This window comes from Aestuariirhabdus haliotis, assembly GCF_023509475.1.
GTDB lineage: Bacteria > Pseudomonadota > Gammaproteobacteria > Pseudomonadales > Aestuariirhabdaceae > Aestuariirhabdus > Aestuariirhabdus haliotis.
Genome location: NZ_JAKSDZ010000016.1, coordinates 1 through 57,671 on the forward strand (window position 1 = coordinate 1; position 57,671 = coordinate 57,671).

Consider the following 57,671-nt stretch of genomic DNA (forward strand, 5'->3'; position numbering starts at 1 on the left):
GAGTGCCTTCTTATTCGATTATAAAAGATTTCAATGTACTCAAAGATACCGGATTTCGCTTCGGCTATCGACTGGTATTGTTCCGCATAAATCAATTCCACTTTGAACCGACTGAAAAAGGATTCCATAGGGGCATTATCCCAGCAATTACCCTTTCGGCTCATACTGATTCTACCTCCATAGGATCGGATTAAATCCTGGTAGCGCCGAGCCCGATACTGTACCCCGCGGTCGGAATAAATCACCAAGCTGGATGTTACCTCCCTAAGGTTGAAGGCCATCTTCAGCGCTCGGCTAATCAGAAACTCCGTCATGCTGGCATCAGGCTGTCGCAGCCAAAAAAGAAACACCACGATGAAATGGATAACCAATAGCGAACAGCCTCACCACCTGCCATCATTTCGTGGCAACCAGAATCACCCCTAACCCGCGCTATTTTTTTGCCGTATTTTTATGACTTAACTGCTGAGCAATCGTAGTCCGCGCTCCCGATATTTCTTCCAGTGGTTTGGGCCGGCTCATCCAGTAACCCTGGGCAAAGTCGCAGCGAAACTCTTTCAATCGCTGGTACTGTTTCTCTTCCTCAACGCCTTCGGCCACAACCTTGAGCTGAAGCTTATGCGCCATGGCGATGATCGCTTCGACAATCATTTGATCGTTTGAATCCTGTGACAGCGACTGTATAAACCCACGATCTATCTTCAGGGTATGAATAGGGAAACGGTGCACATAGGCCAGGGAGGAATAGCCGGTACCAAAATCGTCCACGGAGATCTTTACCCCCAGCGCTCGGATCTCCTGCAACACATCCACAACCGAATCGACATCGTGCATCAACACCGATTCCGTGATCTCAATTTCAAAGCGTCCGGGATCTATCTTATTGTCATTCAAAATTCGGGTTATGCGAGGAAGGAGTTCAACATCGGTAAACTGACTGGACGAAAGATTAATCGCAATGGAGCAATTTTCTCCGATAAGATCCGGATCCTCACGCAAAATTCGACAGGCTTCTTCCATCACCCAATAGCCAATTTCACGAATCATGCCGGACTGTTCCGCCACACCGATAAAGGCATCCGGATACAGCAAGCCTCGTGTCGGATGCTGCCAGCGGATTAGCGCTTCGTAGCCCATAACATTACTGTTGGCAATATCCACCTGGGGCTGTAAGTGCAAGATAAACTGGTGCTCTTCGATCGCGGACCTTAACTCTTCCTCAATCATCATTCTCTGCAAAACCTGCTCGCGCATATGAGCATTGAACAGACTAAAACGACTTTTGCCAGCGTGTTTGGCATCGTACATCGCCAGATCAGCATTGCGCAGTAAAGTGCTGACATCATCTCCATCACCCGGCAACAGAGTCACCCCTATTGAAGTGGAAACGACGAACTCCTTACCCTCGATCATAATGGGTTGACGCAGGCTGCTGATCAGTTTTTTACACACAGCAATGCTCGAATCCGGTAGCCGCATATCCTGTAACAGGATGGCGAATTCATCGCCGCCTAATCGCGCCACCAAGTCACTTTCACGAACCACCGCGCGTAACCTGCCCGCAACACGAGCCAACAACTGGTCCCCGACACTATGCCCCATAGAGTCATTGATTATTTTAAAATCATCGAGGTCCAGATAGAGCAACGCAGCCTTACCACCATCACGTCGCATACGCTTGAGAATCAGATCGATTTGCTCGTTCAGCAGGCGACGATTGGCCAAACCGGTTAAGGGATCATAAAACGCCAGCTCTTCCAGCTGGCGAGTTTTTTCTGCCACCACCCGCCTTAATATCACCGGCTGTTTCAGTAGCTGGTTGACCGCACTAGCTACCAAAGAAGCGGCTAACAGGCTGACGACAAAACCAAATGAGAAGAGTCCATCAACCAACCCATTGGGCCGACTCATGGCTAGCTGCCACTGGGCATTGGGAACTTCTATAGAATACTCAAAGGCCTCCTCATCAACCGTTTCAGTAGTACGAGCAAACACCACCGCAGCCTGGGTTATCGGGTCACGCCGAGACAATCGGTAGCGGTAACCTTTTTGCGCCAGAGTTTGCAGGTCGGTTGAGGCCAAAAGATCGTCCAGATAAAGCAGGGCTGAAGCAAACCCCCAAAACTGTTTACCCTCACCCTGATCGATAAACACCGGATTGTAGCCCACCAGCCCACTACCTCCCTGAACCAACTCAAAGGGCCCAGCCAGCGTCAACTCGCCGGTTTTCACCGCCTGATGAGCTTGCGGGTTATACCGGCTTTGGCTAAGGACATCGTGATTAATGGCTGCTTCATTACCCGCCAGTGGGTAAATTTGGCGAATAACCCCACTGGGGGATAACTGAAGATTGGCAACGCCAGCAAAAGATTCCAACACTGAACTGGCAAAGGCATCAAAATTATCGATTTTGCCATTCTGTCGACGTATTTCCAGATCGAGAAAATCGGTGGCGGACAACGACCGTGCCAGATTGCGCTCTATGGCTGAAGCCTGGGCGGCAACCAGCTGGCGCATAAGTAGATGTTGCTCGTTTTTCGCCAAATTCCCGGACAGGTCGGTCCAATAGAACCCCAGTCCTGCGACGATCACAAAGCTCAGGATAGTAATGAAATATTGACGAGAGATTCCGAATACCGGCATAGCAGAAGGTTAGTTGCCCTCGGGACTTTCAACCACTCTATATCAGTGCTCTCTTACAAACCAGCGGCACCTAGTTGTTCGTTAAAAACCGCAGTGCCAGGTTGCAAAACAGGTCGGGTTTTTCAGCATGCAACCAATGCCCTGTACCACTCATTATTTTCAGATCTGCCCGGGGGAAAAGAGCCGCTACCTGATCCCGGTATTTGGGCAAGATATAATCAGAATTGCCTCCCTTGATAAACAGGGTAGCCCCGTCAAAAGGTGTGCCCTGCTGACCTCGCATAATATTGTGATACTGCTCCAGCAACACGGGCAGATTTACCCGCCACCGGAAACCGCCACACCCCTCACTTCGACGTATCAGGTTCTTAAGCAAAAATGAGCGTACTGGCAGTTCTGGCACATAGTCACTGAGCAGGCGATCGGCTTCTCCCCGAGAATGGATGTCGGCCGGGTCGAAGCTCAATAATCCCTTAAAGATCTGGCTGTGATGATCCTCATAGGTGACGGGGGCAATATCGGCGACAACCAGCTGCTTGACGCGTTGCGGGTGCGAAAGGGCCAGCTGCATGGCCACCTTGCCGCCCATGGAATGCCCCAACAGACGAACCTGATCCAATTGCTGCTGGTCGAGAAACCGAACCACATCGGCCACCATAAGGTCATAGCTCATCAAGCCATGATGCGGCGAACGCCCATGGTTGCGCATATCCAGCGAGAACACCCTGAACCGATCACTCAAACGACGTGCGACATAGCCCAGATTTTCCAGCGAACCGAACAAGCCATGAATCAATAGCAGGGGCTCACCCCGGCCCTCTTGTCGAAAATGAAGCTGCATACTGCCGTTGCCTTATTAATAGCAGGAACAAAGCCTGTTGCCGACCAGTATAACTCGGGACTAGACGTTATGGCACGAGATGCCATGGCCCTGGACTGAAGCTTCAGGCTGCCGGTAACACCACCTGACTGGTCACCGGCCGATCCAGGTCAACGGTCAAGGCCGCATCGACCAGGTTGATCTTGGAGATATTGTATCGACTCAATTTTGAAATCCAGCCTTCGGGCCCGAGCACTTTATCGCTGATTTCGCGAGAGGTGAGACCTTCTCGCGCAAGGCCTTGCACTTCACCACACAGCGACAACAGGTTATCGAACTTGGCTTGCAAAGAGGCTTTACCCTCTTCGACAATGCCTCGGTGCGGACAGAATAACACCTCAAAATCCAGGGTCAGTATCTTGCCGATGCTGTCGATCAGCTGTACCAGATTTTCATCGGCGCGCAGCATTTTGAGCGATTTGGAGATATAGAGATCACCACTAAAAAACCATTTCTGCTGCGGCAGATAAAAACAGGTCAAGTCCTTGGCATGGCCCGGCGTATGGACCGGATACAGCAAACCACCATCGGCGAGGACAACCTGATCCGGCAGCGGGGCAGTTTCTACCGGATGGGGGCGACCCCAGACCATGCGCTGAACCGGTGGGATATAAAAACCTGAGCTGAGCTTGTCCTGTGCCAGCTGTGGCGCCAGGGGCGTCAAACCGAACTGACGAGCAAGGCGAGCGCCATTGCCGCTATGGTCTTCGTGGTGATGGGTAATCAGTAGCTGCTTGACCCGGCGCTCCGCAACAAACTCCCGCACCGACCTCCATTGATTGGAAGGCCCGCAGTCGATCAATGTAGAACCAATGCGGTAAACGATAAAGGTGGTATTAATGCCGGCATCAAGCCGGCCGACACGAGCACCTTCGACCTGCTCGTGCTGGTAACGTTTGCGTATGGGCATAGGTTTTTTTGTCAGGTTGTCCAGAGCTCTCTATGCTGCATTAGCTCTGCCGATGGAGCAATGGCCAAATACACCGAACCCTCTGACGAAATCGGCCAATCATTCAAACTCAACAACCCCCGGGCACCCCACAGATACCTGATTACCTTCGGTAGAAGAATTCCCCGGTTCATTATCAAGCCGGCTTTTTTTCGACTTCGACTCCTTACTTGACCGGGCCGGATGAACTGCTTAACGTTTCCATACCCATTCAGGCTTCCGAGCCCAATAACAAGAATCAAATCCTAGGAGCCATTATGAAAATTCTTGAAACCAGCACCGCCCCCAACGCTCGCCGCGTACGGATTTTTTTAGCCGAAAAAGGCATCAATATCGAATACGTGCAGGTCGACATCATGCAAAGAGAGAACCTGTCGAGCGAGTTTCGGTCCAAGAATCCCTGGGGCAAGGTGCCGGTTCTGGAGCTCGATGACGGCACCTGCCTGTCGGAATCAATCGCCATCTGTCGCTACTTTGAGGAACTCCAGCCTGAACCTCCGCTGATGGGCAGCACGGCGCTGGAAAAAGCCACTATCGAGATGTGGCAAAGGCGTATGGAATTTACCCTGATGTTGTCAGTTGGTATGGGTTTTCAGCACCTTTCCGGCGCATTCAATGACCGCATGACCCCCGTTCAGGAATGGGGAGAGATCAACCGGCAGGCCTCTATCGGAATGCTGGAGACCCTCGACAAGCATCTGGCCAACAACACCTACATTGCAGGGGAAGCCTTCAGCGTTGCGGATATCACGGCTCTGTGCGCGATCGACTTTGCCCGGGTGATCAAGGTCCGTCCCAGTCCCGAGCAGACCCATTTACTGCGCTGGCACCAACTGGTATCCAGTCGGCCCAGCGCCCAAGCCTGAACGAGCAGCAATCTATGATCGACTTTTACACGGCGGCAACCCCTAACGGCTACAAGGTTTCCATCGCCCTGGAAGAGATGGCCCTGCCCTACCGATTGATCCCGCTTGACCTGACAGCCGGCGAGCAGAAATCGGAAGAGTACCTTCGCATCTGTCCGAATGGCCGCATCCCGGCCATCGTTGACAGGAACAACGACGACTTTGCAGTATTCGAGTCGGGCGCCATCCTGATCTATCTCGCAGAAAAGTCGGGTCAGTTTTTACCTACCGAACCCAAGGCTCGCTCCCAAGTACTGCAATGGCTGATGTTCCAGATGGGCGGCATCGGCCCGATGATGGGCCAGGCCAATGTGTTCTATCGCTATTTTCCGGAAACCCTGCAACCGGCGATCGACCGCTACCAAAACGAATCCCGACGCCTGTTTGAGGTACTCGACGGACACCTGCAAGACCATGAATACCTGGTGAATGACTTCAGCATTGCCGACATGGCTAACTGGACCTGGGTCAGGAATTACGAATGGTCCGGCGTTGCCATCGACGGACTCGATCATCTCAAACGCTGGATCGACGCGATTGCCTCGCGTCCGGCCTGCGCCCGGGGCGTCACTTTACCGCCAAGAAAAGATGCCAACAGCCTTAGGAAGGCCGGAGCATCCATGGTGACCCGATGAGGCATACCGGGTTACAGGAGTGCCAACCATGACCGGCGTCGCCGAGCAGCTGAATCATTTCCTCGCCTCCAGAAACAGCTTGATGCTTGCCACCGTCGACACCGACGGCAAGCCACTGTCCAGTTATGCACCCTGTTGCCTTAATGAGGGTGCCTTTTATGTATTCCTCAGCGAGTTGGCCCCGCATACCGGCAACCTGTTGGCGAATGAACAGCTTTCACTCTTGTTGATCGAAGACCAGGCCGATTGCAGCAATGCCTTTCGCCGACAGCGCTTGAGCTGTACAGCACGAGCCACACGCATTGAACGAACAGATTCCCGGTGGCATCAGATCACCGACCAACTCGAACAGGAGCTCGGCGGCACCATGCCAGTGCTAAAACAGCTACCCGACTTCCATCTGTTCAGGATCACCCCCGACCAGGGCACCTTTATTTGCGGTTTCGGTCGGGCTTATCGCCTGCAGGGACTCGACGTAAACAGCCTTACCCTGATCGAAGGGCAATAAGGCACGGGGTAAATCAAGGCGACAAAAGCTCGATTGAAGCAAAGCAGGCGGTCGCTTTTTGCCCCGTATTATCGGCATCGCTCATCAGTGCGACCCCCGAAATGGGCGGCGGATCTTCACCAAACACCTTGCGGTAATCGTCGGCTATATGTCGTCGTTCGAACTGCCACTGATTCAGATATTGCTCCCCTCCCTGCACCGCCAGCATGATGGAGTTATCGGCGTAGGGGCTGATCGCAAAAGTCTCCGGCGCTTCGCTATTGGCCCACACATAATTGAGCACGCTGTGAGGAGGGTATTCGCCATAGAGCACTCGATAACTCTCATACTTCAGACGCGTACTCCAATCGGCTCGCTCCGGCTGGAAAGCGAAGGTGACATAGAGGCGGGCGGGATAATCATCCCCGGCACGATCGCCGAGGCGCGCCCCCGAATAGACGTTGGATACTCTCCACTCCCAGGCAATCTCAGGAAAATGATCGGTATTCCCATCGATACGTCTCACCAAGCCGGACGCAGAAGCATTGGCAACACCACACAGGATCACCCGTTCACCCTCCTCAACCAGGCGATAATCGGTGGGGGCCAGGCCAGAGAAGGTCAACGGTTGCCAGGCCTCGGGAATCGGGCCATCAGCGCTCGCCTGACGCAAATCCAGCAGGGGTTGCTGCGCCCAAAGCTCCGCAGCTAACACCAGCCCCGAGAACGCCACCACCCTCCAACTCCATAGATAGCCCACAACAGTCTCCTGAAACCTTCCATGATCATAGCACCCTCAACGAGGCCACCCTGTAACCATGGGGCCTAGAGCGCAGCCGCCTTGCTAAGCAGGGTCAATTTAATTAAATTAGCCACAATTTTCCCAGGGAGTCACCTTATGTCCGGCCTGTTACCCAATGTCGATCCAGATGGTTTACTAGAATATTCCGTCGTCTATACCGACCGTTCGTTAAACCATATGTCCCAGTCTTTCCAGGGGGTCATGCGAGACATTTCCAGCACCCTGAAGCAGGTCTATAACGCGACATCGGTCGCCGTGGTACCCGGCAGCGGCACCTTTGGTATGGAGGCCGTAGCGCGCCAATTCGCCACCGACCAGAAGTGCCTGGTGGTTCGTAACGGCTGGTTCAGCTATCGCTGGAGCCAGATTATGGAGATGGGCCAGATCCCATCGGCCGCCACCGTAATGAAGGCCCGTCCGATTAGCGACGCCAGGCAGGCCCCTTTTGCTCCTGCCCCGATTGACGAGGTAGTCGCCGCCATCGCCGAAGAAAAGCCCGCTGTGGTCTTCGCTCCGCACGTGGAAACCTCCTCCGGTATGATGCTGCCTGACAGCTATATCAAAGCCCTGGCGAACGCCGTGCATGCGGTTGGCGGCCTATTAGTGCTCGACTGCATCGCCTCCGGAACCATTTGGGTCGATATGCAAGCCTGTGGCGTAGACCTGCTGATCAGTGCACCACAGAAAGGTTGGAGCGGTTCACCCTGCTGCGCCCTGGTGATGATGAGCAAACTGGCTCGCGAACGCATTGAAACTACCACCAGCACCAGCTTTGCCTGCGACCTGAAAAAATGGCTGCAAATTATGGAAGCCTACGAGCAGGGCGGCCATGCCTATCATGCCACCATGCCCACCGATTCATTGACCCGTTTTTGCGCCGTCATGAAAGAAACCCAGGCGTATGGTTTCGACAAGGTATGTCAGGAACAACAGGACCTGGGCGATCGGGTTCGCGCCTTACTGAAACAAAAAGGCATTGCCAGCGTAGCGGCGGAAGGCTTTGAAGCCCCGGGAGTTGTAGTCAGCTATACCGCCGATGGCGGCATCCACAATGGCAGCAAATTTGTGGCCGAAGGCTTGCAAATTGCCGCCGGTGTTCCGCTGCAGTGCGACGAAGGCGAGGAGTTTCAAACCTTCCGTCTCGGCCTGTTTGGCCTCGACAAACTGCACAATATTGACCGTACCGTCGAAGTACTGGAAAAAGCCCTGGAACAGGTGCTTTAAGAAAACTGCCTAGCCCATCCCGGCTAGGCGCACGGCGAGCAGGAACCCCTGCTCGCTATCAAACAGCTGGCTTATCGACACGCCCAACTGCATCGTACTTTTCAAGTATCAGTTACTGGCTCGCGCTCAGCTCGACATACATTCCGGTGATGGTGTTCATCTGAGTCAGAATCGATGTCGTGGTTCGCTGAATGATGGAGGGAGCAAAACGCCCTTTATCGATATTTTTAAAGCCGGACTGGGAATACCTCCACTTCAACTCGACCTCTTCCAAGCGAGCCGTGATATCAGCGGTATTGCCGGGAAACGCCATCATGGTAGCCATGGCATCTGTGAACTGTTGCTGTGCGGTGGTGAAGGCTTCCATCACCTCGGGTTCTTTCATTCCCCAGGACATGGCCACGTAATGCAGGGCAATTCGCTGGGACAACATACGCTGACGACCGGCAATATTGACCAGCTTCGCGGCTTTATTATCAGAAAGTGCTTCTATATCCAGCACCACCTGATGGCAGGCTGTCAACAGCTCGGTATTGTTTGCCAGAAGCTTTTCCCCGCCATCCCTAGAGACAGGAGCCAGTGCAGTTTGACGATAATCGGCCCAAAGTGTCTCAACGTTATCCAGACTCTTGTTGACCTCATCATTGGGGGCAAACGCCCTGAGCTCGGCCAGCTGCTCATCGAACAGATCGATACTACTGTTCAGCTCTTGTTGGGACTTATCGGTAAAAATATCCTGCCCAATCAACATATAGCTTTTGGCGATTCGCTGGGTCAGCATACGCTGGCGCCCTGATTTGTTGATCGCCGAAGCCACTGACAATGTTTCTGCCGAGGCCAACTCAATCGCCACCGGTTGAACCATCGATAACAGTACAACCGCCGTTAACGAAACAACTCTGGCACAGTATTTCCTAATCATGCTCTACTCCTTTTGCAGTAAGTTCACCGCCAGACAAATTATCGCACCTTTACTACACGTCACCCTGGTAGCGATAGTGAAGAATTTTTAACCCTTTGTTTGTGTCCTGCTCCGGAAAGTCCGGCCCAGTCTCAATGCGCTCAACAAAATCCAGCGCCGCCGGAGATTGAGCCACCCGATCACTGATAAAGTCGACCCCGAGATCAGGATCATTGAGACACAAAAGTACGTCAGAAGATGAGGACAACAAACCGGGTAAACGATCAATGACCTTGCTGTAATGCCGCTCCGCCTCAAAGCTGCCTTTCTGAAAAGAGGGCGGATCAACCACCACGATATCATAGGGGCCCTTGCGCTTGAGCTTACCCCAGGACTTGAACAGATCATGAGCCAAAAATTCAACCTTGCCCAAATCCAAATCGCTCAAGCGATGATTTACCCAACCTTTTTGCAAGGAGCGCTGACTCATATCCAGATTCACCACCCGTTGGGCGCCCGCTTTCATCGCAGCCACTGAAAAAGCACAGGTATAGGCAAACAGATTCAATACTCGTTTACCTTCGGCGTGAGCTGCTATCCAACGACGACCATTAGCCATATCCAGAAACAAACCGCTGTTCTGCTGTTTACCCAGCTCCAACTGATAACAGGCACCTTGCTCGGTAACGACCGGCTTGGAGTCGAACTCACCCCACAAAACCTCGGTTGGCGCACCTGGCAAGTAACGACGTTGGACCAATAGAGACTGCAACGGTTCGCCACCAAACTGTTTGGCCATATGCAATAAATCGTCACTTAATTGTGATAATTCATCATGATTAACTTCACGGTAAAAAGTCAGCAGCCATTGCCGACCAAGCGCATCCAGGTTGACAGCTTCCAACCCCGAAAAACAGTGACCACGACCATGAAACAAACGGCGCACGCCATCGTCGACAGGAGCAGCACGGGAAGACACTTCCTGTAGGAGAAGGCTCCAATCCCAGATGATTGGTTCAGAGTTTGGCATAAAAATATCGTTAACCTAGGTAAAAGCTCAGGCCGCATCAATGCAGCGCGATATTATCAATCGAATGGAACATCTTTTGATTTGATTGTGGTCAGGGTTTTAGGCTGAAAAATTAAAAAAAACCTGAGGAAAAAGCCATTCTCGCGACCATCCCAACCATTTTACCTGAAAATCTGGAAAAAATTACCACAATGGCACGCCAAACAGGCTCTTATGCAACATAAGAATCAGAGTCCAGGCTCCACAACCGGCCAGGACCACAATCAGATCCCAGTACCAGGCCTTTTTGCTTTGGGAACGAACCGCGCCACGCTTATTCGCTGAAGCGATGGCTATCACCGAATATAAGCCAAAACCTCCGAACAAAATCGTGGATGCCTGATCACCATTGGCCAACAGATGGCCAAGCGCCCACAAAATCACCCCGCCCAACATCGGGTGAGGTGTCAAACGGCGCAAATTCGACGGCACATACGCGGCGGCCAGTAAAATAAATCCGATGAGCACCAGGGGTGCGGTAAACGCCCGCCCCCAACCGGGAGGATTCCATAACGCCACCATCGGTGCCTGGGCTTTGCCCATGACAATCATCACCAAAGCGCAGGCTGAAATCAGCGCAAACACCCCTTTGTAGGGCAGCTCTCCCATTCGCAAGACAACACTGGCTCGTAAGCTGGGAACGGTAGGAACCAAATGAATAGCAATAAACAGCAGCATACCCGACAACAGCAGGATCATCTTATTCTCCTTAACAAGAGGGTGATTCGTACCAATGCAACCCAAGCATAACAGCGCTACCCCGCAACCGACACCTGCCAGCAACCCAATAGCGACTGGAGACTCTTCACGGGAGCCCCAGGCCACCTATGATTAATGTGAACGGCCAGCCGATTATCTTCGTATTGAATCTCTACACCAGCTCCAGATTCTGTAAAGGGAGAGTAAGAGCACATGAAGATGTCTCAGCTGTGACGTAAACTCTAACGATATACCACCATAGACCCACAGAAGCAGAATTTAGGGTCCATAATTAACAATTACCGCGGTCCTCCGTACCGGCCTTTATGCATCGATTTGTTCAATCCAGCCTCATCATCTTCAGCGCTCTGTTGTTGAGTGCCTGCAGTACCATCGAGAGTCGAGTTCCTCGATCGGAACCTATCATTCCCGGGCAATGGTCTGCGGATGAACTGCAGCAGCAGATGGACCGAGAACCCTGGCTAAGCAGCTTTTCCAATGAGCAACTCACCCTGCTGGTAGAAGAGGCTATCGTCGCCAACTACTCTTTGCGTGCCGCTCAAGCCCGAAGCGAGGCGGCATTAGCCCAGGCGCGTATTGCCGGGGCCGATCGCTATCCGGAACTCAATGCCGTCTTCGATGCCGCTCGCCAGCGACAAAACCCGGGTGGTAACTCGGTGATTAGCAACAACTTCGATGCCTCGCTGGAAGCCAGCTGGGAGGTCGACCTCTGGGGCAAACTGGATGCCCGCACGCAAGCTGCGCTAAACGATTACCTGTCGAGCCAGGCCGACTTCGAACAAGCACGCTTTCAACTGGCCGCCGATGTCGCCAGCGCCTGGTTTGATGTCAGTGAGGCCCGAATGCAGCTGGAATTGGTAGAACAACGCTTGCAAAACCAATCCAACAATCTGGAGATTATTCGCCAGAATTACCTTAATGGCCTCAACGATTCTCTCGATCTCTATCTTGGTCGTGCCGACCTTGAGGCCGATCGCAGCCGGTTGCAATCGAGCCGCCAGGCCTTGCAACAAAGCATTCGCGAACTGGAAATACTGCTCGGCCGCTATCCCGCAACCGAACTTGAGGCGCCGGCCTCGGTGCCAACTCTGACCGAACCGCCACCAGCAGGCATCCCTTCTGAATTACTGCAACGCCGCCAGGATGTCATTTCAGCCCGGCTAAGCCTTAGAGCGGCAGATTTCCGCGCCGAAGAAGCTCACTACAACCGTTACCCCAGGTTGCGCCTGACAGCCCGCGGGGGCAGCAGCAGTGATGAACTGGATGATCTGATGCGCAGCGATTACCTGGCCTGGTCCCTACTGGGAGGACTGGCTGCCCCTCTATTTGATGCCGGCCGACTGGAAGCCAGCGAACTGCAGGCCCGAGCCCAGGCCCGGGAAGCGGAAGCGGGCTACTCATCAACCCTCCAGCAAGCCTTTGCCGAAGTCGAACAAGCGCTTAATAACGAAGGCTTGTTACTGGAGCAGCAGCGTGCCTTGAAAAACGCCGCCAGCGATTCCATCAACGCCGAAAAGCTGGCTTTTGAAAACTACCGTTCCGGACTGGTTGAATACATTACTGTGCTGGAGTCCCAGCGCCGCAGCTTCGATGCCCAAAGCTCCGAGATCGAAGTGAGAAACCGGCTACTGCAAAACCGTATCAATCTTTATCTGGCACTGGGTGGAGACTTTGCCCTGTCACCCAGCTCTTTCGAGGAACCCTGATGTCCCTTTTGCGCAAAGCAACCCCTCCTCTCGTGGTGCTGGCACTGAGCGCCCTTGCGGTCTTTTACATCGTCAATAACAAGCCCACCGCGACAACCCAGCCACAGCCTCGCGCCCAACTGGCCGTCGACGTTATGACCCTGCACCCTCAGGACTATCAGATACGGTTGGACAGCTACGGTACCGTTCAGCCCCACACGCAGGGCAGCTTAATTCCGGAAGTCTCCGGCGCCATCGTTCAGGTATCAGGAAATTTTCGCGAGGGCCGGTTCTTCGATAAAGGGGAAGTATTGCTGCAGATCGACGATCGCGACTACCAATCCGCCTTGACCATTGCCCGCGCCACCCTGATCCAGGCCCGCTTTGAGTTACAGGAGGAGCAGGCTCGGGCCGACCAGGCCAAACGAGACTGGCAGCGACTTGGTGAAGGGGGCACGCCGCCCCCCCTGGTCCTGCGCGAGCCTCAATTGGCCTCCGCGTCAGCCAAAATTGCCTCAGCTCAGGCGCAATACGAACAAGCCCAGCTGGATCTGGAACGCACGCGCATCCGGGCCCCCTACGCCGGTCGTATCCTGAGCAAACATGTTGATATTGGCCAATACATCACCACCGGCACCGAACTGGCCCAGATCTACGCGATCGATTTTGTCGAAGTTCGCCTGCCACTCAATAACCGTCAGTTGGAGTTCGTCGAGATTCCCGAACTCTATCGCGGCAACCGCCCCCAAAGTGAAGTCCAGTACCCTACGGTCATCATCAAGGCCCGTCTGGGGCGCAATGAGTTTCTCTGGAACGGTCGCATCGTACGCGCCGAAGGCGCGGTGGACAACGACTCCCGACAGCTCTTTGTGATCGCGCGGGTGGATGACCCCTACAGTAACGACGGCAGCAATCGCCCCCCCTTGAAAATTGGTCAGTTTGTCGAGGCCGAAATAGAGGGCAGCCTGCTGACCGATGTCTTTGTGATGCCCCGCAGCGCTCTGCGCCAGGATAACCAGATTTCTCTGGTCTCTGGCAATCAGCTAAAGCGCCAGGGGATCAACCTGGTGTGGAGCGATGCTCGTGCTGCGGTGATAGAGGGCTCGTTGGCACAAGGTGATCTGCTGGTCACCTCACCGACCGGATCGGCCATCAGCGGCACCCCGGTGACCATCAACACCATAGACGGCGAAGAACAACTGGCCGGGAAAGTAACACCCACATCGAAACCGTCTGACAACAACAAGCAGGGAGGTTAATCAATGCATTCGATGATCGCCTGGTTTACTCGCAATCACGTGGCCGCCAACTTACTGCTGGTGTCGATCATCGGAGCGGGCCTGTTTTCGATGACCAATCGAGTCCCCCTGGAAGTCTTTCCCAGTATTGACCTGGACGTGGTCAACATTACCGTCGTCTATCGGGGGGCAACTCCGGCAGAAGCCGAAGAGAGCGTCACGGTTCGTATCGAAGAAGCGATTCACGACCTGGAAGGGATCGAAAAACTGCGATCGCGCTCCGTAGAAGGGTTTTCAATGGTCACCGTGGAAGTGGCCAGTGGCTACGATTCGCGCGAATTGATGAATGATATCAAGAGCCGGGTCGACGCCATCAATACCTTACCTACCGATGCCGAACGGCCTGTGGTAGCAACGCGTCAACACACTCGGGAAGTGATCAGCGTGGTCGCATCCGGCGATCTGAGCGAGATGGAATTACGCCTTTTGGGCGAGCGCGTTCGGGACGACCTGGTCCGTTTACCGGGCATCTCCCAGGTTGAACTGGAGGGTGTCAGGCCCTACGAAATCTCGATCGAAGTCGATGAACGTACACTGCAAGAGTTTGGCGTCACCCTGGAGCAGGTCGCCGACCGGGTTCGTAATAGTTCGCTCGACCTTTCCGCCGGTAACATCCGAGCCCGCAGCGGCGAAGTTCTGGTACGAACCAAGGGCCAGGCCTACACCCAACGTGAATTCGAGGAGATTGTGATCCTTACCCGCAGCGATGGCACCTTGCTGCGCTTAAGCGATATCGCCCGGGTCCATGACAGCTTCGATGAAGACCTGATTGTTAACGAATTTAATGGCCGCCCCGCCGTCATCGTCGAGGTGTATCGTATTGGCGACCAGAGCGCGATCGAAGTCGCCAATGCTGTGAAGCAGTACATTACAGACACCGCATCCAGCCTGCCCGAAGGTGTTGAGTTGGGCTACTGGCGCGACCGTTCAAAGATCGTCAAGGCACGCCTCAAAACACTATCGGACAGTGCCATTCAGGGCGGCATTCTGGTGATCCTGCTGCTCAGTCTGTTCCTGCGACCCGCCCTCGCCCTGTGGGTGTTTATCGGCATCCCGGTGTCGTTTCTTGGCGCCTTTATCATCATGCCGTTGGCCGGGGTAACCCTGAACATCATCAGCCTGTTCGCCTTTATCCTGGTACTGGGTATTGTGGTGGATGATGCCATCGTAACGGGCGAGAACGTTTACACTCACCTGCAACGTTCTGAAAACCCTCTGCATGCCGCGATCGAAGGCACCCAGGAGGTCTCGGTCCCGGTTACCTTTGGCATCCTGACCACCGTGGCGGCCTTTGTCCCCCTGTTGATGATCGGCGGCCCACGAGGCGCTATCTTTGCCCAGATTCCATTGATTGTGGTCCCGGTGCTGCTGTTTTCCCTGATTGAATCCAAGTTTGTCCTGCCAGCGCATCTCAAGAACATCAAGCCGCCTTCCGCTCGTGAAGGTCGCTTTTCACAACTGCAAACCGGTATCGCCCGCGGACTCGAAGATGGCATACGTCGCTACTACGCTCCGGTACTGGAACGTACACTCAACCACCGTTACCTGTCCCTGGCCATTATTTGCGGCTTTACCGCGATTGTTCTGGCCATGGTGCTCAGCGGTTGGACACGCTTTATTTTCTTCCCCAAAGTGCAAAGCGAAACCGCCCGCGCTTCCCTGACGATGCCGGCGGGCACCCCCTTCGAGATCACCGACCAACACATCCAACGGATCGCTCGGGCCGCCCAGGCGTTGCAGGCGCAATACATCGACCCGGATACCGGGGAAAGTGTGATCACCGAAATCTTATCCACCACCGGTTCGACCGGGGGTAGCGACAGCGGGCAATCCAACATCGGCCGGGTGATGTTTGAGATCACTGCCCCCGAGCACCGCACGCTGGATGTCACCAGCTCCCAACTGGTCAATCAATGGCGCAAGGATATTGGCAATATCGCCGGTCTGGAAAGCCTCACCTTGCGCGCCGAAATCGGTCGCAGCAGCGACCCGGTGGATATCCAGCTGTACGGCAATGATTTCATCGAGCTGCGAGAAGTGGCCAGCCGCCTGCGTCAGCACCTATCCACCTTCCCCGACCTGTTTGATATTCAGGACAGTCTCTCTAACGGCAAGGAGGAGTTACAACTGGGCATTAAACCCGAAGCCGAGTTACTGGGCTTGACCCTGAACGACCTTGCCCGGCAGGTACGCGCCGCGTTCTTCGGGTTTGAAATTCAGCGTATCCAGCGCGGGCGCGACGATGTGCGAGTCATGGTGCGTTTCCCAGCCAGCCAGCGGGAGTCCCTCGACAGCCTGCATACCATGTTTATCCGCACGCCCCAGGGCGCTGAGGTTCCCTTCTCGGAAGTGGCCCAGATCTCACCGGGGCGAAGCCCCACAGCTATCAACCGATTAAATCGGCAACGGGTGGTCAACGTCACCGCCGACGCCAATAAGGAAACCGCCGACATTGAGGCCATCAAGCGAGACCTGCATCGTTTTATGGCGGATCTCAAACTTCTCCATCCAGCCATCGGTTACAGCCTGGAGGGAGAGGCCCGCGAGCAAGCCGATTCCTTTGACAGACTCGGCTGGGGCCTGATGGGAGTATTGTTTGTGGTTTATGCCCTGCTGGCGATCCCCTTCCGCTCTTACCTGCAACCATTGATTGTGATGTCGGTGATCCCCTTCGGACTGGTCGGCGCCATCATTGGTCACTGGATCATGGATATGAGCCTGACCATCATGAGCTTCATGGGCATGTTGGCACTGACGGGGGTGGTTATTAACGATTCCCTGGTACTGGTGGATTACACCAACCAGCAACGGGAAAAAGGCATCAGCTTACATCAAGCAATACGCAGCGCCGGGGTGGCGCGTTTCAGGCCCGTACTCCTGACATCACTGACCACCTTTTGCGGTCTTATGCCGCTGATTTTCGAGAAAAGCACCCAGGCCCAGTTCCTGATCCCCATGGCCATATCACTGGGCTTCGGTATCCTGTTTGCCACCCTGATCACCCTGCTGATCATTCCGGTTAACTACCTGATTCTGGAAGATTTGCGAGGCCATAAGGAACCGGCCCAAGGCAACGCCCTGCCCCATAGCGGCTAGAAGCAGGGAATAGCAAAGGATTAAGATGCCAGTCATTGACTGGCATCAGCGCGTGATCGCTAGCCTTTACGCTCGGCGTCGAGGCGATCGTTTAACGCTTTAAGCAGATCGATGGCGGATAACATACCCACCAGTGTTTCGGTTTTGTCCAGTACAGGTACCGCGCCCACCCGCTGTTCAAGCAATAACTTTACGGCTTTGCTGAGACTGTCGTAGGTGTGCAGGCAAAAGACATTACGCACCATGATGTCGCTGACATCGAGATCGTTATTAAGGTCATAGATATGGGTAATATCGCGGTCTTCATCGACCCAGTTTGGACGTCGCAACTCGCGATCGCTGACGATTCCTACCAGCTTGTTGCTGTTATCCACAACGGGGAGGTGACGAACCCCTTCGTCACGCATGGTAAAAAAGGCTTCTCGAATACCCAACTCGGGTGACACAGAAATCACCTTGGCGGTCATATACTCAGAAACTTTGGTCGGCATAGCTACTCCTTATTGAACGGTTAAAGGGGCACACAAATCGGCAGTCAGATAACAAAGGAAGCCTTCCATCACAACGCTACTCGATAGGGTTCATCCTAACGAAGCGGCTACGGATTAGTCATGCGCCCGATCAAATTTCCTACCGTTACTGGCTGGCCGTTAGATGCTCCTGTAGCAGAGGAGTCAGGGTTTGTGTATGAGTCAATGAAGCCTCGCTGCTCTTTTGCATCACCTGCACCATCACTTCCTGCATACGAGAAGCGAAGGGCGTTTCGCTGTATTGCAGCAAGATATTGAGTTCACCCAACGTCAAATGCTCATCGTAGATGGGATACAAAATTTTCGACAGTTGCTGCTTCTCGAGAAACTCTTTCTCAACAACCGCTAACGCGGCTCGGCGCATCGCGGCCAGATCACTCTCAGAAAGAGGAGCAGAGCCGCTCATCACGGCGGCTTCGAGCTGCTTGATATAGAGCTCTGAAGCGAGTTGTTCGATCAATATTTCGGTCAGGCCTGCCGACACTATATGACGATCAATTTTCTCCATCTTCTTGGGATGTACCTCCTTCGCCTGTAAAGGCAGGGACATCACCACCAACGAACACGCAATCATTATTATTGTTTTCATATTCATTCCTTTCTTGAGGGTCAAAAACCGGTTACCTGGGTTCAATAATCCGTATCGGGCTAACCTGCCTAATGACCATAGCATGACGCACCGCCAACGTCAGGAATGATGGCTCCCAATCCTGAGTAACAGGCACAAGCCGTCCAATACCTGAGGTCCTGTACTTAGGGTGAATAGTGAACGATACGAATACGCGTCTGCTCGATCCCGGCCATGGCCTCCATAAATTCACCAAAGGCTTTTTTGCTACTACTGACGGCCCATTTACGCTCCATATACGCCAGGGACTTGCCCGGCGCGATGCAACCCACCACATCATCAATGGTGTTACCAACATGGATCTTGATCAGTGTCCGATCGGGCACATCCAGTACCTCGTAGGCCGGATATCCACCTCGATTGTATGTGCCCAGTCGCAAATCATATTCCCCCTCGGGAATACAGGACTGCCTGGGCTTGTTGTCCAGCCAGGGCCGCTCAACGGTAAAGCATTCAAATTCGGGAATCAGGATACGGCCGAAAACCCCGAAGGGGGAATAGGCGAATCGCTCCAGTAGAACTTCATCCATGTTATACCTCCGGATTGCGCAGGATGAATTGTTTTCCCCACCGCAGCACGCTATCAAATCCGGGCTGAATGGGAACAGGGCTGTCACCGGAACAGCAGCCATCACCGAACCACCACAGGCTCTCCAGAGGCCAGCGCCGGGCCATACAGATCGTCCCTGGACGCAGGCAAGACAATTAAAGCTTAGGGTATTTTTCCCAGTCTTCTAGCGATTGGGGCTCTACAGCGACTCAGGCAAGCAAATCTGCAACTTTTCAAGTAATAGCGATTTGATCTATTTGCACGCTAAGCGGAATGAGCAGAGCATAAAGACCCTATAATGATAACGGGGTTAGCAAAGGGAGTTCTCAGGCAGTGGTATCGCGGCAAGCGAAAGAAGCGATTAAAGTCGCCCTCGCCTTTACGATGGCTTACGGCATTTCCCTGAGTCAGGGTTGGCTAAACCCCCAATGGGCAGGGTTTGCGGTCGCCATGACGGCGTTGACTAGTGCCGGACCCTCTTTACACAAGGGAGTGTTGCGTGTACTGGGAACCATTCCCGGTTGCCTGGCAGCGCTCGTTATCTTCGCCATTGCGGCTCAAGACCGCTGGCTCTTCCTGTTGCTCGCCTGCTTATGGGTATTCTTCACCACCTACAACATGCTCAGAAACCCACTAAACAGCTACTTCTGGCAAGTGGCGGGATTCGTCTGCCTGGTGATTCTGTTAACCGATCCCTCATCGCCGCAAACAGTTTTTTCCCAGGCAATGGCGCGCGTGATCGAAACAACCATGGGGGTGACGGTTTACACCCTGGTTAGTGTTTTTTTGTGGCCCCATAAAACTACCGGTGCCTTAAAAACGGCCAACGTTGATTTACTTTCGACACAGATCGACCGTTTTAACCGGATCACCAATAGCCTGACGCACTTCCCTCAGGATGGGGTAGTACGGGTCAAAAACAATGAAGCCTCACAATTCAGCCAGCTACCGGGACTTCTGAACAGTGAAAGCATCGAAGATTATGAAGTCAAGCGCCTGCAATCAAGCTGGCAAAGCTACCATGCGCTGGCCAAAGAGCTAATGATAACGCTTGATCGCTGGCAATCAGGCAGCTTGTTCGCTAACCAAATAAGCCCGGGCAGCTATGTGCTCAACCAGGCCGATTTTTTTGCTGAAATCACCGCCCGCCTCAACGCCACCCGGGAAACCCTAACCGGAAAAAAATCGACTTTTGAGCCCACCACCGTCACCCCCCGCTATAACACGGCCCACCTTAACAATTTGAGCCACAGCGATCGGGCTGCTTTATCCAGCATAAAGAATGAAATAAGACACATCGATCGTCTCACTCGAGACATGCTGCAAACAGCCAACATTTTGGCCGGCAATCAGGAACCCGCTTCCGCCCCTTGCTTTTCGCTCGCAAGAAAATCGAAAATGACAAAGTTTCAATTACCGATAGCTGACCTGGACCACTTGAAAGGTGCCGGACTGGTTTCCCTGACCCTGATTGCCAGCTATCTGGTATGGATTCTCTTCGACCCTCCAGGCCATATGGCCTGGATTCAACTTCCCGCGACCATCGCCATGCTTATTGCTCAAATTCAGCAATTGCGAGCCATCACCATGGTCAAATCTCTTACTATTTCGCTCTTTCTGGCCATTAGTGTTTACGTGTTTGTGATGCCTCATCTGTCCAGTTTTTTCGGCCTCGGCATCACGCTTTTCACCTGTATGTTCTTAACCCGATATTATCTCTCAGGAATGGACCAAATACTCGGGTCTATCGCTATTCTTACCATGCTGTCGATTGATAACCAGCAAGCCTATAATTTTTCAGCCATGGCCAATACAATCCTGTTCATCGTATTTAGTTTTTTATTTGCCTATCTGTGTTCCTATGCCATCGGCTCGGCCCGACCAGAAAAAGTGTACCTAAAACAGCTGCGACGTTTTTTTCGGAGTGCGGCTTTCTTATCCTCCAACATCAATCTATCGTCTCATCAAGCGAGCAAATTACTGCAACGCTGGCTCATCAAATTTCATCGTTATGAACTAACCAACTTACCCGTAAAAATTGCCGCCTGGGGACGCCCGATCGATCACCAGTTTTTCTCCAACAACAGCGCGGCCAGCGTTCAATCGATCGTAGACAGCCTGCAGACCATCCGTTATCGCATCGAACGCTTGTTGTCCCTGAACGAGACCTTAGCTACAACCAAGCTGCCCACGGAGGTATACCGCCAAACTGCACAATGGCGAGACTCCATCACACAAGCATTGGTTGATTGGCAAAACGCACCGAACTGTCTCAACCTTATAGTTTTGAAAGAGCAACTCGATAATCACCTCCAGTCAACTGAGGCCGAGTTTGACGCCCTGTTCGATACGGACAGGGAAACCTTGAACGAAACAATCCAGGATGAGCATTATTATCAATTGTTGATCAGCTTTAAGAATCTATCTGCCGCTATAATTGATCATGCCGAAGTAGCCGAGGCCATTGACTGGCAACAGTGGCAGGAGGAACGTTTTTCATGACGTCATATATTGTAAGGAATTATTATGATTCCCCATGAATTTGCTATCGCAGGTATTTACCTGCCACCACTGTTAATCGCCGCCATGGCTGGTGTCGCCTGTGCCATGGCGAGCGCACGGGTGCTGAATCATTACCGCTTGTCGAAATACTTTTTTTACCCCCCGCTGGTATTTGTCGCACTGGCCTGTATCTATACCGTGCTTATCGGCACCTTTGTAATCAGGATTTAACACCATGAAGGGAATTTCCCGGTACTTGTTGACTGGATTCATCGTTCTTATCGCCAGTGGGGCCCTGTCCTATAAATACTGGGAGTACATCACCAACCCCTGGACTCGCGATGGCCAGGTTCGAGCCCAGGTCATTCAGGTGACGTCAAGAGTCTCAGGCCCTATTACTTTGTTAGTGGCAGAGGATAACCAGCGGGTCAATCAGGGCGATTTGCTGTTTGAAATTGACCCTCGAACCTTTGCCGCCGACCTCGAGCGGGCACAAGCCCAGTACGATAAAACGATCGACAATCACCTCGCGATGAAAAAACAGGTCGAGGTTGCCGAGGCTCAGGTAGAAGCCTCACGGACCCAGATACAACAGGCCCAGAGTTCCATCAATCAACTGTCTGCCACCATCGAGAAAAATCAGGCCGAGTACGATCGCCAACAAGACCTGTTGCCACAAAAAGCCACGTCCCAGAAGTCAGTGGAACGCGCCAAAGCCAACCTGGAAGTGTCCATTCAGCAGCGCCAAGGGGCCGTTGCAGGCCTGGCACAGGCGCGCGCCAACCTGCTGCAATCGGAGGCCTCTCTCGCCGAAGCCCAGGCCCAGTTAGGGGCCGAAGGGGAGGCCAACGCCAGCATTCGTGAAGCGGCGGCGGCCGTCACCCAGGCCCAGTTAAACTACGAATTCACCCGGGTAAAGGCACCGGTCGATGGCTATGTGACCAACTTAAACCTGCGCCTTGGCAGCCAGGCGGTTGCTAACCAACCCGCCCTGGCACTGGTTGATATCAACAGCTACTGGATTGATGGCTTCTTCAAGGAAACCTACGTCGGCGAGTTTGACAAAGGTGACAAAGCCGTCGTCACATTAATGAGCTACCCGGACATCCCTTTGCAAGGCCGCGTAGACAGCATCGGCTGGGGAATATCACAACAGGATGGCAGCACGGGTTTCGATCTGTTGCCTACCATCAGTCCAACCTTCGAATGGATTCGTCTTGCCCAGCGCATTCCGGTTCGCATCCATCTTGACGAAGTGCCCGAGGGGGTTGAATTACGTGTCGGCTCCACGGCATCGGTCCTGGTAAAAAGCCGCACCAAAGCCACCAGGGTCAAACAATGAACAGGGGACCAGTTATAGGACAGCACGTCAGGCTCAACAAACCCGTTACCTCGAGCGGTCTGTGTCGTGCCTTGCCATTGCTCGGCGCCCTCATTATTCAGGGCTGCACCAGTGTCGGTCCTGACTATAAAGAACCCACAGCCGAGGTCGCCTCCCAATGGTCGGATAGCGATAATGATCTGGTCGCTGACCAGGCTGCCCTTGACCCACAGTGGTGGAATAACGCCTTTAAAGATCAGGATCTGGACCGTCTGGTTAATGCCGCCCTGGGGCAAAACCTGAGTTTGCGCTCGGCCGGTTTACGGGTGCTCCAGTCGCAACAACAGCTGGCCATCGCCATTGGCAATCAGTACCCGCAAGAGCAACAGATCACCGGCTCTGCTGCTCGACAAGAGCTGCAAAATACCATCAGTAACAACTATAACGTCGGCTTTAACCTGAGCTGGGAGATCGATTTCTGGGGCCGTTTCAGTCGACAGATTGAATCCGCCAGTGCCGAGTTGGACTCCAGCGTCGCCAATTATGATGCGGCCCTGTTGTCTCTCGTGTCTCAGGTGGCCCAGACCTATTTCCAGATTCGAACCTTCCAGCAGCGCATCGATGTAGCGCGGCAGAATATTAGCCTGCAAGAACAGAGCCTGGAGATCTCTCGCCGCAAGTTTGAGGCGGGACAGGTCAGTGAACTGGATCCCGATCAGGCGGAAAGCATTGTCTATAACACTCGCGCCTCTATATTTGAGCTTGAAGTGTCACTGCAGCAATTAAAAAACTCTCTGGCGATACTGCTGGGAACACCTCCCCAAAGCCAAAATAGGCTGCTTACGCAGACCAAGGCGCTGCCCGATATTTCATCGACTGTCGCTCTTGGCATACCACAAGATATTATTCGCCGTCGTCCCGACATCAGGATTGCCGAACGGCAACTGGCCGCCCAGAGCGCGCAGATCGGTTTTGCGGTGAGTGATCTCTACCCGCAACTGTCCATTGGTGGTTCCATCGGTTCGACGGCACCACAACGCAACCAGCTATTTGAAAGCGGCAGTAAAAGCTGGGATATCTTTGGTATGTTCGAATGGAACGTGCTGAATTATGGCCGGCTCAAGAGTAACATCAGACTGCAAGATGCCCTCTTTCAACAGTTGCTGGTCGATTACCAGAACACCGTACTGCAAGCTCAGGGGGACGTCGAGAATTCGATCGTTGCGTACCTTAAATCTCACGAGCTGCTAGACGCCTATCAACAGGCAGCGGATGCCTCCCAACGCGCTGTGGATATCTCTCTGCTGCAATACCGCGAAGGTGAGATTACCTTTAACAGGGTTATTAACACCCTGCTATCCAATGTCCAGCAGCAGGATCTGCTATCTCAGGCTAAGGGCAATGTCGCTACCAGCCTGGTGCAAGTGTACAAGGCTTTGGGCGGCGGCTGGGAAATTCGCAACAACCGCGACCCGGTCGATCTTTTACCCGCCAGCCTGAAGCAGGACATGCGCGAGCGCGTTGATGAATGGGACGGAGTGTTGCAATAGCCCGATCGTCACGTGCACCATCGGTTGCTCGTTTCGACAGAACAAGGCCTAGGGCACCTCGGAATTATTCAGAGGTGCCCTAAACCAATGGTCTTATGAGTCCCTGGAGGATGCCTTCTGTTGCAATAACGCGTTCTGCGCCTGCACCAGCTGCTTGAGCTCTTCCACCTGCACAGACAGGCTTTCCACCGTTGGTTTACCGCCAGCCAGGGCCTCTTCGTCGCGTTCCTTCTGATGCTCCTCTTCAAGCACATTGACCACGATTCCGATCACCATATTGAGAAAAGCAAAAGCCGTCAGGAAGATAAAACTGAGGTAATAAAACCAGCTTAACGGATAGACCTCCATGGTCTCGTACATCACATCGGTCCAGTCTTCGAAGGTCATCACCCGGAACAGGGTCAGCATGGAGACCGAAATATCTTCCCACAGAAACGGGTTAATCGTTGCAAACAGGGTGGCGCCAATGGCGGCATAAATGTAGAAGATAATAAACATCAGCAGGATGACATAACCCAGCTGGGGCAGCGCCCGCAGCAGGGAGTTCAGCAACATGCGCAGCTCGGGGATGATCGACACCATCCGCAGCACGCGGAACACCCTGACCAGACGTCCCACCAGGGCCATATCGCTGTTATCGATCGGAATCAGGCTGACCACCACGATCAGTGTATCGAACACATTCCAGGGTTGTTTGAAGAAATTCCGCTTATGTTCTTCGCCAATAAAACGAATAGTTATCTCGACCAGAAAAATAGCGGTGATGCCATGATCCAGCCACCAGATAAGCCGCAACAACCCGGGATCCATGTCATAGGTTTTAGCACCAATCACCAACGCCGAGAAGATAATAACCCCGACCACAAAAAGTTCGAACGCCTTGTTACTGCGAAGTTTTAGAAAGGTTTGTTGAAGCGCCTGCGTATCCATAGAAAGCCCTGTACATCGTTTTACAGCTCATCGCCACTAACCGGGTGAGCATGAGTCGTGGTAAATTAGCGCGCAGTAGATTACCGCAGATCGAGGTAAAAGGTGAGTACCGAGTACAACAAGAACTTTCCCGTTTCCTGGGAAGAGCTGCATCGTGATGGCCGTGCCCTGGCCTGGAAACTCCTGGACATGGGCCCCTGGAAAGGCTTGATCGCCATCACCCGAGGCGGGCTGGTACCAGCGGCCATCGTCGCTCGGGAACTGAATATTCGTTTGATCGACACCATCTGTATCAGCAGCTACGAAGGCGAACGCCAGGGTGAACTGCAACTGCTCAAGGGCGTCGACGGGGATGGTGAAGGCTGGCTGCTGGTCGACGACCTGGTCGATACCGGCAACACCGCAAAAATGGTGCGTGAAATGCTGCCCAAGGCCCATTTTGCAACGCTCTATGCCAAACCGGCGGGCAAACCGCTGGTGGACAGTTTTATCACCGAAGTGAGTCAGGACACCTGGATTCGTTTTCCCTGGGATATGGAGTTACGGGTCGCCACCCCGCTCGCGGACCTGAAAAAGCGCTAACCGTTAACATCGCTCCTGACAAGGCAAGGTCGGCTTATTTTACCGTCAGGGTATAGCCGGCCTCGGCCAGAAGCTCGATTTCCCGCTCGAAGTCGGCGCGTATCAGCGGGTGCTTATGCAACCAACCGCTGCCCAGGTCCATATTCAGTGTGGTGCCATCGACCTCGAGCCGGTACTCCGGCAGACTGTCTTCACTGCGAATATGATTGAGTAAAATCGACAGTCGCAACAAAATGGATAACCGTAACACCCGATCGCGATAGTAACTCGACATATTATCGTACAGGTGAATCGGGAAGGAACGTCGGTGACTGCGAATCAGCAGGGCAATGGCCCGTTGCTCATAGCTGGTAAAACCCAGCATCTCCGAATGCCGCACCAGATAGTCGCCATGTTTGTGGTAGCGGGTATGGGAAACCGCCATACCCAGTTCGTGCAACCAGGCAGCAGTGCTGAGAATTTCCCGCTCATAGCTGCCCAGTTTCCAGCTTTCCGCCACCTGGCGGAAGCTGATCAAGGCTTGTTTACGTACCCGCTTGGCGTGTTTTTTATCGATGTTGTAGCGCTTAATCAATGAATTGAGGGTACGCTCGCGAACATATTCGTGCTCCTTACTACCGACCATGTCGTACAGCAGGCCTTCGCGCAGAGCACCATCGGAATAGTGCATACGCTTGAGGCGAAAGGCATCGAATACCGCCGTCAAAATCGCCAGGCCTGCGGGAAAAATACTGGCTCGATCAGCTTTAAGTCCGTCCAGGGAAATGCGGTCCACATGCCCCTGCTCGATCACCCGTTGTCGTAATGTTTCCATTCCGGCGCGGGTGATGCCCTGCTCCGTCACCCCGGATGCGATCAGTACCTGCTCCACCGATTTTACGGTTCCGGAGGAGCCTAGCACCTCGTCCCAGCCAAGGCGCCGGTACATTTTAAGGACATTGAGGACTTCAAGCCGAGCCGCGTAATAGGCCTGCTCAAAGCGTTCTGCGGTCACCTCACCATCGGGAAAAAAACGGGTCGAAAAAACCACACAGCCCATATGCAGGCTTTCCAGCAATTTAGGCTCGAAACGCTCACCGATGATCAGCTCGGTGCTGCCTCCACCGATATCCACCACCAGTCGTTTGCCATGGTCGTCGGATTGAGTATGGGAAGTGCCAAGGTAGATCAGGCGCGCTTCTTCGCGGCCGCTAATGACTTCTACCGGGCATTTGAGAATGGATTCCGCGGTGCGGGTAAAATCGCGGCGGTTACGCGCCATACGCAGCGCTTTCGTGCCCACTACCCGCACCAAATCAGGCTTCATACCCTCGATATACTGGGCAAACCGGCGCAAGCAAGCCCAGCCCCGGCGCATACTTCCCTGATCAAGATTGCCATCTTCGTCAAGTCCGGCGGCCAGCTGAACCTTTTCACCGATGCGTTCAATCGGACGAACTTCACCATGCTCGTAGCGAGCGACAATCAGGTGAAAACTGTTTGAGCCCATATCGATAGCGGCAATCAGGGCCGGAAGTTTCTCATCCCCGGCGGCAGCAGTTTTTCCCATCGGCACTCGGTTATCCATCTATGCAGGTTTTCCCCTCAAGGTTATCACGTCCAACAACGCTTGAAATTGCCGCTAGAGGAACCATATTAGCTTACCAGAGTGATCTGTCATTGCATCAGAAACCTGCCTACCCTATGCCATGAATAGTACGGGTGCTATGATGTGCACAATTTAAATCTGCCAACCGGAGATGAATTCAATGAGCGAACATATCGTCAACGTGAGTGACACGTCATTTGATGATGAAGTACTAAAGGCCGAGGGCGCTGTCCTGGTGGATTACTGGGCCGAGTGGTGTGGACCCTGCAAAATGATCGCACCGGTACTCGATGAGATCGCCAAAGAATACGAAGGCAAGCTCAAGGTGTGCAAGATCAACATCGACGAGAACGAAGCCACTGCACCCAAGTACGGTGTTCGCGGCATTCCTACCCTGATGCTGTTCAAGGCCGGTAATGTAGAGGCGACCAAAGTCGGCGCGCTGTCAAAATCCCAGCTGACCGCCTTTATTGATAGCAACATCTAATATCTCTATTCCCGAACCTTCCGGGGTTCGGGAATCTTTCTCCCTCCAATCAGGCTCAACACTGGACTCTACCGCCTTTCGATGGTAGATTTTCGCCTACACCTTCCGCCGCGCCTGCGGCACCTTATAAGAAACGCAGAATAACCACCCACAAAACGCCTGCAGACCATACCTGACCTCAGGACCTTTTCGCTGATGCCGAACTTCTGCACAGCCTCATAACTTTCTTTTATACCCACTATGAATCTAACTGAACTTAAGAAAAAACCCGTCCAGGCGTTACTCGATATCGCTGCAGAAATGGGCCTCGATAACCTGGCCCGCTCCCGTAAACAAGACGTCATCTTCACCATCCTCAAGCGCCATGCGCGCAGCGGCGAGGACATTTACGGTGATGGCGTGCTGGAGATCCTGCAGGATGGTTTCGGTTTCCTGCGCTCTGCCGACAGCTCTTACCTGGCCGGTCCGGATGATATCTACGTGTCTCCCAGTCAGATTCGCCGCTTTAACCTGCGCACCGGTGACACCATCTCTGGCAAGATTCGCCCACCCAAGGATGGCGAGCGCTATTTCGCCCTGCTTAAGGTCAGCGAGATCAATTTCGACAAACCCGAGAACGCCAAGAACAAGATTCTGTTTGAAAACCTGACGCCGTTGTTCCCCAACGATCGCCTGGTGATGGAAACCGGTAACGGCTCCACCGAAGACCTGACCGCTCGTACCATCGACCTGGTAGCCCCCTTCGGCAAAGGCCAGCGCGGCCTGATCGTATCTCCGCCCAAAGCGGGTAAGACCCTGATGTTGCAGAACATTGCAGCCAACATCGTACGCAATAATCCGGATGTGCACCTGATCGTACTGCTGATCGATGAGCGCCCCGAAGAAGTCACCGAGATGTCTCGCTCCGTGCGCGGAGAAGTGGTCGCCAGTACCTTCGATGAACCACCCGCACGTCACGTTCAGGTCGCTGATATGGTGATCGAAAAGGCCAAGCGTCTGGTTGAACACAAAAAAGACGTGGTTATCCTGCTCGACTCCATCACTCGCCTGGCCCGCGCCTACAACACGGTTATTCCTTCCTCCGGCAAGGTACTGACCGGTGGTGTTGACGCCCACGCCCTGGAGCGCCCGAAGCGTTTCTTCGGTGCCGCCCGTAATATCGAGGAAGGTGGTAGTCTGACCATTATCGCCACCGCCCTGGTCGAAACCGGCTCCAAGATGGACGATGTAATCTTCGAGGAGTTCAAGGGTACCGGTAATATGGAACTCAACCTGGACCGTCGCATCGCCGAAAAGCGTGTGTTCCCGGCGATCAATATCAACAAGTCCGGTACGCGTCGCGAAGACCTGCTGATCCCTGAAGAGGAACTGCAACGCATATGGATTCTGCGCAAGATTCTACATCCGATGGATGAGATCGCGGCCATTGAGTTCCTGCTCGATCGCATGAAAGACAGTAAGACCAATGAAGAGTTCTTCCTGTCCATGAAGCGCAAGTAACGCATCAAAAAACGCTAACCGGAACGGCCCCTGACCGATGAAATATCGCGACCTGCGTGATTTCCTGCGCCAGCTCGAAGAGCGAGGCGAACTCAAACGGATCGACATGGAGATCGATCCCAACCTTGAGATGACCGAAATTGCCGATCGCACCCTGCGTCAGAAAGGGCCGGCCCTGCTGTTTGAAAATCCCAAGGGGTTTGATACTCCGGTACTGGCCAATCTGTTTGGTACGCCGGAACGCGTGGCCATGGGCATGGGGGCCGATTCGGTCGAGGCACTGCGGGAAATCGGCAAGCTACTGGCCTACCTGAAAGAACCGGAACCCCCCAAAGGTATCCGTGACGCGCTGGAAAAGATGCCGCTGTTCAAGAAGGTGCTCTCAATGAGCCCCAAGGTAGTCCGCAAAGCCGCTTGTCAGGAGATTGTACTGGAGGGCGATGCGGTTGATCTTGGCCAGCTGCCCATTCAAACCTGCTGGCCGGGAGATGCGGCACCCCTGGTCACCTGGCCTCTGGTCATTACCCGGGGACCCCTCAAGGAACGCCAGAATCTGGGCATCTATCGTCAGCAACTGATCGGTCGCAACAAACTGATTATGCGCTGGCTATCCCATCGCGGTGGTGCCCTCGATTTCCACGATTGGAAACAACAACACCCGGGCGAACCCTTTCCCGTCAGTGTAGCGCTGGGGGCCGATCCGGCGACCATTCTTGGCGCGGTAACCCCGGTGCCCGACAGCCTTTCTGAATACGCCTTTGCCGGATTGCTACGAGATTGTAAGACCGAACTGGTTAAAAGCATCGGCAATGATCTGCAGGTTCCGGCCAGTGCCGAGTTTGTCCTGGAAGGTTATATCGACCCGGAAGAAACCGCCGATGAAGGCCCTTTTGGCGATCACACCGGTTACTACAACGAGGTCGATCGCTTCCCGGTGTTTACCGTCGAGCGCATTACTCATCGACGCGACCCTATTTATCACAGCACCTACACCGGTCGACCGCCCGATGAACCCGCCATTCTCGGCGTGGCACTGAACGAGGTGTTCGTTCCCATACTGCAGAAACAGTTCCCGGAGATTACCGATTTCTATCTGCCCCCCGAAGGTTGCTCCTATCGTATGGCGGTTATCACCATGCGCAAGCAGTACCCCGGGCACGCCAAGCGGGTTATGCTCGGCGTCTGGTCCTTCCTGCGCCAGTTTATGTATACCAAATTCGTTATTGTTTGCGACGATGATGTCAACGCCAGGGACTGGAACGACGTTATCTGGGCCATGACTACCCGCATGGATCCGCGTCGGGATAGCGTCTTTGTTGATAACACCCCGATCGATTACCTCGATTTCGCCTCCCCTATCTCGGGTCTGGGCTCGAAGGTGGGCTTCGATGCCACCAACAAATGGCAGGGTGAGACCGACCGCGAATGGGGCCAACCCATCACCAGAGATCCCGAGGTCAGCTCCCGTATTGATGACATCTGGGAGCAGCTCGGCATCGATTCGTGAATTTACGTTTGCGGCTGACAACGGAACAGGCATCCGTACCACTCGACAGTTCACTGACGCTACTTGAAAACCTTCGACAACAAGGCTATCAACTGCCATCAAGCTGCCGAAACGGAAATTGCTATATTTGTCAGGCCACACTGGTGCGAGGAGAGGTAGAGTTGCGCCAGGGCGAAAGGATCACCGCTGGAAAACAACCACAAACCATTTACAGCTGTATCAGCTACCCCCGTAGCGATCTGGAAATAACCGCCGAGCGACTTCGGCGAGCAGGAGAATTAAGCATGACCCCATTGGCCTGTCAGGTGCAAAGCACCGACCGCCTGAGTCACGATGTCTATCGAGTGAAACTGCTAGCCCCTGCAGGCACCTTGCCTGAGTTTTACGCCGGGCAATATCTGATGCTGGAACTCGAGGATGGTCAACAATGTCCCTTCTCCATCGCCAGCGCACCTGTGCAACTGGCCAACTCCCGCGAGCTCGAACTGCATATACAGCACGCCGCCGATAGCGAGATTTCCGACCGTATTTTGCAGCAGGTACAACAACGCAGCGTGGTACGTATTCATCTGCCCCAAGGCAACTGTCACCTGCAAAACATTCCCCAGACCCCTCTCGTTTTTCTCGCCGCCGGTACCGGATTCGCTCAGATGAAAGGGATGATTGAGCACTGCCTCGATCAGCAACACTTGCTACCTTTGCATCTCTACTGGGGCGTTCGCAAGGTAGAGCACTTCTACCTTTCCGAGCTGCCACACCGCTGGGCACAACAGAAAAGCGTCACGTTTCACCCGGTGGTCAGTGATGACAAGGATGCCGATTGGGACGGTCGGAGTGGCGCGCTGCATCACGCTGTAGTGGAAGACCTGACAGAACTAAAAGGCGCTCACTTTTATATTTGTGGATCACCACAGATGGTATACGCCAGTACCGATGATCTGGTTGCTGCCGGCGTTCCCGAGGATCACATTCACTCCGACGTGTTCGATTACGCGCCACGAGAAGCCTGACAGTTTGTTGTTTTTTCTATCTGCGTGACCACTGCGTCAAAAACGAAAATTAACGGCCTGCCAAAACGCAGGGCAAAAAGGCCGCGACAGAATTCAATTCTCATCGCGGCCTTTAATAACTTTCTAAAGAGCTATCAGCTTACTCACTTGGCCGTTGACCATTAACTGCGAGCCGTTGCCAGCTCCAGTCCTTCGCGGAAAAACCGGGTACTGGCCTCATGCTCCCCCAGCTGGGCCAACAATTGACCCAGTTCGTTACAAGCAACGCTAGTGCGCGAAATTTTCAGGCTTTGTTCAAAGTATTCGCGGGCCTTACCCCATAACTCGTTAGCCAGGCAGATACGCCCCAACGCAATCAGCAGCACCGGATTTTCCGGATATTCCCTCAGCAGGGCTTCGGCTTTGGTTAACTGTTTCGCCGGCTCTTCACAACGAACGCGACCATAGAGTTCCATCAATGGATCGCTGTAATGCTGGCGCAACGCTTTCGACAAGAGCTGCTCGGCCCGCTCCCAGGCACCCATGCGAATCAGGCACCTGGCGCAATAGGCCACCAGCACCTCGTCCTTTTTCTGCTTACGGTTAAGGTTGTCCCACAACTGATCAACGTAGCGAAAGCGGTTTTCGACCTCGCTGGGGCGCAGGCCCCGTTCGCACGCCTGCTGGAACAGCTGCTCGTACGCTTCACTTTGTAGTTTGCGTATCTCTTCCTGGGGGAACACCTTATAGCGCTCTAACGTCGGCAACAGTCGTTGCACATTTTCCCAATCACGCAACCGATAGTAGGTGCGCATCAGAAGTTTAAGCATATAAGGGTGTGTTGGCACTTTACGGCGTAGCTCTTTCAGCACCGCCAGGGCCTGCTCTAATTGGCCACTGGACAGGTGAAGTTGAGCCTGGGTAATGCCGACCGCGATCGCCGCTCCGGGAATATCGGCATCGGCACTGCGCAGGTATTCGCCGGTAAGTTGTTCGTCGCCCATCAGGTGCGCCGCACGCGCCGCCGCCAGGTAGTTCACCAACGGCGACTCCCCTTCTGCAGCCGCTCGACCCAACTGCCGATGGGCCAACTTCCAGTTACCCTTCATCAGATTCAGCAAGCCGCGGGAAGCGTTGACTCGAGCTCGTTTAAGGCGACTACTCGCAGTGACCGGAACAACCAGATTCAGCGAAGCCAGCAATAGCCAAATCAGCGCCCTGAGCGCCCAGAGTGCCGCATAGATCACAATCAATAAAAGCAATCCCATCCACAGTGTGGTCTCAAAGGTGGTATCACCGTAGGAGATCAGGATATATCCGTTATCCAACACCATCCCATTGGCCACCACCGCCATAACCAGCAGCGCCAGCAACAGCATTAGAAACCATTTCATTGGCCAGCCTCCTCGCGGCGGTGAAGCTGCTCGTTGAAGGCCTGAATCGCCTTGAGGGATCCGCTGATATCGGGCAGTTCCGGGTTCAACTGCAGCGATTGTAGCTGCTCCAGTTGCTGCACCATCGATAAGGAGGCTTGGTTATTATAGGAAAAGTATTGTTGCAACCAGTCCAGACTACTGCTCAAACTGGCATCATAGACCCGCTGCTGCCCCTTCAACAAAGCCAGCTGGGCCTGCTCCATCATCAATCGCAAGTTTTGCCGTAAATACACTTCTTCATTCGGCGTCAGCAGCTCTTGCAAGGGTTCACTGCGCTGAGTGTTCAGTCGGAAATACTGTTTGAATCGGCTAAAGCTCTGCTGCATGCGCGAACCCAGACGCTGCCAAAGCGGCGCCTCTTCGGTCGTTGTTTGCTGCGCCGCGTCTTCCGTTTCTTGTGGCGCCATCTCATAGCCCCCCACCGGCAACAAAGGCAGTCTCATGGCTTCGTCAGCCAGGGCAGCCAATTGCAGGTAGACCCCTTCCTGGTCAAGCTTGGGCACCGCGCGAACGGCAACCAGGTCCGCCGCCAAGGCTTCTCGCACGGGGAACAGGGACACATTATCGAGGTTTCTGACGATCAAGTCCGCACTGGCCAGCAAAGCCTCAACACCACCCACATCCCCTTCCGTGAGCAGTCGTTGATTGGCCAGACGCAGCAGGTATTCAACCTCTGCCAGCTGCCAGTCATCCCGACTGGTACGTTGCAACTCTTGTAACTGGCGCTGCAAACGCTCGCTGTTTTGTGTCAGCGTCTGGTCAGTGGCAGCCAGCTGATCTTGCAGTTGTTGCTGAGCATCGGGTAACGAGGCCAGCCCCTCAAATTTTTGTTCCAGCTCCTGGCTCAGCTCGGAATGACGACTATCGACTCGTGTTGCCAGGTCTTTCAGTTCTGTTTCCAGCTGTTGCTCCGTTTCCGGATAAGCACGGTGTTGCAAATAGTACTGAATATCACGATCCATATAGACCAGGGCCAGCACCCCGAGACAGGCAACCAGAGCCAGTAAGAGCGCAATCAGAGCCAACCAGGAGCGACCGCCTGTAGCTATCGAAGGGTTAGCTGTAGATGCGGTCGCCGAGGCAGCCCGGGCAACACTGGCTTCGCTTTGTTTGAGGTGGGGCGAGGGGCGAGTGGCGGCCGCAGCCGCAGCGGCCTGAATCTGCTCATCACTGACGCGCGAAATCGCTTCCACAGCATCCTCTTGCGAGGCAGGTTCATCCGAACTGTTGTCGGGCTCCCCGTTGCCAGCTACTGAACTGCCTGATTGAGGCTCGGCAGGAGATTCTCTAGATTCATTGCCTGCATCCGGCGCACCCGAATCTTCGGCCCGAGGCTCTGCTGTCTCAGGTTGTTGATTAGCGTCCGATACGGCCGCTGATTCATCGACGGTTTGATCGGTGGATAGCGCGGTGCTTTCCTGCTCCGTTGCCTGCTTGCTACCCTCTTTTCCACGCTTCTTGCTCATAGCATCCTCTATTCGCTGTGGTTAGCCCCCAACCGGGGGACCAGACGCTGTAATGTTTCCATTATGGCTGAATCTGCGGCCCCGTCACTTATCCAAACGGAGGCATAGCCCGCATTCACCATCAATTGGGCAACCCGATGGCTGGGCACAAGCAAATGCAAGTGGGCCCGTTGACCATCATCAAGCAACTCGGTTAATCGCTCGGCAATGCCGCCACTGGTGGCCACCGCCAGGTTGGTATGGTGTCGGGTCAGGTGCTCACCAAACACCGAGGGCTGGTAGGGTACCGGATGTCGTTCGTACACTGCCAGCTCGACGACCTCGGCACCTCGCCGGGTTAATTCCGCCGACAGATGCTCACGGCCTCCGTAGCCCTTGATCAACAGAATACGTTGCTCATTGATCTGGTCAAAATCAGCCAGCTCCAGCAAGGCTTCGCTGTCGGTCCCCGTTCGAGAGAAAGCTGCCTCGATGCCTAAACGCTCCAGCTCCGCTGCGGTGCTCTGGCCGATGGCAAACCAGCTTAACCCCAACGGCATCTGGGGCCAGTATCGATCGATCAGGTCACCACCAAAACGCGCCGCCGAGCGACTGATAAAGAGCACCTTGTCAAACCGATCAAGGTCCAGAACCTGCGCCTTGGTACTTTCACTCAGGGCCAGCGCGCGGGGCTCAATCAGGGGCAAGACCAAAGCTGAGGCTCCGGCCTCACGCAGCACTCCGGCAAGCCTTTCGGCCTGCTCGGCGGGGCGGGTTACCAATACCCGCAGCGCTGATAAATCAGTCGTGGTAGAGCTCGGCAAGAATCTCTCCCGCACCCTGACGCAACAAATCTTCTGCGACCTCCACACCGAGTCGTTCACAATCAGCCACGGGAGCTCGACGCTCGCTCGTTAGCACTTTCGAGGCATCGGGCTGAGCAACCAGGCCACGCAGATAAATTTCATCGCCCTGCTGCAGGGCAAAACTGGCAATCGGTACCTGACAGCCACCCTGCAGATGACGATTCATGGCTCGTTCGGCCAGCACGCAATTCGCCGTCACCTCGTGATGCAGCGGGGCAATCAATTCACGAGTCGCCTTGTCATCCAGTCGACACTCGATACCTACCGCACCCTGGCCACCGGCCGGAAGGCTGTGCTCGATATCAATATAATCGGTGATTCGGTTTTCAAACTCGAGCCGGATGAGACCGGCAGCGGCGAGGATAATCGCGTCATACTGACCTTCGTCGAGTTTGGCCAAACGGGTATTAACGTTGCCACGCAAAAAGTTGATGGTCAGATCGGGGCGCAGCCGAAGCAATTGGCACTGTCGACGCAGGCTGGAGGTTCCGACGATAGCCCCCTTGGGAAGCGATGCAAGGGAATCATAGGTGTTGGAAACAAAGGCATCACGAGGATCTTCACGCTCGCAGATCACAGCCAGTCCCAAGCCCTCGGGAAACTCCATCGGGACATCTTTCATGGAGTGCACGGCGATATCCGCCCGCCCTTCGAGCATGGCCGTCTCCAGCTCCTTGACGAACAGACCCTTGCCACCGATTTTCGCCAGGGGCGCGTCAAGGATTCGATCACCTCGACTGGTCATGGCCACCAGCTCAACCTCAAGGCCTGGATGGGCTTGCATAAGCCGGCTTTTAACATGTTCGGCCTGCCATAAAGCCAGAGCACTCTTACGGGTCGCAATACGAATTTTCTGCACGTTTGATTCCAACAGTTAAACACCAATAAACAAGCGCCCTATGATACGGCAGGGCCCGGGTTTACGCACCCTCGTACGGCGGCCAAATAACCGAACTCTTGATCCAGGTTCGGTTCAACAACAAGAACCTTTCATTGCCATGCACGCCGGACGGGGTTAAAGCTTCTGCATCAGCCGGCGAGTGGCGGCAACGTGGCGACGACTCACTTGCAAGGGTTCGTCCTGACCCGACAAAAACAGTTGGTAGTGCCCTTCCCCGGTACGTTCGAGCCGGTCGATCGCGGCACAGGCAACCAGCGCATTGCGATGAATACGAGCGAAACGCTCACCAAATTCGGCTTCCAACTCTTTCAGGGTATCGTCGATCAACACCTCGCCACCAGTATGACGAACCGTGACGTATTTATTATCCGCAACAAAGCAAATGACATCGGCCAGGGGAATCAGCTCAATCCCTTTATGGGTTCGAGCACTGATATGACAGCGCTGACCACTATCGTCCTGTTGCCGGGACAAGGCCGCTAACTGAATACGGTTGGCGACGCTGGCACTCTCCAGGGCTTTCAATAGCGCTTCCTGGCGAACGGGTTTCAGCAGGTAACCCACGGCCTGAACCTCGAAAGCCTCGATCGCGTATTCACCGTAAGCGGTACAAAAAATCACCGCCGGAGGGGTGCGCAAGGCGCAGAGATGGCGGGCCACTTCCATGCCATCCATACCCGGCATACGAATGTCCATTAACACCACATCGGGATTAAAGCGTTGCACCAGGGCAATCGCCTCTTGCCCATTGCAGGCTTCTTCATCGAGCACCTCATAGCCATCACAGTCATCGACCATTCTGCGCAAACGGTCTCGGGCCAGGGGCTCATCATCGACTAGCAATACTTTCACGTCGCTTCCTTTTTTATGGGCGAACAGGGATAACTCAGCACCACCATATAGAGCTGATGCTCCTTAACTCGAATCATCTTGGCCGAACTACCATAAAGTGCCTGCAGACGATCTTCGGTATTCGCCAGCGCAATACGGTTGCCCCCCGATGCACCACCGCCTCCTGCGGGCATCGGATTACTGACTCTCAAGCTTAACAAACCTCCCCTATACTCACCGCTCACGGTAACCGTCCCCCCCTGAGTTAATGGTTGAATCCCATGGTGAATCGCGTTTTCCAATAACGGCTGCAAGGTTAGCAAGGGAATCGGAAGGTCACCGGGGACTCCATCCATGTGCCAATCGACCTGCAAGCGTTTACCCAGGCGTAATTTTTCGATGCGCAGATATTGACGGCACAGATCCAGTTCGCGACGGATCGTCACTTCGCTGTTTCCCTGCTGCAGACTCGCACGAAACAGTTCCGACAGATCCACCACGGCCTGCTCGGCCTTATCGGGATCAACGGCGATCAAGCTGGCTATGCTGTTCATACTGTTAAACAGAAAATGTGGGCGAATACGGGACTGCAACGACTGTAACCGTGCACGCAGTTCGGCCTTTTGTTGACGATGCAATTCATGTTGCACGTACAGGTATCGCAACACCATGCCGGTGATAATAATGCCGATCACCAGATTACGTATCAACGGCCAGAGCTCCAGGTTAAACCAGAAGGCATTCCAGGGCAGCGGTAGCACCATCCATCGTGAGACAAGGGAAAAGCTGAGTGTTACTCCACTCACCAGCAACAGGCAGACAAACACCACCTGGGGCAGCGGCCTGCGACTTAACCAGTTACGCAATAGACAGAGCAAAGCCGTACTGCTGAGCATAATCCACTGCACAAACAGGGATGAGATGGCCAGATAATCCCAATCGAGACCTCGCGGGCCAGAGTCCGCCAATACCTCCACCAGCACCAGCAGTTCGGTGATCAGGATCAAGGCCAGCACGGCTCGGGTGCGACACAGATCTGGCAGAAAAAAATCTTGTTCGGCCGCATCGCGACCCGTAACGGGTTCCCTATTCATAATCCGAGGGTACAGCGAGCTGCAAGCAATGCAAAGCATCCTCCCCCGCAAGCCACCAACGACCTCGCAAAACTGTTACAATTGTCCGAATTTTTCAGCGAAAGGGCTCCCCTAAAGCCCTCGATATCAAGGAAGCCACATGAGCAGCGACGAGCAAAAAACCAACCAACAATGGGGGGGACGTTTTAACGAACCCACCGATGCCTTTGTAGCCCGATTCACCGCCTCGATCGATTTCGACAAACGCCTGTATGCACAGGACATCCGTGGCTCCCAGGCTCATGCACGCATGCTCAACAAGGTTGGCGTACTGTCGCAAGAAGAGTTAACCGCTATTCTGGAGGGGCTGGACCAGATTCGCGATGAGATCGAGCGCGGCGAAATCGAATGGTCGGTCGAGCTCGAAGATATCCATATGAACATTGAGGCTCGCCTCACCGATCGTATCGGCATCACCGGCAAAAAGTTGCACACCGGCCGCTCCCGTAACGATCAGGTCGCTACCGACATTCGCCTTTATCTTCGCGATGAGATCGATTTTATTCTGTCCGAAGTGACTCGCTTGCAGCAGGGTCTGCTCGATGTCGCCGAACGCGAAGCCGATACCATCATGCCCGGCTTCACCCACCTGCAAACCGCGCAGCCGGTCACCTTTGGCCACCACCTGATGGCCTGGTTCGAAATGCTGCAGCGCGACTTCAGCCGCCTCAGCGACTGCCGAAAACGACTCAATCAATCGCCTCTGGGCGCCGCTGCACTGGCCGGCACCACCTATCCGATCGACCGTAGTTACAGCGCGCAGCTGATGGATTTTGACGGTCCGACCGCCAATTCGCTCGACTCGGTCAGCGACCGGGATTTCGCCATCGAATTCTGCGCCGCCGCCAGTCTGGTGATGACGCATCTGTCCCGCATGTCCGAGGAGCTGGTGCTGTGGACATCGGCCCAGTTCGACTTTATTAACCTGCCCGACCGCTTCTGCACCGGATCGAGCATCATGCCGCAGAAGAAAAACCCGGATGTGCCCGAGCTGGTTCGCGGCAAGAGCGGCCGGGTCAATGGCCACCTGATCTCCCTGTTAACGCTGATGAAATCCCAGCCTCTGGCCTACAACAAGGACAACCAGGAAGATAAGGAACCCCTGTTTGATACCGTCGATACCTTGAAAGGCAGCCTGCGCGCTTACGCCGATATGATACCGGCCATCACCTCCAAGGCCGACAACATGCGCGAAGCCGCTCGTCGCGGTTTTTCCACCGCCACCGATCTGGCGGATTACCTGGTACGTAAAGGCATGCCTTTCCGCGATGCCCACGAAGTGGTGGGTAAGGCGGTCGCGTTCGGCATCGATCAAAATCTCGACCTGTCCGATATGAGTCTGGATCAACTGCAGCAGTTTTCTGCCACTATCGCCAACGATGTTTTTGACGTACTAACCCTGGAAGGTTCCGTTAACGCACGCAACCATATCGGCGGAACCGCTCCAGACCAGGTGCGCAGTGCCGTTACAACAGCCCGCAGCCACCTGTCCCAACGCAGCGAGTAAACGGTGCGCTGCCGACGGCATAGCATGTTCGGCAGCGCCCGTCCGGCTCAGCCTATACTGTAGCCATGAGCCAAACCAAGTCGTTGATCGATAGTCTGGAAGGCGGTGTTGACCGCAAAACGCTCAAGCGTATCCAGCAGCGCTTTATGGAGATTAACCAGGGGCGTTTGCTGCGTGCGCGGGATGGGCTCTCTCAACGCCAGCAGCTTTTCCTTGACCTGCTGCCTTTGTTGTTCATGGAAAACCACCCTTTATTGCCGGGTTTCGTCACCTATAAAACCCCGGCCGGGATATCCCGCTACGAACCCGACAAGCGGGTCCTGAGAGAAGCCAATCGACTCAGTCGCAGCTTTCGTTACAGCCGAAAACCCCACCGCCAGCGCAGCATCTACAGCCTGTTCCTGATGGGCAGCTGCGGCAGCCTTGCCCATAGTAATCGCAGCGATCTGGATGTCTGGGTATGCCATGCACCGGATTTGAAAACGGCGCAACAGGATGAGCTGCAACGCAAATGCACACTGATCGAGCTCTGGGCGGTTAGCTTCAACCTGGAAGTTCACTTCTTCCTGATGGACGATGAGAAATTCCGCCACCGGCAACATCACAAAGAACTGTCCGGGGAAGACTGTGGCAGCGCCCAACACAGCCTGCTGCTGGATGAATTCTATCGCACCGCCCTGCTATTGGCGGGTCGCTATCCCATCTGGTGGTTGATCCCCCCCGACGACGAACACCGCTATCAACATCACACCCAACGTTTGCGAGAACAGCGCTACATCCAACCCGATGAAACCGTCGATTTCGGCGGCATTACCGAGATTCCTCCCGGAGAATTTGTCGGTGCTGGCATGTGGCAGATGTTCAAGGGACTGGCGTCCCCCTATAAATCTGTGCTCAAGCTGATGCTGACCGAACTCTATGCCAGCCGCACTGATGAACTGATCAGCATAACGTTCAAGCGACGTATTTACGCCGGCGAAACCTCTCTGGATGCCCTTGATCCCTATATTTTGCTGTACCAGAAACTTGAGCGTTACTTGCTCGGAACCGAGCACCTTGACCGTCTGGAGCTGGTACGAAAAGCGCTCTATTTCAAGGTTGGCAAGCGCCTGAGCCAGACCCCGAGACGCAGCCGATCCTGGCAACGGAACGTGCTCGAACAGCTGATTCAGACCTGGCAATGGCAGCCACAACAGCTACGTGACCTGGACCAGCACAATCAATGGAAAGTCGATCGGGTGCTCCAGGAACGGGCCGCACTCGTGTCGCAACTGATGCACAGCTACCGCTTTCTGAACCAATATGGACATAACCACCAAGAGGGGCTGATCTCTCAACGGGACATGCAGTTACTCGGTCGGCGCCTGTACGCTGCCTTTGAGCGGCGAGCCAATAAACTCCCGGTGATAAACCCGGGTATCTCCGAGGACATGAGTGAGTCTAATCTGTCGATTGTCTGTCACGGCCAGAAACCCGCCGAGTGGCGTTTATATCGAGGCGCTCTCAAGCACCAGGATCTGGATCGCCAACCCATTCTCAAACGCACCCACTCTATCGTTCAGCTGTTGGCTTGGTGCCATCTGAATCGCATTCTCGACAGCAGCAGCTCCGTGTCGCTGTTTCCCGGCAACAGCGCCCTGACTGAATACGAGCTGCAACAGATTATCAACGCCCTGCGCCAAACCCTGCCCGTCGAGACGACTTCGATCGATGATGACACCTATCTGGAGCCCAGCCGGCCTTCTACAGTCCTGCTGGTGATCAACGCCGGTATCGATCCAATGAAAGCAAGCAGCGAACGTAACGTTCACCTGCTGAGCAACCGAACGGATTCGCTCGGTTTCAGCGCCATGCGCGCCAACCAGGTAATCACCATCGATCAGCTCTGTATCAACAGCTGGAACGAATGGAGCCTGTCACGCTTCGAGGGTCCGGACGCCCTTGTCCACTGTCTGCAGGAATACCTCAATCAGACCAATCCGCAATCACCGCCCGAACTCAACATTCGCTGTTACTGTCGTAATCGTGCGCAACCGATTCAGGATCGGGTCACTACACTGTTTGCCGATACCCAACGTCATCTGCTCTCACCCGACACACATTCCCGGGGCCGTTATCTGCTCCAGGTCGAGCATCAGTTTCATCTGTTTCAGATGCACCAGCAAGTCACCGTACGCAGCCTGGAAGACGAAGCAGCTCTGGTACTTTTGCTGGGACAACCCCAGACAGAATTTAGCCCGTTATTAGTCGATCGATATGCACTGCAAGACAGCCCCTTATCGCTGGTTTTACCGCGCAACGAAGCCGGCAAAATACAGCTGTTTTACCAGCAGCTCAGAGCTCAGGATCGAATTCGTTTTTACCTGCTCGATGAGCGCGGTTCATTGCTGTGCCAGACCTCAGTGCACGGCGATCTGCAACGAGTACTGGAACAGCTCTACCGTTTTTTACAGCGTTTGTTATTCCGTCTTAACGCGCATCTCGAGCAGCAAGCCAATGACCTGCCAACGATGAGTATCGAGCTCTACGAACTGGTGGCCAGTAGCGATTTTGGCCCGAAGCAGCTGCGAGCCGTGTCGCCTCCCCCTGCCAACCCTCACCCATACCTGGAAATACAGGTGATTATCGGACTGGATTCGGAAGGGGAAGAACAGGCCACCCTGTTTTGCGGTGAGCGTGAATTCAACCCGCTCGATTACGAAGGCAAGCAACTACAGGCTGCGGCGGACTTTATTCGTACACAGCATCGCGGTCGAGAGCTTTCCCGCTGCTATATCACCGACCTTGCTATGCCGCTGTCCTTGAACGGCGAGCGTCTGCAATCAATTCATTATTTGCAACGCAAACGGGACATAGAAACTCAGTTAAACGCCTATCTCCAGGCCGATGCCGACCGCTTGCCAGGGCAATGAAGGCGATTGCTGAAATACAACGGTTGAACTACAACTGCAGCTCGATGCTGTCGCCGGACTGTTCGCTCAGGCAACGATTGAGCATGGGCAGAAAAGCTTCCCCCGTGCGGGTACAGCGCCACTCATCGCCTTCATCCAGCTCGTAATGGAAACCACCACTGCGTGCGGCCATCCACAGCTGCCCCATCGACGGCTGTCGACTGAGAATCACCTGACTGCCATCTTCACAAGTCAGGGTAAGAATGCCAGCCGAGGTTTCATAATCGATTTCGACCTCGGCGTCCTCGATCGCATCTTCAATCGCCATCATCAACTCATCGAGACGTTCGTTTACCGCACTTTCACTGATCACCCTCGCTCTCTCCCATCCTGTTAGGCTCACATAAGCCGCGAGTGTAGCATGCCCGGGGGCAGCGTAGGCAAGGTAGCAGACAGCAGGTATACTGTGGCACCAAACCCTTTATTCACTGGCGATGAGAACCACAATGATACCCAAGCTTCTGCCCCTGCTTCTGGCTATTGGACTGCTGACCGGCTGCGGCCAGAAAGGCCCCCTGTACCTCCCCGAAGCAGATAACCAGTATCAATCCGTCTCTGTATCGAACCAGTAACCGACAGGCCTGACATCTGAATGGATCACTTTACCTATCAAGACGGCGAACTGTTTGCTGAACAGGTCTCCGCCAGCGATATCGCTGCGCAAGTTGGCACTCCTTGCTACGTTTACTCAAGAGCGACCCTGGAACGTCATTATAACGCTTACGATAAGGCACTGGGCTCACACCCTCACCTGATCTGCTACGCCGTCAAAGCCAATAGCAACCTGGCCGTACTTAATGTGCTTGCGCGCCTTGGCGCCGGCTTCGATATTGTCTCCATCGGTGAACTGGAGCGGGTATTGGCCGCCGGGGGCGAACCCTCACGCATTATTTTTTCCGGCGTCGGCAAGCAAGCCAGCGAGATGCAACGCGCCCTCGAAGTCGGAATTCACTGTTTCAACGTCGAATCGGAAGCCGAGCTGGAGCGCTTGCAGCAGGTAGCCAGCGAGATGGGCGTTAATGCGCGTATCTCATTGCGAGTGAACCCGGATGTCGACGCTCATACCCACCCCTACATCTCTACCGGCTTGAAAGAGAACAAGTTCGGCATTGATTTCAAAATTGCTCCCGAGGTCTATCGCCGGGCGGCGGCTATGCCTAACATTGAGATCACTGGTGTTGATTGCCATATTGGCTCCCAACTGACCGAGCTGGCTCCCTTTCTGGATGCCCTCGACCGCTTGCTCGCCCTGATTGATGAGCTTAAGCAGGATGGCATCGAAATCCAGCACCTCGATCTGGGTGGTGGACTCGGGGTCAGCTACCAGGGCGAACAACCGCCCCAACCCGCCGACTATGCCAGCGCCGTACTCGAAAGGCTGGGCCAACGCGAGCTGACCCTGGTACTGGAACCCGGACGCTCTATCGCGGCCAATGCCGGCATCATGCTAACCCGGGTGGAGTTCCTCAAGGTCAACAGCGGCAAGCACTTTGCCATTGTCGATGCGGCCATGAATGACCTGATTCGCCCGGCTCTGTATCGTGCCTGGCAAGAGATCATTGCAGTCAAGCCCCGAACGGAAGGGGAATCCCACTGCTATGACCTGGTCGGCCCGATCTGTGAAACCGGTGATTTTATTGGCAAAGAGCGAGATCTCGTGCTCGAAGCTGGAGACCTGCTCGCCGTGCGCAGTGCCGGGGCTTACGGTTTCACCATGAGTTCAAACTACAATAGCCGTAACCGCTCCGCCGAAGTGATGGTGGATGATGATCAGGTGCATCTGGTGCGCAAGCGTGAAACCTTTGCCCAGCAGATTGCCAACGAATCCCTGCTACCGGCCTGATTTTCATGCTGCTTCGATTTACTAAAATGCATGGCCTGGGCAACGACTTTGCGGTCATCGACCTCGTTACCCAGCATGCTCGTATTAACGCTGACCTGGTGCGCACACTGGCGCATCGCAATTTCGGCATTGGTTTCGACCAGATGCTGGTGGTTGAGCCGCCACGCAGCCCGGATATAGATTTTCGCTACCGCATATTCAATGCCGATGGCAGCGAAGTGGAACAATGCGGTAACGGTGCACGTTGCTTTGCCCGCTTCGTACGGGATAAGAAGCTAACCCACAAAAAACGGATTCGGGTCGAGACTTCCAGCGGAGTGATTGAGCTCAGCATTAATGGCAACAATGACGTCAGCGTTGATATGGGTATCCCCCAGCTCAGTCCGTCGCAAATTCCGTTCGACGCTCCTCCGGTGAAGGCCGACACCTACCCACTGGATGTCGACGGCCAAACCCTTGAAATCAATGCGATCTCCATGGGCAACCCTCATGCGGTACTTCTGGTTGATGATGTCGACTGTGCTCCGGTGGCAGAACTCGGCCCCAAAATTGAGCACCATCCCCGCTTCCCCCAGCGCTGTAACGTCGGGTTTCTGCAAATTGTCAGCCGTAACGAAGTGCGTCTGCGAGTGTTCGAGCGCGGCGTTGGCGAAACTCTGGCTTGCGGTACCGGTGCCTGTGCGGCACTGGTTGCCGGACGACTTCGCGGATTACTCGATCAGCGGGTGACAGCACACCTCCAAGGTGGCACCCTAAAGCTGGAATGGCAGGGGGATAACAGCCCCGTCATCATGACCGGACCCGCAACCCGGGTCTACGAAGGACAGATCAGGATATGAGTGAGTACGACAGCGACCCCACCCTTGAGATCAACGCCGAACAGGTTGGGGAGTATTTGCGTCAGCACCCCGATTTCTTCGAACACCGGGACGACCTGCTGTTAAAGATGGAAATCCCCCATCAGCGCGGCGAAGCGATCTCGTTGGTAGAACGCCAGGTGAATGTACTGCGTGAACGCAATCTGGAAATGCGTCACCGACTCAACCACCTGCTTGATGTCGCACGGGACAACGACCGACTGTTCGATAAAACCCGCCGCCTGGTACTGAATCTGCTGGAAGCTCGCAACCTCGATGACGTGGTGGGCGCCACCGAAGAAAGCCTGCGCAACGATTTCCAGGTGCCCTATTGCGAAATGCTGCTGTTCAGCGACCGCTCCCTGAACACCCATGGTCGAGTGTCTCCGGTTGCCGAGGCCAACCAACAACTGTCTGAACTGTTACGCAACAATCGAGCGGTTAGCGGCGTGCTTCGTGAGGGCGAATTAAAGTTTTTATTCCCCGGCCAGCACCAGCAAATTGCTTCAGCGGCCGTTTCCCCCTTACATTTTTCCGGACGCTCACTGGGCGTGCTGGCCATCGCCAGTGAAGATGAACAACAGTATCGCAGCAGCGTTGGCACCCTGTTCCTGAGTTACGTGGGAGACGTTATCAGCCGTGTGTTGCCTCATCATATAGACGCACAGGTATGAACCGGGAACTCGACCCCTGGATCGAGGATTTCCTGCATTACCTGAATGCTGAACGCCAACTGTCACCCCATACCCTGAGCAACTACCGGCGTGACCTGGGCAAGCTGGATCAATTTCGCGAGCAACAAAATCTCAATCGTTGGCAACAGATTGATAGTCACCACATACGCCTGTTTGTTGCCACTTGCCACCGCCAGGGGCTCGGAGGCAAAAGCCTGCAACGCACATTATCCGCGACGCGCAGCTTTTTCCGTTTCCTCAATCGCGAGCAACGCCTGAGTAACAATCCGGCAACGGGTGTACGCGCCCCGAAAAGCGAGCGACGCCTGCCCCATACCCTGGACGCTGATCAAATGGGGCAACTGCTGACCATCGACGACAATGATCCCCTGTCTATCCGCGACCAGTGCATCATGGAGCTCTTCTACTCCTCGGGTTTGCGACTGAGTGAACTGGTCGGACTCAACCTGGACAGCCTAGACCTGAAAGCCGCCCAGTTGATTGCCATCGGTAAAGGCAACAAGGCTCGGCAACTACCCATCGGCAGGCTCGCTCTGGAGGCCCTCAAACGCTGGCTGCAACTGCGCTCGCAATTGGCCAATGAGGATTGCCAGGCCCTGTTTGTGTCCAGTCGTGGCAGCCGTATCAGCCAGCGGCAGGTGCAAACCCGACTCAAGCAGTGGGGTGTTAAACAACAGCTTCCGGATAACCTGCATCCGCATAAACTGCGGCACTCTTTTGCCAGCCATTTATTGGAATCGAGCGGCGACTTGCGTGCCGTGCAGGAACTGCTGGGCCATAGCGACATATCCACCACCCAGATCTACACTCACCTTGATTTCCAGCACCTTGCCGAGACCTACGACAAGGCTCACCCGAGAGCACAACGGCGTAAGAAATAATGATTGATGCCATCAGCTTTGATCTCGACGACACCCTATGGGACAACAGACCGGTGATTCGTGCCGCCGAAGCCGCCCTGGCCGACTGGGTGCAACGGCGAGCGCCCGATCTGGTGCCTCATTACCAACTGGAAACCCTGCTGGAATTTCGCCGTGAGATCATTGAAGAGCAGCCCCGCCTGCGTCATCGTATCAGTGAATTACGCGAGCAGATCCTCTTTCGTGCTCTTCGATACAGCGGCTACTCAGAAGCTGAAGGGCGTCAGCTGGCTGCGGAAGGCTTTACCCTGTTCCTGGATGAACGTCATCGGGTTAGTCCTTTTCCGGAAACCGAGCCCTTGCTGGAGTTATTGGCCAGGGATTACCAGCTAATCGCGCTCACCAACGGCAACCTGGATATTGCTCGCCTGCCTCTGGGTCGTTTCTTTGATCACAGTGTGCGTGCAGAAGAGATTGGATTGGCCAAGCCCAACCCCGAATTCTATCGCACCGCGCTGGAGCGGATCGGCACGAACCCAGCGCGGACGCTTCATATCGGCGATGATCTGGAAAATGATGTCATCGGTGCCCGTAACGCCGGCTTGCACGCACTCTGGTTCAATCCAGGCAAGGCACCAAACCCTCCAGCGGATTTGCCCCTGGAACTGCAAGTAGAGACTTTACGGCAAATTCCCGACGCCATCGGGCAGTGGCGCCAGCGCATGCGGGACACTGTCAACAGGTAGTCAATCGGACGCCAGGTTAGATAGGCCGGCTGCCATAGCGGCTGACAGGCTTTTTCGGCGGATCCGCCGACAACGATGAGTCAACCTGGGTAATGGTGCCACCGCTGGCAAGATAGGCCGCAACCTGGCGATCCAGCATTTCATGCAATCCTCGCCGGGATTCCAAGGTTCGCCCTTCGGCCTCGACATCGCCGCGGCCAATAACTTCCATATCCACATCATCGGTTTGCTGAGCGGCTTTCGCCTTATCAGTGACAGCCATTCCCTTGGGCGTGCGGGCCATAACTCACCTCGGTTGTTGCGTGATGATTCGCTAACAACAATTTATAGCGAATATTTTTTTATCGTCCAGCCTCTCGAGATGAATTTTTAAAACCGATTCTCTATAAGCCCCAAGCAATTCAGCCGCTTGTTGAACAGTTTGTTATATAGACGGAAGATCCAACCGCCGGCACAGTAAGAAATACCCAACGTTCAGGACGCTTCCCCCTGAAGAGTGACCACCACACGCCGCGAACCACCCCGGTTGCGATGTTCGCACAGATAGATGCCTTGCCAGGTGCCCAAACGCAGAGCACCCTGCCCTATCGGCAGAGTCAGGCTGGCCCCCAGCAAGCTGCTTTTAATGTGGGCAGGCAGATCATCGGGACCTTCATCACAATGCTGATACCAGGGCTCATTTTCGGGTACCGCGCGACTAAAGTAATTTTCAAGGTCGCTGCGCACGGTCGGATCAGCGTTTTCATTCAACGTCAATGATGCCGAGGTATGCTGAATCAGCAGGTGCATCAGCCCGACTTCGATCTTCTGCAGCTCTGGTAGCTGCTGCAACAGCTCGCGAGTAATCAGATGGAATCCCCGCGCTCTAGGCTTCAGGGAAATTTCCCGTTGCAACCACATATCGTTTTACCTCCCAAGCGCGGAATTCTATGGATTACCCAGCGGGTAAGTCGCTGGCCAACCAGCCTAAACCACCAACTGACCACCAGCAACTGAGCACCGGGTTCACGCCAGCATAATATAATTAGACTTCTAAATAGTTTTACCGCCTGTTACTCTGACTCCACTTTTCGTTCGCGGCCTAAGGATTGCAACCTTATATGACTCAACCCCTGTATTGGCACGAAGTGCTCATCTCCCTCAGGCGTATCATTCGAGCTACCGATCAACAATCCAAGCGCATGGCCAAATCCTGCGGCCTGACGATTCCCCAAGTAATGGTTCTTCGCGCTATCGATAGTCTCGGCGACGTTACCGTAAAACGTATTTCCGACGATGTTTCCCTGAGTCAGGCCACCGTCACGACCATCCTCAACCGCCTCGAAGACCGCGGTCTGGTTGAGCGGTTACGGATCCAGCGGGATAAGCGGATCGTCAATGCACGACTGACTGAGTCGGGCGGGGCAGTCCTGCGGGACGCGCCACCGCTATTGCACGAAACCTTTATCAACCGCTTCGAGGCCCTGGATGACTGGGAAAAAACCCAGATCCTCTCCTCCATGCAGAGAGTCGCCTCGATGATGGACGCCGAAACCATTGATGCCGCCCCCTTGCTGGACATCGATCCCACAACGCCCTGAATCAGTTCACAGCCAGCTGATAATCATTTGATCTCTAATCATTAGATCTATAAGCTGATCAAAGGTTATACACTACCTTAATATACAAGCCACCCAAGAAGGATGACCATGCACAAATCACTTCTCGCCGCCGGCCTTGTCAGTGCCGCGCTGGCCAGCGCCCCCACCTTCGCCGCCGAGTGCGGCAAGGTCACTATCGCCGATATGAACTGGAGCTCGGCAACCCTGATCGCCAACGTTGACCGCTTCATCTTGCAACACGGATTTGGCTGCGATGCCGAACTGGTCCCCGGTGACACCATGCCTACCGGCACCTCTATGATGGAAAAAGGCGAGCCAGATATCGCTCCAGAACTCTGGAGTAATGCCATGAAAGATGCCCTCGACCGTGGCGTCGAGGAAAAGAAACTGCGCATTGCCGGTAAATCATTATCCGATGGTGGCGAAGAGGGCTTCTGGGTTCCGGAATATATGGTCAAGCAGGATCCTTCAATGGCCTCTATTGAAGGCATCATCGCCAACGCCAAACTTTTCAAACACCCCGAAGACCCGGATATGTCAGCCTTTTACGGCTGCCCTGCTGGTTGGAACTGCCAGATCAGTGCCGGCAATCTGCACAAAGCCCTGGGCCTGGACAAAGCCGGTTTTGACCTGATCGATCCCGGTTCAGGTGCTGGTCTCTCTGGTGCTATTGCCCGTGCCTACGAGCGTGAAAAGCCCTGGTTTGGCTACTATTGGGCACCAACGGCCGTGCTCGGTAAATACAAGATGGTCAAAGTTGATTTCGGCTCCGGCGTCGACCTGGATCAATTTACCAGCTGCACAACTCAGGTAGACTGTGCCGATCCCAAACCAACCATGTACCCACCTTCACCGGTGCACACAGTAACCACCGAAGGCTTTGCCGCCAAAGCACCAGAAGCCTATGCCTACCTCGGCAAGCGTTCCTTTAAAAATGCCCAGATGAACGAACTACTGGCATGGATGGAAGACAACCAGGCTGATGGCGACATCGCTATGGCACACTTCCTGAAAAATCATGAAGCTATCTGGACCAGCTGGGTCTCCAGCGACGTTGCCAGCAAAGTGAAGATGGCACTCGATAACCATTAAGACGTTCGCCCTCGGTTAATGCCGAGGGCATTTTATTCTCTCAAGTGTAGTGAATCCAAATGGCCGAAAAATCCTGGTTCTCCGAATTCCCTCAAATGGAACGCAGCGATCTGGTCGTCATTCGAAAAAACCTCGATGCGACTTACCGCGACTTCTCCCGTGAATATGGCGATGCCATTGAATCCTTTTTCGACCCCTTACTGACCTTCCTGATCTGGTTCGAGAAGCTACTACTCAATTCTCCCTGGCTGGTTGTTCTCTCCATTATCGCCCTGCTTGCCTATGCCGCCAGCCGTTCGTGGAAACTCTGCAGCGGCGTTATCGTCGCATTGCTGTTAATCGGTTACTTCGGCATGTGGGAAAACACCATGCGCACACTGAGTATTATTACCGTGTGCACCATGCTGGCCATTGCTCTTGGTATCCCCATAGGCATTGCCATGGCACGCTCCGATCGGGTGCAATCGATCGTTACACCCGCGCTCGATATCATGCAAACCATGCCCGCCTTTGTGTACCTGATCCCCGTGGTTATGCTGCTCGGCATCGGTAAAATTCCCGGTGTCATCGCGGTCGTTATTTACGCCATTCCCCCGGTGATCCGCTTGACCAATCTGGGTATTCGTCTGGTGGATAAAGAGGTTTTAGAAGCAGCCACCGCCTATGGCGCGAGCGCGCGTCAACGCCTGTTTAACGTTCAACTGCCACTGGCCATGCCCAATATTATGGCCGGCATTAACCAAACCATTATGATGGCCCTGGCCATGGTCGTGATCGCCTCCATGATCGGTGTCAAAGGCCTCGGCCAACCGGTGCTGAAATCAATTACCAACCAATACTTCACGCTGGGACTGTTTAACGGTCTCGCCATTGTCGCTTTAGCCATCATCTTCGACCGGGTTTCTCAAGCTTATGCCAAGCGTGCCCAGAAACATCTGGGAGGTCCGCAAAATGCCTGATCAACAACCACAAACCCTGATCGAAATACAAAACCTGTATAAGGTTTTCGGAGAGAAGCCCAACGCCGCCATGAAGCGCGTGAATGAAGGCCTCAGCAAAGACGAACTTCTATCACAAACTGGTCACACACTGGGTCTGCGCGACATCAACCTGTCAATCAAACGCGGGGAGATCTTTGTTATTATGGGGCTCTCGGGGTCCGGTAAATCGACCCTCATTCGGCATTTTAATCGCCTGATCGATCCCACCGAAGGGCAGATCCTGATCGAGGGTACCGATGTGATGAAACTGTCCCAGAAAGAGCTGGAGCAGTTTCGCCGCCATAAAATGTCAATGGTATTTCAACGCTTTGGCCTGATGCCCCATTACAGCGTTATCGATAACGTTGCCTACGGACTTAAGGTGCAGGGGATTAGTCGTCCCGAGCGTCTCAAGAAGGCACAAGAATGGCTCGATACCGTAGGACTCAGCGGTTATGGCAATCAATACCCTTCACAGCTGTCCGGTGGCCAGCAGCAGCGTGTAGGCCTGGCTCGCGCGCTTTGCACCGATGCCGAAATATTACTGATGGACGAAGCCTTTTCTGCCCTCGACCCACTGATCCGCAGTGAAATGCAGGACCAGCTAATCGACCTGCAAGAAAAGCTGCATAAAACTATCATTTTTATTACCCACGACCTGGACGAAGCCCTGCGTCTGGGCGATCGCATCGCTATTCTCAAAGATGGCGAGCTGGTGCAAGAGGGCACTCCGGTGGATATTCTGCTGCACCCCGCTACCGACTATGTCGAAGCCTTTGTTAAAGACGTTAACCGGGCACGCGCATTAACGGTAGAAACTGTGATGCAACCTCCCGCGTGCCGGATTACCGCCAACACCATTGGCGAGGCCTTATCCCAGATGAAAAAAATGCCGGAAGAGTACGGTTATTGCATCAGTGACGAGGGTTATCAGGGCATCGTTACCCAGGACACATTGGAAGAAGCCGCCCTCCAAGATTGCGATCAATTGATCGATACGGAGCACTACGAAGAGGTACCGGAAATTTCCCCGGATTCATTGATCGAAACCGTTATCCCCGACACCCTCGACCATGACTACCCCCTTCCGGTGGTCGATAACGACGGTGACTTGCAGGGCGAACTGTCGCGAGCCAATCTGGTTGAAGTGCTCGGGGATAACACCGGCAATACACCACCCAACAAACCCGACAACAGTAACGACCCCGATTTTGATGGTAAAAAAAGCGCGTAGCAGGACAATACCCGCTATCGCTGATCTTTTTTTCAGGATAAATACCCATTTTCAAGACCCTGCCGGTATCCTATGCTCAGAGAGTTAAAGGGAGGCGCCCTACAGGCACTCCCTGAGCAACAATACTGTCTCGAGCAATATGACATTGGAGATAGGGTATTCCTGACATTAAAGATAAGGTTTCAACGCTCACAACCGAGCTTGAACAATTAAAATCTAAACTTCCTGCTCTCGAGGCCCAGGCGGCCAGGAGCGGCCAGGCCGAGCTGTTACAAAAAACCCTGTTCGAAATATCCGAACACGCCAACGATGCAATAAACCTCGACCGGTTTTTTGCCCAGCTTCACAAAGATCTCTCCAAGCTGGTTTACGTTGCCAATTTCTATATCGTGCTGCTCGACGCCGACAATCAAACGGTCCGCTTTGCTTACTATAAAGATGAGGTCGATGAGCTCCAACTTGAAGAGCTTCAACCCATACCCCTGGAAAAGTTTGAGAAAACACTTTCAGGTCAACTCTTCATGCAATCTAAAACGGTCTTTTTGTCGCGTATCAACATCGAAGAGCTGGCCGCCAGTGGAAAAATCACCTTTGTTGGAGAACTCTGCCATCAATGGTTGGGGCTCCCTCTTATCACGCAGAATACCTGTCTGGGAGGGCTCGTTGTTCAAAGTTACTCGGAAGACCAGGAGTTCAGCCAGCAAGATATCGATCTGCTGGAATACGTCAGCCAGCACGTAGCCTCAGCAACCTCCCGCCGCCAAGCACAGGATAAACTCAAAAAAGTTAACCTTGAATTAGAACAGCGAGTTGCGCAAAGAACCCATGAATTGACCATGGCCAATAGCAGCTTACAAGCAGAGGTTGAGGAAAGACGGAAAGCGGAGCAAATTCAGTCTGTATTGTTTCGCATATCAGAACAAGCCAACAAAGATCAAAACATTCGATCTTTTTATCATTTCCTTCATAAATCGATTAACGAACTGGTTGAAGCCCCCAATTTTTTTATTGCACTGCTCGATGACAAACGCGAAAAAGTAATATTCGAATATCGTATTGAAGATGATGAAGATATGGTGATGGAATTGGCTTTTGATGCCAACAAACCATCAGAGAAATGCTCCCCGACTGAAACCATACTAATCACCGGAAAAACCTTATTACTGGATTCCAAGTCGATCGACGAAAATGGAAAACAGCATTTTATTGTTGGTAGACGCGCAGTAGCATGGTTAGGTGTGCCACTTATAAAGGGAAACCAGGTCGAAGGTGCCATGGTAGTACAAACCTTTGAACCCGGATACCAGTACGACCAAAAATCCAAAGAGCTGTTGAATTTTGTTTCACAACATGTCACCAATGCTTTATACAGCCAACGCAATCGCATTGCCCTGAATGAAGCTCACAAAAAGCTGCAAGCCATAAATAACGAGTTGGAAATCAGAGTCGACGAGCGCACTCGAGACCTGCAACTATTACTCAAGGAACGTCAGGAAATACAGGATAAACTGAGTCACGACGCATTACATGATGCATTGACAGGCCTGCCTAACAGAAACCTTTTTGTAGATCGAGTCGATCACTTATTGCAGAAGCAAAGCCGCTCGATGAGCAAAGGGTTTTCTGTAATGTTTCTGGATCTGGATCGATTTAAATCGATCAATGATAGCCTTGGCCATATTGTCGGCGATGAATTATTGATTAAAGTCGCGAATCGCCTGGACATCTGTTTGCGCCCTGGTGATACCGTCGCTCGTTTGGGTGGTGACGAATTTTGCATTCTGTTACCAGACCTCTGTGATGAAGGATCCATACAACAGGTGGGAGAACGCATTCTTCAAGCCGTCCGAATGCCTTTCCTCATTATGGACAAAGAGATCTATACGAGCACCAGTATTGGCGTAACTCAAAGCAGCATCGGCTATAGCAACACTTCGGATGTTATTCGCGATGCCGATGCCGCCATGTATCAAGCGAAAAGTCAGGGTAAGAATCGTCTGGCACTGTTCAATCGTGAAATGCACGAATCGACCCTGCGATACATCCATCTCGAAAACAGCTTACGCAACGCCATAAACAATGATGAGATCTGTGTTCATTACCAACCCATAGTCGATCTGGAAAGCGGGACTATTTTAGGTTATGAAGCTTTAGCCCGGTGGCATCATGCTGAACTGGGTATGATTGGGCCTCAGGAATTTATTGCCATCGCCGAGGAGATCGGTTTTATTCACGATCTTGGGCTCTATATTCTGGAATCCACTCTCATCGAACAAAAAGACAACTTTGCCAAGGGCATTACGGTAAACGTCAATCTGTCAGCTCGCCAATTTGAACGCGATAGCCTGGTCGATGACATCCTGGGTTTATGTCAAAAACACAAAGTACGACCAGACAGTATTAACTTCGAAATCACTGAAGGCTTGTTGATTGCCAATTTCGATCTGGCCAAAAACATGCTGTCAAAGCTTCGCTCGGCAGGCTTTGCTATTATGCTGGATGACTTTGGCACGGGTTATTCATCGTTGAGTTACATCCATAAACTGCCCATCGACACCTTGAAAGTCGACCGCAGCTTTATGATGGGTGACTATCAACAACAAGCGCCGCTGATTACAACCATTGTCACCCTTGCCGAGCAAATGGATCTGGATGTGGTTGCCGAGGGCATAGAATCAGAGCAACACCAGAGCTTTCTGCGCTCATTAAACGTTAAAAAGGGTCAAGGGTATTTCTTTGGCAGGCCAGCCCCTGTATCTGGCTGAAGCCTCAGAAATCCCCCTTATAAACGCGCCATAAATTGCCTGGCCTAATTATTTTTTAATAATCCATGCGCCAGACCGCCGATCACTAATCCCCAAAAAGCACTGCCAATCCCAAATAAAGACACCCCCGATGCAGTGATCAAAAACGTGATCAACGCCGCTTCACGTTTGGATTCACCCTGCAGCGCTGTCGACAAACTGGATCCGATGGTCGCCAACAGCGCCAAACCTGCAATTGCCATGACCAGCTCATTGGGAAACGCATTAAACAACCCCACAACCGTGGCGCCAAAAATACCTGTCAGCAGATAAAAACCACCGGCCCACATGGATGCCTGGTAACGTTTATTCGGATCAGGATCGGCATCTTTACCCATGCAGATAGCGGCTGTAATTGCGGCCAGGTTATAAGCAAAACCACCCAGCGGTGCCATCAACAATCCGGTTATTCCGGTCCAGGTCATTAACGGGGATGCCGGGGTGCGATAACCGTTGGCGCGAAGTGTGGCCATACCCGGCACATTTTGCGAAGCCATGGTGACGATAAACAAGGGGATACCGACACCGACCAATGCCGCCATCGAAAACTCGGGACGCGTTAGTACAGGAACCGCTATATCCAGGCGTATCGAATCGAATTCCACCAGCCCCGAGGCCGCGGCCAGAACACAGCCAGCCATCAGGGCGATCGGGATCACATAACGCGACCAATAGATTTTGCCCAGCAAATAGCTGGCTAACATAACCGAGACCAGCACCGCTTGTTGCTCTAGCGCACTGAATAGTTTCAGTCCAAAAGCCAATAACACACCGGCCAACATGGCCGAGGCCAGGGATTGAGGTATCCAACCCATCAATTTATCGAACCAGCCGGTTAACCCACAGAGGGTAATCAACGCCGAACTGAACAGGAACACCCCAATGGCTTCCGCCAGAGACACCCCGGATAAAGCCGTTACTAACAGGGCAGCACCCGGTGTTGACCAGGCCGTTAGTACCGGGTGTCGGTAGTAGAAGGAGAATCCGATACTGGTCAGCCCCATCCCGATACCTAATGCCCACAGCCAGGATCCAATCTGTTCCGGGGTTGCTCCGGCGGCATCGGCCGCCTGGAATATGATCGCTGCTGAACTGGTATACCCCACCAACACAGCAACAAAGCCCGCCGATAGTCTCGATACTGCCGCCATAACTCCCCCTGACACATGAATAAGCTTTTGTGCGTTATTACGCACAACGTAGACAAGCCTAGCACCTGTACGCTATAACGCACAACTACGGATTCATTCCGGATCATCGGTTCGGGACACACAGGAGATATCATGGATCAGGCCAATCAGTACCTGGCATCAACACTTCGCCAGCTACGGCAACACCGGGGCTGGAGTCTGGACCGCACCGCACAGGAAACCGGGGTCAGTAAGGCTATGCTCGGCCAGATTGAACGAGGGGAATCCAGCCCGACCATCGCAACCCTGTGGAAAATTGCCGGCGGCTTTCATTGTTCGCTATCGACATTCCTCGATACTCCCCAGGGTTCATTATCTGCAGAAATTCGCACAATAGCAGAACTACGCCAGCGACCCGCCCAGGATGAGATGTTGGTAGCCCCTCTATTTCCCTTCAATATCGAGCAGGGTTTCGAATGGTTCGAGCTGAGTTTACCGCCAGGCTATGAGCGCTTGTCAGAGCCCCACGAATGCGGTGTGACGGAATACGTCGTGGTATTAAAGGGATCTATTGAACTGTTTATCGACCAACAATGGGTCACCCTGGAGACGGGAAACGCCCTGCGCTTTGCTGCCGACCAACCTCATGGTTACCGTAATCGCAACGAGACCCAGGCGGTCTTTCATAACCTGATCCGATACCCGGACAAAGTAAAATAAACCTGGTTAGGTGACTGATCGATCAGGGTGTTTTACATTCGGCTTCTATCAAGGCGGACATCTCGGACAGGGAGCGTCCCT

54 protein-coding genes (1 of these 54 running past the window's edge) are annotated in these 57,671 nt (G+C 53.8%); 30 read left to right on the top strand and 24 right to left on the bottom strand.

The window, feature by feature from the left end; translation table 11 throughout:
* From MIB40_RS19865 to MIB40_RS10830, 4 genes are all read right to left on the bottom strand, one after another.
* Positions 1-314: integrase core domain-containing protein (locus MIB40_RS19865; RefSeq protein ID WP_406566461.1), on the bottom strand; the 314-nt coding region annotated here is incomplete at its 3' end.
* 118 nt (positions 315-432) lie between these two features.
* Positions 433-2,643, bottom strand: a complete 2,211-nt coding sequence (locus MIB40_RS10820; protein WP_249693937.1) for a bifunctional diguanylate cyclase/phosphodiesterase — start codon at positions 2,641-2,643, stop codon at positions 433-435.
* A gap of 70 nt (positions 2,644-2,713) precedes the next feature.
* On the bottom strand, positions 2,714-3,484 hold the full coding sequence (locus MIB40_RS10825) for an alpha/beta fold hydrolase (RefSeq protein ID WP_249693938.1): 771 nt from the start codon (positions 3,482-3,484) through the stop codon (positions 2,714-2,716).
* 103 nt (positions 3,485-3,587) lie between these two features.
* Positions 3,588-4,433, bottom strand: a complete 846-nt coding sequence (locus tag MIB40_RS10830; RefSeq protein ID WP_249693939.1) for an MBL fold metallo-hydrolase — start codon at positions 4,431-4,433, stop codon at positions 3,588-3,590.
* Positions 4,434-4,729: 296 nt separating this feature from the next.
* Here MIB40_RS10830 and MIB40_RS10835 point away from each other — a divergent pair, with 296 nt between their 5' ends.
* From MIB40_RS10835 to MIB40_RS10845, 3 genes are read left to right on the top strand one after another with little or no spacing between them, the layout of a single operon-like run.
* Complete coding sequence (locus MIB40_RS10835; RefSeq protein WP_249693940.1) at positions 4,730-5,338, top strand: glutathione S-transferase family protein; 609 nt, start codon at positions 4,730-4,732, stop codon at positions 5,336-5,338.
* Positions 5,339-5,352: 14 nt separating this feature from the next.
* Positions 5,353-6,012: a glutathione S-transferase family protein gene (locus tag MIB40_RS10840; RefSeq protein ID WP_249693941.1), complete on the top strand. Its 660-nt coding sequence runs from the start codon at positions 5,353-5,355 to the stop codon at positions 6,010-6,012.
* Between the two features lie 28 nt (positions 6,013-6,040).
* A complete protein-coding gene (locus tag MIB40_RS10845) occupies positions 6,041-6,520 on the top strand; it encodes a HugZ family pyridoxamine 5'-phosphate oxidase (RefSeq protein WP_249693942.1) in 480 nt (159 codons plus the stop codon).
* 13 nt (positions 6,521-6,533) lie between these two features.
* Here the strand turns inward: MIB40_RS10845 and MIB40_RS10850 are convergent, their stop codons facing one another.
* On the bottom strand, positions 6,534-7,259 hold the full coding sequence (locus tag MIB40_RS10850) for a DUF3047 domain-containing protein (protein WP_249693943.1): 726 nt from the start codon (positions 7,257-7,259) through the stop codon (positions 6,534-6,536).
* A 138-nt stretch (positions 7,260-7,397) separates the two neighbouring features.
* On the opposite strand from MIB40_RS10850, the gene MIB40_RS10855 reads away from it, so the two are divergent.
* Positions 7,398-8,525, top strand: a complete 1,128-nt coding sequence (locus tag MIB40_RS10855) for an aminotransferase class V-fold PLP-dependent enzyme (protein WP_249693944.1) — start codon at positions 7,398-7,400, stop codon at positions 8,523-8,525.
* Between the two features lie 112 nt (positions 8,526-8,637).
* On the opposite strand, the gene MIB40_RS10860 is transcribed toward MIB40_RS10855, so the two are convergent.
* The 3 genes from MIB40_RS10860 to MIB40_RS10870 all read right to left on the bottom strand — a co-directional run bounded on the left by MIB40_RS10860 (position 8,638) and on the right by MIB40_RS10870 (position 11,194).
* Positions 8,638-9,447, bottom strand: coding sequence for a type IV pili methyl-accepting chemotaxis transducer N-terminal domain-containing protein (locus MIB40_RS10860; RefSeq protein ID WP_249693945.1), 810 nt, complete (start codon positions 9,445-9,447; stop codon positions 8,638-8,640).
* Between the two features lie 52 nt (positions 9,448-9,499).
* Positions 9,500-10,456, bottom strand: a complete 957-nt coding sequence (locus MIB40_RS10865) for a class I SAM-dependent methyltransferase (RefSeq protein ID WP_249693947.1) — start codon at positions 10,454-10,456, stop codon at positions 9,500-9,502.
* 183 nt (positions 10,457-10,639) lie between these two features.
* Positions 10,640-11,194 carry an NnrU family protein gene (locus tag MIB40_RS10870; RefSeq protein WP_249693949.1) on the bottom strand — a complete coding sequence of 185 codons (555 nt, stop codon included), beginning with the start codon at positions 11,192-11,194 and terminating at the stop codon, positions 10,640-10,642.
* A gap of 326 nt (positions 11,195-11,520) precedes the next feature.
* Here MIB40_RS10870 and MIB40_RS10875 point away from each other — a divergent pair, with 326 nt between their 5' ends.
* Genes MIB40_RS10875 through MIB40_RS10885 form a run of 3 tightly spaced genes read left to right on the top strand, consistent with a single transcriptional unit; the run spans position 11,521 to position 17,294 of the window.
* Positions 11,521-12,921, top strand: a complete 1,401-nt coding sequence (locus MIB40_RS10875) for an efflux transporter outer membrane subunit (RefSeq protein WP_249693951.1) — start codon at positions 11,521-11,523, stop codon at positions 12,919-12,921.
* Complete coding sequence (locus tag MIB40_RS10880; protein WP_249693953.1) at positions 12,921-14,159, top strand: efflux RND transporter periplasmic adaptor subunit; 1,239 nt, start codon at positions 12,921-12,923, stop codon at positions 14,157-14,159. The genes MIB40_RS10875 and MIB40_RS10880 overlap by 1 nt, the downstream gene beginning before the upstream one ends.
* A 3-nt stretch (positions 14,160-14,162) precedes the next feature.
* Positions 14,163-17,294, top strand: a complete 3,132-nt coding sequence (locus tag MIB40_RS10885) for an efflux RND transporter permease subunit (RefSeq protein WP_249693954.1) — start codon at positions 14,163-14,165, stop codon at positions 17,292-17,294.
* 59 nt (positions 17,295-17,353) lie between these two features.
* Here MIB40_RS10885 and MIB40_RS10890 read toward each other — a convergent pair whose 3' ends face one another.
* The 3 genes from MIB40_RS10890 to MIB40_RS10900 form a co-directional block, all read right to left on the bottom strand.
* Positions 17,354-17,785: a CBS domain-containing protein gene (locus tag MIB40_RS10890; protein ID WP_249693964.1), complete on the bottom strand. Its 432-nt coding sequence runs from the start codon at positions 17,783-17,785 to the stop codon at positions 17,354-17,356.
* 145 nt (positions 17,786-17,930) lie between these two features.
* Positions 17,931-18,413, bottom strand: coding sequence for a DUF2059 domain-containing protein (locus MIB40_RS10895; RefSeq protein ID WP_249693965.1), 483 nt, complete (start codon positions 18,411-18,413; stop codon positions 17,931-17,933).
* A 164-nt stretch (positions 18,414-18,577) separates the two neighbouring features.
* Positions 18,578-18,982: a DUF5675 family protein gene (locus MIB40_RS10900; protein ID WP_249693966.1), complete on the bottom strand. Its 405-nt coding sequence runs from the start codon at positions 18,980-18,982 to the stop codon at positions 18,578-18,580.
* A gap of 353 nt (positions 18,983-19,335) precedes the next feature.
* On the opposite strand from MIB40_RS10900, the gene MIB40_RS10905 reads away from it, so the two are divergent.
* Genes MIB40_RS10905 through MIB40_RS10920 form a run of 4 tightly spaced genes read left to right on the top strand, consistent with a single transcriptional unit; the run spans position 19,336 to position 24,375 of the window.
* Positions 19,336-21,504, top strand: a complete 2,169-nt coding sequence (locus MIB40_RS10905) for an FUSC family protein (RefSeq protein ID WP_249693967.1) — start codon at positions 19,336-19,338, stop codon at positions 21,502-21,504.
* A gap of 24 nt (positions 21,505-21,528) precedes the next feature.
* Positions 21,529-21,735 (top strand): DUF1656 domain-containing protein, encoded by a 207-nt coding sequence (locus MIB40_RS10910; RefSeq protein ID WP_249693968.1) that lies wholly within the window; start codon positions 21,529-21,531, stop codon positions 21,733-21,735.
* Positions 21,736-21,739: 4 nt separating this feature from the next.
* Positions 21,740-22,846, top strand: a complete 1,107-nt coding sequence (locus MIB40_RS10915) for an HlyD family secretion protein (RefSeq protein WP_249693969.1) — start codon at positions 21,740-21,742, stop codon at positions 22,844-22,846.
* Complete coding sequence (locus MIB40_RS10920; protein WP_249693970.1) at positions 22,843-24,375, top strand: efflux transporter outer membrane subunit; 1,533 nt, start codon at positions 22,843-22,845, stop codon at positions 24,373-24,375. The genes MIB40_RS10915 and MIB40_RS10920 overlap by 4 nt, the downstream gene beginning before the upstream one ends.
* 93 nt (positions 24,376-24,468) lie before the next feature.
* Here MIB40_RS10920 and MIB40_RS10925 read toward each other — a convergent pair whose 3' ends face one another.
* Positions 24,469-25,305, bottom strand: coding sequence for an ion transporter (locus MIB40_RS10925; protein ID WP_249693972.1), 837 nt, complete (start codon positions 25,303-25,305; stop codon positions 24,469-24,471).
* A 102-nt stretch (positions 25,306-25,407) separates the two neighbouring features.
* Here MIB40_RS10925 and gpt point away from each other — a divergent pair, with 102 nt between their 5' ends.
* Entirely contained in the window at positions 25,408-25,887 is a 480-nt protein-coding gene (gene gpt, locus MIB40_RS10930) for a xanthine phosphoribosyltransferase (RefSeq protein ID WP_249693974.1), read from the top strand.
* A 34-nt stretch (positions 25,888-25,921) separates the two neighbouring features.
* Here the strand turns inward: gpt and ppx are convergent, their stop codons facing one another.
* Positions 25,922-27,454: an exopolyphosphatase gene (gene ppx, locus MIB40_RS10935; RefSeq protein WP_249693976.1), complete on the bottom strand. Its 1,533-nt coding sequence runs from the start codon at positions 27,452-27,454 to the stop codon at positions 25,922-25,924.
* A 181-nt stretch (positions 27,455-27,635) separates the two neighbouring features.
* Here ppx and trxA point away from each other — a divergent pair, with 181 nt between their 5' ends.
* The 4 genes from trxA to MIB40_RS10955 all read left to right on the top strand — a co-directional run bounded on the left by trxA (position 27,636) and on the right by MIB40_RS10955 (position 31,979).
* Entirely contained in the window at positions 27,636-27,962 is a 327-nt protein-coding gene (trxA, locus tag MIB40_RS10940) for a thioredoxin TrxA (protein WP_249693977.1), read from the top strand.
* Between the two features lie 240 nt (positions 27,963-28,202).
* On the top strand, positions 28,203-29,462 hold the full coding sequence (gene rho, locus MIB40_RS10945; protein WP_249693979.1) for a transcription termination factor Rho: 1,260 nt from the start codon (positions 28,203-28,205) through the stop codon (positions 29,460-29,462).
* 37 nt (positions 29,463-29,499) lie between these two features.
* A complete protein-coding gene (ubiD, locus tag MIB40_RS10950) occupies positions 29,500-30,969 on the top strand; it encodes a 4-hydroxy-3-polyprenylbenzoate decarboxylase (protein ID WP_249693980.1) in 1,470 nt (489 codons plus the stop codon).
* On the top strand, positions 30,966-31,979 hold the full coding sequence (locus MIB40_RS10955) for a 2Fe-2S iron-sulfur cluster-binding protein (RefSeq protein WP_249693983.1): 1,014 nt from the start codon (positions 30,966-30,968) through the stop codon (positions 31,977-31,979). The genes ubiD and MIB40_RS10955 overlap by 4 nt, the downstream gene beginning before the upstream one ends.
* Before the next feature lie 161 nt (positions 31,980-32,140).
* On the opposite strand, the gene MIB40_RS10960 is transcribed toward MIB40_RS10955, so the two are convergent.
* The 6 genes from MIB40_RS10960 to MIB40_RS10985 form a co-directional block, all read right to left on the bottom strand.
* Positions 32,141-33,352 (bottom strand): heme biosynthesis HemY N-terminal domain-containing protein, encoded by a 1,212-nt coding sequence (locus MIB40_RS10960; RefSeq protein ID WP_249693985.1) that lies wholly within the window; start codon positions 33,350-33,352, stop codon positions 32,141-32,143.
* On the bottom strand, positions 33,349-34,860 hold the full coding sequence (locus MIB40_RS10965; RefSeq protein ID WP_249693987.1) for a uroporphyrinogen-III C-methyltransferase: 1,512 nt from the start codon (positions 34,858-34,860) through the stop codon (positions 33,349-33,351). The genes MIB40_RS10960 and MIB40_RS10965 overlap by 4 nt, the downstream gene beginning before the upstream one ends.
* A gap of 8 nt (positions 34,861-34,868) precedes the next feature.
* The gene (locus tag MIB40_RS10970; protein WP_249693989.1) at positions 34,869-35,663 is read right to left on the bottom strand and encodes a uroporphyrinogen-III synthase; all 795 of its coding nucleotides are present in this window, start codon (positions 35,661-35,663) and stop codon (positions 34,869-34,871) included.
* The gene (gene hemC, locus MIB40_RS10975; RefSeq protein ID WP_406566462.1) at positions 35,641-36,564 is read right to left on the bottom strand and encodes a hydroxymethylbilane synthase; all 924 of its coding nucleotides are present in this window, start codon (positions 36,562-36,564) and stop codon (positions 35,641-35,643) included. The genes MIB40_RS10970 and hemC overlap by 23 nt, the downstream gene beginning before the upstream one ends.
* A 156-nt stretch (positions 36,565-36,720) precedes the next feature.
* Entirely contained in the window at positions 36,721-37,458 is a 738-nt protein-coding gene (locus MIB40_RS10980) for a LytR/AlgR family response regulator transcription factor (protein WP_249693991.1), read from the bottom strand.
* Positions 37,455-38,531 carry a sensor histidine kinase gene (locus MIB40_RS10985; RefSeq protein ID WP_249693993.1) on the bottom strand — a complete coding sequence of 359 codons (1,077 nt, stop codon included), beginning with the start codon at positions 38,529-38,531 and terminating at the stop codon, positions 37,455-37,457. The genes MIB40_RS10980 and MIB40_RS10985 overlap by 4 nt, the downstream gene beginning before the upstream one ends.
* A 139-nt stretch (positions 38,532-38,670) precedes the next feature.
* Here MIB40_RS10985 and argH point away from each other — a divergent pair, with 139 nt between their 5' ends.
* Positions 38,671-40,077: an argininosuccinate lyase gene (argH, locus tag MIB40_RS10990; RefSeq protein WP_249693995.1), complete on the top strand. Its 1,407-nt coding sequence runs from the start codon at positions 38,671-38,673 to the stop codon at positions 40,075-40,077.
* A 65-nt stretch (positions 40,078-40,142) separates the two neighbouring features.
* A complete protein-coding gene (locus MIB40_RS10995) occupies positions 40,143-42,989 on the top strand; it encodes a class I adenylate cyclase (protein WP_249693999.1) in 2,847 nt (948 codons plus the stop codon).
* Positions 42,990-43,017: 28 nt separating this feature from the next.
* On the opposite strand, the gene cyaY is transcribed toward MIB40_RS10995, so the two are convergent.
* Complete coding sequence (gene cyaY, locus MIB40_RS11000) at positions 43,018-43,341, bottom strand: iron donor protein CyaY (protein WP_249694000.1); 324 nt, start codon at positions 43,339-43,341, stop codon at positions 43,018-43,020.
* A gap of 121 nt (positions 43,342-43,462) precedes the next feature.
* Here cyaY and lptM point away from each other — a divergent pair, with 121 nt between their 5' ends.
* From lptM to MIB40_RS11030, 6 genes are read left to right on the top strand one after another with little or no spacing between them, the layout of a single operon-like run.
* Positions 43,463-43,600, top strand: coding sequence for an LPS translocon maturation chaperone LptM (lptM, locus tag MIB40_RS11005; RefSeq protein WP_454892282.1), 138 nt, complete (start codon positions 43,463-43,465; stop codon positions 43,598-43,600).
* A 20-nt stretch (positions 43,601-43,620) separates the two neighbouring features.
* Positions 43,621-44,871 (top strand): diaminopimelate decarboxylase, encoded by a 1,251-nt coding sequence (gene lysA / locus MIB40_RS11010; RefSeq protein ID WP_249694002.1) that lies wholly within the window; start codon positions 43,621-43,623, stop codon positions 44,869-44,871.
* 5 nt (positions 44,872-44,876) lie between these two features.
* Positions 44,877-45,710: a diaminopimelate epimerase gene (gene dapF, locus MIB40_RS11015; RefSeq protein WP_249694004.1), complete on the top strand. Its 834-nt coding sequence runs from the start codon at positions 44,877-44,879 to the stop codon at positions 45,708-45,710.
* Entirely contained in the window at positions 45,707-46,402 is a 696-nt protein-coding gene (locus MIB40_RS11020; protein WP_249694005.1) for a DUF484 family protein, read from the top strand. The genes dapF and MIB40_RS11020 overlap by 4 nt, the downstream gene beginning before the upstream one ends.
* Positions 46,399-47,304: a tyrosine recombinase XerC gene (xerC, locus tag MIB40_RS11025; RefSeq protein ID WP_249694007.1), complete on the top strand. Its 906-nt coding sequence runs from the start codon at positions 46,399-46,401 to the stop codon at positions 47,302-47,304. The genes MIB40_RS11020 and xerC overlap by 4 nt, the downstream gene beginning before the upstream one ends.
* On the top strand, positions 47,304-48,029 hold the full coding sequence (locus MIB40_RS11030) for an HAD family hydrolase (RefSeq protein ID WP_249694009.1): 726 nt from the start codon (positions 47,304-47,306) through the stop codon (positions 48,027-48,029). Before xerC ends, MIB40_RS11030 begins: the two co-directional genes overlap by 1 nt.
* A 16-nt stretch (positions 48,030-48,045) precedes the next feature.
* Here the strand turns inward: MIB40_RS11030 and MIB40_RS11035 are convergent, their stop codons facing one another.
* Positions 48,046-48,312: a hypothetical protein gene (locus MIB40_RS11035; RefSeq protein ID WP_249694019.1), complete on the bottom strand. Its 267-nt coding sequence runs from the start codon at positions 48,310-48,312 to the stop codon at positions 48,046-48,048.
* Positions 48,313-48,503: 191 nt separating this feature from the next.
* The gene (locus MIB40_RS11040) at positions 48,504-48,929 is read right to left on the bottom strand and encodes a secondary thiamine-phosphate synthase enzyme YjbQ (RefSeq protein ID WP_249694020.1); all 426 of its coding nucleotides are present in this window, start codon (positions 48,927-48,929) and stop codon (positions 48,504-48,506) included.
* A gap of 200 nt (positions 48,930-49,129) precedes the next feature.
* On the opposite strand from MIB40_RS11040, the gene MIB40_RS11045 reads away from it, so the two are divergent.
* The 5 genes from MIB40_RS11045 to MIB40_RS11065 all read left to right on the top strand — a co-directional run bounded on the left by MIB40_RS11045 (position 49,130) and on the right by MIB40_RS11065 (position 55,701).
* Positions 49,130-49,609, top strand: a complete 480-nt coding sequence (locus MIB40_RS11045) for a MarR family winged helix-turn-helix transcriptional regulator (protein WP_249694022.1) — start codon at positions 49,130-49,132, stop codon at positions 49,607-49,609.
* 108 nt (positions 49,610-49,717) lie between these two features.
* Positions 49,718-50,722, top strand: coding sequence for an ABC transporter substrate-binding protein (locus MIB40_RS11050; RefSeq protein WP_249694024.1), 1,005 nt, complete (start codon positions 49,718-49,720; stop codon positions 50,720-50,722).
* A gap of 59 nt (positions 50,723-50,781) precedes the next feature.
* Positions 50,782-51,681, top strand: coding sequence for an ABC transporter permease (locus MIB40_RS11055; protein WP_249694026.1), 900 nt, complete (start codon positions 50,782-50,784; stop codon positions 51,679-51,681).
* Positions 51,674-52,936, top strand: coding sequence for a quaternary amine ABC transporter ATP-binding protein (locus tag MIB40_RS11060; RefSeq protein WP_249694027.1), 1,263 nt, complete (start codon positions 51,674-51,676; stop codon positions 52,934-52,936). Before MIB40_RS11055 ends, MIB40_RS11060 begins: the two co-directional genes overlap by 8 nt.
* A 362-nt stretch (positions 52,937-53,298) precedes the next feature.
* Positions 53,299-55,701 (top strand): sensor domain-containing phosphodiesterase, encoded by a 2,403-nt coding sequence (locus MIB40_RS11065; protein WP_249694065.1) that lies wholly within the window; start codon positions 53,299-53,301, stop codon positions 55,699-55,701.
* A gap of 44 nt (positions 55,702-55,745) precedes the next feature.
* Here MIB40_RS11065 and MIB40_RS11070 read toward each other — a convergent pair whose 3' ends face one another.
* On the bottom strand, positions 55,746-56,891 hold the full coding sequence (locus MIB40_RS11070; protein WP_249694028.1) for a benzoate/H(+) symporter BenE family transporter: 1,146 nt from the start codon (positions 56,889-56,891) through the stop codon (positions 55,746-55,748).
* Positions 56,892-57,023: 132 nt separating this feature from the next.
* Here MIB40_RS11070 and MIB40_RS11075 point away from each other — a divergent pair, with 132 nt between their 5' ends.
* Positions 57,024-57,590, top strand: a complete 567-nt coding sequence (locus MIB40_RS11075; RefSeq protein ID WP_249694031.1) for a helix-turn-helix domain-containing protein — start codon at positions 57,024-57,026, stop codon at positions 57,588-57,590.
* Between the two features lie 22 nt (positions 57,591-57,612).
* On the opposite strand, the gene MIB40_RS11080 is transcribed toward MIB40_RS11075, so the two are convergent.
* A protein-coding gene (locus MIB40_RS11080) for a hypothetical protein (RefSeq protein WP_249694033.1) crosses the window boundary here: on the bottom strand, positions 57,613-57,671 show its 3' portion. Its footprint extends 472 nt past the window's final position; the window shows 59 of its 531 coding nt (coding positions 473-531); the start codon falls outside the window, past its right edge — the gene reads right to left on this strand; its stop codon occupies positions 57,613-57,615.

Excerpts from the sequence above, each read along its gene's own strand:
- MIB40_RS10820 (WP_249693937.1), bottom strand. The coding sequence starts at position 2,643 with ATGCCGGTATTCGGAATCTCTCGTCAATATTTCATTACTATCCTGAGC.
- MIB40_RS10825 (WP_249693938.1), bottom strand. The coding sequence starts at position 3,484 with ATGCAGCTTCATTTTCGACAAGAGGGCCGGGGTGAGCCCCTGCTATTG.
- MIB40_RS10830 (WP_249693939.1), bottom strand. The coding sequence starts at position 4,433 with ATGCCCATACGCAAACGTTACCAGCACGAGCAGGTCGAAGGTGCTCGT.
- MIB40_RS10835 (WP_249693940.1), top strand. The coding sequence starts at position 4,730 with ATGAAAATTCTTGAAACCAGCACCGCCCCCAACGCTCGCCGCGTACGG.
- MIB40_RS10840 (WP_249693941.1), top strand. The coding sequence starts at position 5,353 with ATGATCGACTTTTACACGGCGGCAACCCCTAACGGCTACAAGGTTTCC.
- MIB40_RS10845 (WP_249693942.1), top strand. The coding sequence starts at position 6,041 with ATGACCGGCGTCGCCGAGCAGCTGAATCATTTCCTCGCCTCCAGAAAC.
- MIB40_RS10855 (WP_249693944.1), top strand. The coding sequence starts at position 7,398 with ATGTCCGGCCTGTTACCCAATGTCGATCCAGATGGTTTACTAGAATAT.
- MIB40_RS10860 (WP_249693945.1), bottom strand. The coding sequence starts at position 9,447 with ATGATTAGGAAATACTGTGCCAGAGTTGTTTCGTTAACGGCGGTTGTA.
- MIB40_RS10865 (WP_249693947.1), bottom strand. The coding sequence starts at position 10,456 with ATGCCAAACTCTGAACCAATCATCTGGGATTGGAGCCTTCTCCTACAG.
- MIB40_RS10870 (WP_249693949.1), bottom strand. The coding sequence starts at position 11,194 with ATGATCCTGCTGTTGTCGGGTATGCTGCTGTTTATTGCTATTCATTTG.
- MIB40_RS10875 (WP_249693951.1), top strand. The coding sequence starts at position 11,521 with ATGCATCGATTTGTTCAATCCAGCCTCATCATCTTCAGCGCTCTGTTG.
- MIB40_RS10880 (WP_249693953.1), top strand. The coding sequence starts at position 12,921 with ATGTCCCTTTTGCGCAAAGCAACCCCTCCTCTCGTGGTGCTGGCACTG.
- MIB40_RS10885 (WP_249693954.1), top strand. The coding sequence starts at position 14,163 with ATGCATTCGATGATCGCCTGGTTTACTCGCAATCACGTGGCCGCCAAC.
- MIB40_RS10890 (WP_249693964.1), bottom strand. The coding sequence starts at position 17,785 with ATGCCGACCAAAGTTTCTGAGTATATGACCGCCAAGGTGATTTCTGTG.
- MIB40_RS10895 (WP_249693965.1), bottom strand. The coding sequence starts at position 18,413 with ATGAAAACAATAATAATGATTGCGTGTTCGTTGGTGGTGATGTCCCTG.
- MIB40_RS10900 (WP_249693966.1), bottom strand. The coding sequence starts at position 18,982 with ATGGATGAAGTTCTACTGGAGCGATTCGCCTATTCCCCCTTCGGGGTT.
- MIB40_RS10910 (WP_249693968.1), top strand. The coding sequence starts at position 21,529 with ATGATTCCCCATGAATTTGCTATCGCAGGTATTTACCTGCCACCACTG.
- MIB40_RS10915 (WP_249693969.1), top strand. The coding sequence starts at position 21,740 with ATGAAGGGAATTTCCCGGTACTTGTTGACTGGATTCATCGTTCTTATC.
- MIB40_RS10920 (WP_249693970.1), top strand. The coding sequence starts at position 22,843 with ATGAACAGGGGACCAGTTATAGGACAGCACGTCAGGCTCAACAAACCC.
- MIB40_RS10925 (WP_249693972.1), bottom strand. The coding sequence starts at position 25,305 with ATGGATACGCAGGCGCTTCAACAAACCTTTCTAAAACTTCGCAGTAAC.
- ppx (WP_249693976.1), bottom strand. The coding sequence starts at position 27,454 with ATGGATAACCGAGTGCCGATGGGAAAAACTGCTGCCGCCGGGGATGAG.
- trxA (WP_249693977.1), top strand. The coding sequence starts at position 27,636 with ATGAGCGAACATATCGTCAACGTGAGTGACACGTCATTTGATGATGAA.
- rho (WP_249693979.1), top strand. The coding sequence starts at position 28,203 with ATGAATCTAACTGAACTTAAGAAAAAACCCGTCCAGGCGTTACTCGAT.
- ubiD (WP_249693980.1), top strand. The coding sequence starts at position 29,500 with ATGAAATATCGCGACCTGCGTGATTTCCTGCGCCAGCTCGAAGAGCGA.
- MIB40_RS10960 (WP_249693985.1), bottom strand. The coding sequence starts at position 33,352 with ATGAAATGGTTTCTAATGCTGTTGCTGGCGCTGCTGGTTATGGCGGTG.
- MIB40_RS10965 (WP_249693987.1), bottom strand. The coding sequence starts at position 34,860 with ATGAGCAAGAAGCGTGGAAAAGAGGGTAGCAAGCAGGCAACGGAGCAG.
- MIB40_RS10985 (WP_249693993.1), bottom strand. The coding sequence starts at position 38,531 with ATGAATAGGGAACCCGTTACGGGTCGCGATGCGGCCGAACAAGATTTT.
- argH (WP_249693995.1), top strand. The coding sequence starts at position 38,671 with ATGAGCAGCGACGAGCAAAAAACCAACCAACAATGGGGGGGACGTTTT.
- MIB40_RS10995 (WP_249693999.1), top strand. The coding sequence starts at position 40,143 with ATGAGCCAAACCAAGTCGTTGATCGATAGTCTGGAAGGCGGTGTTGAC.
- lptM (WP_454892282.1), top strand. The coding sequence starts at position 43,463 with ATGAGAACCACAATGATACCCAAGCTTCTGCCCCTGCTTCTGGCTATT.
- lysA (WP_249694002.1), top strand. The coding sequence starts at position 43,621 with ATGGATCACTTTACCTATCAAGACGGCGAACTGTTTGCTGAACAGGTC.
- dapF (WP_249694004.1), top strand. The coding sequence starts at position 44,877 with ATGCTGCTTCGATTTACTAAAATGCATGGCCTGGGCAACGACTTTGCG.
- MIB40_RS11020 (WP_249694005.1), top strand. The coding sequence starts at position 45,707 with ATGAGTGAGTACGACAGCGACCCCACCCTTGAGATCAACGCCGAACAG.
- xerC (WP_249694007.1), top strand. The coding sequence starts at position 46,399 with ATGAACCGGGAACTCGACCCCTGGATCGAGGATTTCCTGCATTACCTG.
- MIB40_RS11030 (WP_249694009.1), top strand. The coding sequence starts at position 47,304 with ATGATTGATGCCATCAGCTTTGATCTCGACGACACCCTATGGGACAAC.
- MIB40_RS11035 (WP_249694019.1), bottom strand. The coding sequence starts at position 48,312 with ATGGCCCGCACGCCCAAGGGAATGGCTGTCACTGATAAGGCGAAAGCC.
- MIB40_RS11040 (WP_249694020.1), bottom strand. The coding sequence starts at position 48,929 with ATGTGGTTGCAACGGGAAATTTCCCTGAAGCCTAGAGCGCGGGGATTC.
- MIB40_RS11045 (WP_249694022.1), top strand. The coding sequence starts at position 49,130 with ATGACTCAACCCCTGTATTGGCACGAAGTGCTCATCTCCCTCAGGCGT.
- MIB40_RS11050 (WP_249694024.1), top strand. The coding sequence starts at position 49,718 with ATGCACAAATCACTTCTCGCCGCCGGCCTTGTCAGTGCCGCGCTGGCC.
- MIB40_RS11055 (WP_249694026.1), top strand. The coding sequence starts at position 50,782 with ATGGCCGAAAAATCCTGGTTCTCCGAATTCCCTCAAATGGAACGCAGC.
- MIB40_RS11060 (WP_249694027.1), top strand. The coding sequence starts at position 51,674 with ATGCCTGATCAACAACCACAAACCCTGATCGAAATACAAAACCTGTAT.
- MIB40_RS11070 (WP_249694028.1), bottom strand. The coding sequence starts at position 56,891 with ATGGCGGCAGTATCGAGACTATCGGCGGGCTTTGTTGCTGTGTTGGTG.
- MIB40_RS11075 (WP_249694031.1), top strand. The coding sequence starts at position 57,024 with ATGGATCAGGCCAATCAGTACCTGGCATCAACACTTCGCCAGCTACGG.